The following is a 54,756-nucleotide window of genomic DNA, read 5'->3' on the forward strand; positions in this document are numbered from 1 at the left end:
TCCACCCCGAAGGGCTTCATCGTTCGACTTGCATGTGTTAAGCACGCCGCCAGCGTTCGTCCTGAGCCAGGATCAAACTCTCCATGAATGTTTACTCGGCCAGTAAATGAATACAGCCGGTGCACACACACGTTGAGCGGACACGTCATGTCGGAATATGACCGACGCGTCACAACGTCCTCGCTGTGTTTGTTGCCTGCCAGTGCCCGAAGGCCCGACAGGTCTTTTTCAAAGGAACCTCATCCACCGGAGTGGACGGGGTATCAACTTCTGGCGTTGATTTTTGGCACGCTGTTGAGTTCTCAAGGTACGGACGCTTCCTTCGTTCCTGTTTCCAGGCCCTCCGGGCGCTTCCTTCGTTTCCAACTCTACCAGATCATTTCCGCGCCGTTTCCGGCTTGGATTTGAATTCGGTGGCCGTTGGGGGCCTTTGCCTTTCGGCGCTCCACCACATTAGCGCTTATTCCCTGCAACTCATAATCGAGCTGTCGGATTCGAATTCGGGCACGCCGAAATCGACCCCGCCAGGGGCACGTCGTAGGTAGTGGGTTTGCCGCTCCCGCAGGTCTGCGATGGCAGTGCCTGTTCCAGCGGCTCGGGCTACGTTAGGCGGCTCCGAAGATCGAGTCAAGTTGTGCGGCGGCGCGGCGCATGGGCGCGGTACGGGCTGACGGTCGGGTCGCCGGTGATCCAGTAGCGGTACGGATGAGCCGCGCCGGCGCCGCCCACTCCCGTGCGCGGCCCGTTGCTCACCTGGTCGGGAGGGGTGGGGGTGCCGGCGAGGAGGGAGAGGGGGGAGTCGGGGCCCGCGCAGAGGTCGGTGCCGTCGAGGGAGCGGTCCACGTCCAGGGCCGTGGCCAGGCGGGCCGGGCCCTTGGCGAGTTCTCGCGGGTATCTGGCCGTAATACGACGTTTGGCAGCCAGGTCGGCGCCCAGCGTCACCTCCCCGGCGCGCAGCAGTACTCCGCTCGCGTGGCCCGGGGGGCCGCAGACGAGGTTGAGGCTGAACCACATGCCGTAGATGAAGTAGACGTACGCGTGTCCGGGCGGGCCGAACATCGACGCGTTGCGGGGGGTGCGGCCGCGGTAGGCGTGGGAGCCCGGGTCGGCCTCCCCCTCGTACGCCTCCACCTCCGTGATGCGCAGTTCCATCGTGCCGTCCGGGGTACGGCGGACGAGGGTCCGGCCGAGGAGGTCCGGGGCCACGGTGAGGACCGGGCGGTCGAAGAAGGACCGGGCCAGGGGCGTACGGTCGGGGCGCGCGCTCATCCGGCCGAGCGTAGCCGAGCGCGCGCCCCGGCAACCGGGGCCTAAGGTTCCGCAGTGATAGGGGGTGGGGCGGGCCGTCGGACCGGTCCGGCCGCCGCCCCCGCAGATCCGTATCGGTATTCCGTATCCGTATAGGGGAGATAGACATGGGGTTCAGGAAGCTGCTCGCGAGCCTGGGTGCCGGCGGTGCTTCGGTGGACACGATCATCACCGAGCCGAACGTGGTGCCGGGCGGGATCGTCCAGGGCGAGGTGCGGATCCAGGGCGGGGCCGTGGAGCAGCAGATCGAGGGGCTGTCGGTCGGGCTCCAGGCGCGGGTGGAGGTGGAGGGGGGCGACCAGGAGTACAAGCAGGACGTCGTCTTCACCAAGCAGCGCCTCGGCGGTGCCTTCAAGGTGCAGCCGAACGCCCTGCACGTGGTGCCGTTCGCGCTGGAGATCCCGGCGGAGACGCCGATCACCCACTTCGAGGGCCACCCGCTGCACGGGATGAACATCGGGGTGAGCACGGAGCTGGAGATCGCGCGCGCGGTGGACGCGGGCGACCTCGACCCGATCAACGTGCACCCGGTGCCGGCGCAGCAGGCGATCCTCGACGCGTTCCGGCAGCTGGGCTTCTCCTTCCGCAGTGCGGACATGGAGCGCGGCCACATCCGGGGGACGCGGCAGACGCTGCCCTTCTACCAGGAGATCGAGTTCCTGCCGCCGTCGCAGTACCGGGGGCTGAACCAGGTGGAGCTGACCTTCGTCTCGGACGGCCACGAGATGGACGTCGTGCTGGAGATGGACAAGAAGCCGGGGCTGTTCAGCGAGGGCAGCGACACCTACCGCTGCTTCCAGGTGGGTCTGCACTCCTACGAGGGGACCGACTGGGCGGCGTACCTGAACCAGTGGATCGCGTCGGTCGGTTCGCAGCGCAACTGGTTCTAGTCACTAGTCTCGGGCCCGTAGGACTTCTTCGATCAAGGAGTACAGCAGTGACCGAGCGGAACAGGGCTCCCCTCCCCCACGCCTTCCACCCCGAGGTGCCCGCCTTCACCGTGACCAGTGCCGATCTCGCCCCCGGGGCGGATCTGGGTGACGCGCAGGTCCTGTCGGGCGGGAACCTCTCCCCGCAGCTGCGCTGGGAGGGGTTCCCGGAGGGGACGAAGAGCTTCGCGGTGACCTGTTTCGACCCGGACGCCCCGACGGGCAGCGGGTTCTGGCACTGGGTGCTGTTCGATCTGCCGGCCTCGGTGACCGAGCTGCCGGCGGGTGCGGGCAGCGGGAAGTTCGAGGGGCTGCCGGCCGGTGCGGTGCAGGTGCGCAACGACTACGGGACGAAGGACTACGGCGGGGCGGCCCCGCCGGCCGGGGAGCGGCACCGGTACGTGTTCACCGTGTACGCGGTGGACCGGGAGCGGTTGGGGCCGGACGCGGACGCGTCGTGTGCCGCGGTCGGTTTCCACCTGCGGTTCCACACGCTCGGCCGTGCGCAGCTGATCGGCGAGTACGAGGCGCCGGCGGCCTGATCGTTCTCCCGGCGTTCGCCCGGTCCTGGTCTAAAAGAGGCCGGGGCCGGGCATTTTTATTGCGTTGTCCCGCGTGGCGCGCGCGGCCAGAGTGGTTGCGGGCCTTGCCGCCGGAGTGGTCGCGGGCCTGCACACGGGAGGTGGGCGAGATGCGGGACACGCTGGTACTGAACGCGAGCTTCGAGCCGCTGTCGACGGTTTCGCTGAACCGCGCCGTCGTTCTGGTGCTCCAGGACAAGGCCGTGGTGGAACAGTCCCACCCGGAACTGCGTGTGCGTGCAGCCGCCGTGGACCTTCCGATGCCCCGGGTGATCCGGCTGTGCAGGTACGTCCGGGTGCCGTTCCGAAGACATGCTCCCTGGTCGCGGCGGGGGGTGCTGGTCCGGGACCAGCACCGGTGCGCGTACTGCGGGAAGCGTGCGACGACCGTGGACCATGTGCTGCCGAGGGCTCAGGGGGGCGGGGACACCTGGCTGAACACGGTGGCGTCCTGTGCCGAGGACAACCACCGCAAGGCGGCGCGGACTCCGGAGGAGGCGGGGATGCCGCTGTTGCGAAAGCCCTTCGTGCCGTCGCCGGCGGACGCGATGCTGCTCGCGCTGGGGGTGGGAGGTCAGGAGGAGTTGCCTGCCTGGCTGGCGCGTTCCGCCTGAGTCCCACCCGTCCCGTCCGCCTCATCCGGCGTGTTCGTCCCGCCCGCCCCGTCCGTCGCCGTGTGCGGCGGGCGGGGCGGAGGTCTTTCCGCGGCGTATTTCCGCTACGTCGTTCAGCGGAGCAGCAGTTGGACGATGGCCACGATCCCGACGGTGACGATGACCCCGCGCAGGACGGTCGGGGGCAGTCGGCGGCCGACCTTGGCGCCGATCTGGCCGCCGATGGTGGAGCCGACGGCGATGAGGAGGACGGCCGTCCAGTCGAACTCGGCGACGAAGAGGAAGAAGACGGCGGCGATGCCGTTGACGAGGGCGGCCACCACGTTCTTGACGGCGTTGATCCGTTGCAGGTCCTCGTGGAGCAGCAGCCCCATCAGGCCGAGGTAGAGGACGCCCTGGGCGGCGCCGAAGTAGCCGCCGTAGGCGCTGGACAGGAGCATGCCGGCGAGCAGGGCCGGGCCGCCGTCGGGGTGTCCGGTGTCCCCTCCGGCGGCTTCCTGGCGGCGGCGCAGGGCCGCGGCGAGCTTCGGCTGGAGGACGACGAGGACGAGGGCCAGGCCGATGAGGACGGGCACGATCGTGTCGAAGGAGTCCGACGGCAGGGTGAGGAGCAGGATCGCGCCGGCGAGACCGCCGATGAGGGAGACGGCGCCGAGCCGCAGGATGCGGGAGCGCTGTCCCCGGAGTTCCTTGCGGTAGCCGATGGCCCCGCTGAGGGAGCCGGGCACCAGGCCGAGGGTGTTGGAGACGTTGGCGGTCACCGGGGGCAGGCCGGTGGCGAGCAGCACCGGGAAGGTGATGAGGGTGCCGGAGCCGACGATGGTGTTGATGGTGCCGGCGCCGATTCCGGCGGCGAGGACCGCGAGGGATTCCCAGATGGACATGGACATGGACGGAGCCATCCCCTTTGTGTGAGTGAGTCGCCTCCCCGCCATGAAGGTCGAGGGGCCTCACCGATCATGCACGAAGGGGAGGGCCGTCAGTCGATGGGGGGCTGTTCGCGGCGCTCGGGGCCGCTGCCCGCCTCGGGGGCTCCCTTGCCGGGGTTCTGCGGGTTGAAGCCCGTCGAACCGCCGCCGAGGGGGCCGAAGTTGCCCATGGCGCCCGAGAGGCCCTTGAGTGCGTCCCCGATCTCGCTGGGCACGATCCAGAGCTTGTTGGCGTCGCCTTCGGCGATCTTCGGGAGCATCTGGAGGTACTGGTAGGCGAGGAGCTTCTGGTCGGCGTCGCCGGCGTGGATGGACTCGAAGACCGTACGGATGGCCTGGGCCTCGCCCTCGGCCTTGAGGGCGGCGGCCTTGGCCTCACCCTCGGCGCGCAGGATGGAGGACTGCTTCTCACCCTCGGCGCGCAGGATCTCGGACTGCCGGACGCCCTCGGCCTGGAGGATCGCGGCGCGCTTGTCGCGGTCGGCGCGCATCTGCTTCTCCATCGAGTCCTGGATGGAGGTCGGCGGCTCGATGGCCTTGAGCTCGACGCGGTTGACGCGGATGCCCCACTTGCCGGTGGCCTCGTCGAGGACCCCGCGCAGCGCCGCGTTGATCTCCTCGCGGGAGGTGAGGGTCCGTTCCAGGTCCATGCCGCCGATGATGTTGCGCAGCGTGGTGACGGTGAGCTGCTCGATGGCCTGGATGTAGCTGGCCACTTCGTACGTCGCGGCGCGGGCGTCGGTCACCTGGTAGTAGATGACGGTGTCGATGTTGACGACCAGGTTGTCCTGGGTGATGACCGGCTGCGGCGGGAAGGGGACGACCTGTTCGCGGAGGTCGATCCGGTTGCGGATGGAGTCGATGAACGGGACGACGATGTTGAGGCCCGCGTTGAGGGTGCGCGTGTAGCGGCCGAACCGCTCGACGATGGCGGCGCTGGCCTGCGGGATCACCTGGATCGTCTTGACCAGGGCGATGAAGACCAGTACCACCAGGATGATCAGGACGATGATGATCGGTTGCATGCGGTTCCCCGTGCCCTTCCGGCTGTCTGTGCTGCCCCGTTGAGCGGAGTCTCGCAGACCCCGGGGCCGCGGGTGGGCTGCTTGCTCACATGACGACCGCGGTCGCTCCGTCGATGTCCACGACGTCGACGGACTGGCCGGGTTCGAAACTGCTGTGCGTGTCGAGGGTGCGGGCGGACCAGACCTCGCCGGCGAGCTTGATGCGGCCGCCGCTGCCGTCGACCCGTTCGAGTACGACGGCGGTTCTGCCCTTCAACGCCTCGATGCCGCTGCGGTGTTGGGGCCGCTGGTCGCGGTGCCGGTTGGCGATCGGCCGGACGACGGCGATCAGCGCGACCGACACGATGACGAAGACCAGGACCTGGGCCACCGCTCCGGCGCCGAGGGCCGCCGTGACGGAGGCGGCGACGGCGCCGACGGCGAACATGCCGAACTCCGGCATCGCGGTGAGGACGAGGGGAATGCCCAGTCCGACCGCGCCGATGAGCCACCACACCCATGCGTCGATGTCCACATGGTCATGGTAGGTCGGGTGGGCGCGGCCGGACAGGGCGCGGCGGCCGTCCGCCGGGGGTGCGCTAGCGCAGGGGCAGGCCCTGGGCGGTCCAGCGGTCGTGCTCGTTGCGCTCGACGATCAGCGGGAGGCCGAAGCACAGGGAGAGGTTGCGGGAGGTCAGCTCCAGTTCGATGGGGCCGGCGGTGACGACCTTGCCCTGCCGGATCATCAGGACGTGCGTGAAGCCGGGGGCGATCTCCTCGACGTGGTGGGTGACCATGACCATGGACGGGGCCATGGGGTCGCGGGCCAGCCGGCCGAGGCGGCGGACGAGGTCCTCGCGGCCGCCGAGGTCGAGGCCGGCGGCGGGCTCGTCGAGGAGGAGGAGCTCGGGGTCGGTCATCAGGGCGCGGGCGATCAGGGTGCGCTTGCGCTCGCCCTCGGAGAGGGTGCCGAACTTGCGGTCGAGGTAGTCGGACATGCCGAGGCGGTCCAGGAAGGCGCGGGCGCGCTGCTCGTCGACCTCCTCGTACTCCTCCTGCCAGGTCGCGGTCATGCCGTAGGCGGCGGTGAGCACGGTCTGCAGGACGGTCTGCCGCTTGGGGAGCTTGTCGGCGAGCGCGATGCCGGCGACGCCGATGCGCGGGCGCAGCTCGAAGACGTCGCTGCCGGGCTTGCCCAGGGTGCTGCCGAGGATGGTGGCGGAGCCCTTGGTGGGGAAGAGGTAGCTGGAGGCGAGGTTCAGCAGCGTGGTCTTGCCGGCGCCGTTGGGGCCGAGGATGACCCAGCGCTCCCCCTCCTTGACCGACCAGGAGACCTGGTCCACCAGAGCCCGGCCCTCGCGGACCACGGATACGTCCACCAGCTCCAGAACATCGCTCATGAGCGTGTTGTCACCCCTTGCAGTCACGGTTCTCTGTGCCCGCCTGTAGGCGCGGCCCCAGGGGAAAACCTACGCCACTCGGGAAGGGGTCCGGGCGCCAGGCCGGGTGAGGGGCCGGATCCGTAGAGTGGGGGGATGCTTTTCGAACCACGTTCAGGGCGGCTGGCCGCCTGGGGGAACGCGCTGCTGGCCGGTCTCGTCTCGCCCGACGAGGCCGCGTCGTCGATCGTGGGCGAGGACGCCTCCCACCGGGTGGAGGGTCTGCCGGGCGAGCCGGGTCCGGTGGGGCTCACCCTGGCGCTGGGGCGGCTGCGGGCGCTGGGGGTGACCGGGCTGCGGGTGGCGCTGCCGGTGCCGGGGCATCCGCTGGGGCTGAGCGGGCCGCCGGAGTTCAACGCGCGTGCGCTGGAGGCCGAGGAGGCCGTGGTGTGCGCGGGGGCCGCGCTGGGGCTGGTGCCGGAGGTCGCGGAGGCGGGTCCGGCGGGTGACGTGCACGTCTCGGTGGTGTGGCGGTGCCTGCCGGTGCGGGAGGCCCCGCCGGCGGACGTGCCCTCGCTGGGCGAGGCGGAGCGGGAGCTGGCGGAGGCGCTGCGCGAGGCGACGGTGGTGCTGACGCGGCTGGACGTGGCGGCGTCGGGGCCGGCGGCCGAGGCGGCGCTGTCGGCGTACCGGGCGCGGGCGGAGGCGGGCCGGGAGGTGCTGGCGCCGGGGTATCCGGCGCGGGCGGTGCGGGTGCTGGCGCTGGCGCAGCGGGTGGACCTGCTGGTGTCGCTGGCGTACGAGCGGGGGCACGGGGGCGCGGTGGCGGCCTCGGAGATGGCGGCGCGGGCGGAGGCGCTGCGGCCGGTGGAGCGGGTCGCCCGACGGGCCCTGGTGGCCGCGTACAACGCCGCGGTGGAGGGTTAGGGCCTCTCTTTCGGGTGTGGCGGCGCGGGAGCGGCCCCGCTTCCCGGGGAGAGGGGGGAAGGCGGGGCCGCGGGTCCGGGGGTGGGGTCAGTTGTTGACGCCCGTGTTGCCCCAGGCGCCGTTGAGCAGGCCGATGACGTTGGCGGTGTTGCCGACCACGTTCACGGGGATGTGCACGGGGACCTGGACCAGGTTCCCGGAGACCACGCCGGGCGAGCCCACGGCCTCGCCCTCCGCGGACGCACCGCCGTGCGCCGAGGAGACACCCGCGCCGGCGGCGATGAGGCCGCCCGCGATCATGGTGACGGCTGCGGCCTTCTTGTAGTTCTTCACTTCTCGTCCTCCAGTACGTCTGCCGCGACCAGCCGCCGCGGCACGCCATGGAGAACGCTCCCCCGCCCGGCGGGATGCGCCATGTGGGCTACATACACCCGACCGTATGAATCTCAGCTCAGCCCATTACCGCGTGATCCCGTGCCTGACCGCCCACAGCGCGGCCTGGGTGCGGTCGGAGAGGTCCAGTTTCATCAGGATGTTCGAGACGTGCGTCTTGACGGTCTTCTCCGACAGGACCAGGGCGCGGGCGATCTCCCGGTTGGAGCGGCCGTCGGCGATCAGGCCGAGGACCTCGCGTTCGCGGTCGGTCAGGGCGCCGGGGCGGCCGGCGGGGGCGCCCTGGTCGTCCTGGGCGGCCAGCAGGGCTTCGGCGACCTCCGGCTGGAGGAGGACGTGTCCGGCGTGGACGGAGCGGATGGCGGCGGCCAGGGCGTCGGGGTCGATGTCCTTGTAGAGGTATCCGGCGGCGCCGGCCCGCAGGGCGGGGACCACGGTCCGCTGTTCGGTGAAGCTGGTGACGACGAGGGCCCGCGCGGGGTTCCCGAGGTCCCGCAGCCGGCGCAGGGCCTCGATGCCGTCGGTGCCGGGCATGGTGACGTCCATCAGGATGACGTCGGGCCGCAGCTCCTCGGCGCGGTCGGTGCCCTCGGCCCCGTCGGCGGCCTCGCCGACGACCTCGATGTCCTCCTGTACCTCCAGGAAGGTGCGCAGACCGCGCCGGACGACCTGGTGGTCGTCGACGAGCAGTACGCGGATGCGGCCGGGGGTGTCAGCCACCGGGGACCTCCATCTCGATCGTGGTGCCCGCGCCGGGTTCGGAGCGGACCTCCAGTCGGCCTCCGGCGCCGGCGGCGCGGTCCCGCATGGAGACCAGTCCCAGGTGGCGGCCGGCCTTGCGGACGGTGGGCGGGGAGAAGCCCCGGCCCGAGTCGCTGACCCGCAGGACGGCCCCGCCGCCGGCGACGCGGGCGAGGGTGACCTCGACGCGGTCGGCTCCGGAGTGGCGCAGGGCGTTGTGGAGGGCCTCCTGGGCGACGCGCAGCAGGGCCTCCTCCTGGGCGGCGGGCAGGGCCCGTACGCCGTCGCAGGTGAAGGTGACGCGGGCGGCGTGGGCGCGGTCGAGGACGCGGACGTGGTTGCGCAGGGTCGCGACGAGGCCGTCCTCGTCGAGGGCGGCGGGGCGCAGCTCGGTCACGGCGGCGCGCAGTTCGTCGGCGGCCTCGGCGGCGAGGGCGGCGACCTGCTGGAGCTCGCCCTTGGCGCGGGCCGGGTCGCGGTCGACGAGGGCGGCGGCGGCCTGGGCGGTCAGGCGCAGGGAGAACAGCTTCTGGCTGACGGCGTCGTGCAGCTCGTGGGCGAGGCGGGAGCGCTCCTCGGCGATGGTGAGTTCGCGGCTGCGCTCGTAGAGGCGTGCGTTGGTGAGGGCGATGGCGGCGTGCTGGGCGAGGAGGGAGAGGAGTTCCTCGTCCTCGTCGGTGAAGCCGTGGGCGCCGCCGTGATCCGTGCCGGGGGCTTTCCTCTTGTTGGCGAGGAAGAGGGCGCCGAGGACCTCGTCGCCGTCGCGGACGGGCAGGCCGAGGAAGTCGGACATGTCGGGGTGGGCGGCGGGCCAGCCCTCGAAGCGCGGGTCCTGCCGTACGTCGGCCAGCCGCTGGGGGCCGTCCTGGTGGAGCATCGCGGCGAGGATGCCGTGCTGGCGGGGCAGGGGGCCGATGCGGCGCCACTGGTCCTCGGTGATGCCGTCGACGACGAACTGGGCGAAGCCCCCGTGGTCGTCGGGTACGCCGAGGGCCGCGTACTCGGCGCCGAGCAGTTCGCGGGCCGAGACGACGATGGTGCGCAGGACGTCGCGGACCTCCAGCCTGCGGCTCATGGCGAGCAGGGCGGTACTGACGGCCGCCAGCCCGGTGCAGGGTCCGTTGTCCATGGGGTCACCGTACCGGCGGCCCTGACCTGCGGGATCGGGCGCCGGTCGTAGGTCTTCGGGCCCGGTGGCGTACGGCTCGGGGAGGGGGTGGGGGGCGGTGCTTCTGCCCCGGGGAGGAGGCCGGGGCGCTTCCGGGTCCTCCTTGAGGCGGAGAACGGTCACCCACCGCATTGCTGTTGCAACCCTTGGTGAGACTGTTACAGGTCCGATGTGAGCCCGGGCATAGGACGCACATCACTTACGAAGCCGCGTAGTGGACACGTAAAGGCGTTGTCAGTGCTGTTCCGGCCGGTCTCCGGGACCAAAGTCCCGAGGCCCCGCCGCCCCCTGATCCACTAACCGGGATCGTATGTCACACCTTTGCCACAGGATTTTGCCGCCGCTAAGAATGGCTCCCGTCGCAAGGCGCCGAGGGATCCCGGATCCTCCCGGCGCCTTCCTGCGGCCCCCGCTATCCGAAGAGGTTGCCCCGCATGTCTGCTTCCAGCACTCCCGGTCACAGTCGTCTGACGAAGGCGTACAAGCTGTCGATCGCCGGTGTCGCCACCCTCGGTGCCGCCGCGCTCGCCTTCTCCGTCGTCCCGGCCGAAACCGGCACGCAGAAGGACGAGACCGTGGCCGCCGCCCCCGTGGCGTGGACCCAGGCGATCCAGCAGAACCTCGGCGCCCAGCACGCCGTAGCGGACCAGAAGGCCAAGGACGCGGCGAAGGCCCAGGCCGAGGCGCAGGCGAAGAAGGACCGCGAGGCCGAGGCGGCCAGCCGCTCCGCCGCCCGCACCCCGGTCTTCGCGAACAACCTGGACGGCTGGATCAAGGAAGCCCTCTTCATCATGAAGCGCGAGGGCATCCCCGGCACCTACGCCGGCATCCACCGCAACATCATGCGCGAGTCCAGCGGCAACCCCCGCGCGATCAACCTGTGGGACATCAACGCGCAGAACGGCATCCCCTCGAAGGGCCTGCTCCAGGTCATCCAGCCGACCTTCAACGCGTACCACGTCAAGGGCACCAAGTTCGACCTGTACGACCCGGTCGCGAACATCGTCGCCGCGTGCAACTACGCCGCCGACCGCTACGGCTCGATGGACAACGTCAACAGCGCCTACTAGGCCCCACGCCTCAGCGGGCGCCCGCAGGACCCCCATGCGCCTCAGGGCGGCCCCCGGAGTGATCCGGGTGCCGCCCTGAGGCGTTTCGCGTGTCTGGCCGCGGGCCGCTACCGCTACTTGCGCATGACCTCGGGCTCGTGGCGACGCAGCAGGCGCGCCACGACGAAGCCGCAGATCACGGCCTGCAGCAGCAGGACGAAGACGTCCACGAACCACTGGCCGGTGGTGTGGTCCCACAGCGGGTCGGTGTTGGTGGGGTTCTGCGGGTCCCACGGAGCCATGAGCTTGCCCAGGTTCAGGGTGGTGCCGGCGGCGCCGACGGCCCAGCGGGAGGGCATCAGGTAGGCGAACTGCTCCAGGCCGACCTTGTCGTACAGCTGGAACAGGATGCCGGTGAAGACGACCTGGACGATCGCGAACATCACGAGCAGCGGCATGGTCTTCTCGGCGGTCTTCACCAGCGAGGAGATCACCAGGCCGAACATCATCGCGGTGATGCCGAGCGCGGTGACCGAGACGCAGAGCTCGACGGCCGGGTTCATGAACAGGCCCTCGGCCGGCAGCTTGCGCGGGGTGAAGGCGATGGCGCAGATGATCGCGCCCTGGATGACCGTGATCACACTGAGGACGATCACCTTCGACATCAGGTACGCCGACCGGGACAGGCCGGTCGCGCGCTCCCGCTCGTAGATGACGCGTTCCTTGATCAGCTCACGGACCGAGTTGGCCGCGCCCGAGAAGCACATGCCGACCGCGAGGATCAGGGTGATGGTGCCGGCGTCGCCGTTGAAGCGGGACGGCGGGGTCGGCGGGGCCAGGCCGAACTTCGCGGGGATCACCGTGGACACGACGCCCAGGACCGCCGGCAGCAGCACCATCAGGGCGAGGAAGCCCTTGTCGGAGGCGATCACCGAGACGTAGCGGCGGATCAGCGTCCACAGCTGCGATCCCCAGGCCTGCGGCTTGGGCGGGATCATCTGCGCCTGCGGCATCGCGACCTGCTGCGGGGCGACCGCATCGAGGTCGGCGGCGTACAGCTGGTAGTGCAGCGAGCCCCTCCAGCGGCCGGCCCAGTCGTAGTCGCGGTAGTTCTCGAAGGAGGAGAACACGTCGGCCCAGGTGGTGTAGCCGAAGAAGTTCAGCGCCTCGTCCGGCGGCCCGAAGTAGGCGACGGACCCGCCCGGGGCCATGACCAGCAGCTTGTCGCAGAGGGCGAGCTCGGCGACGGAGTGCGTGACGACGAGGACCGTGCGGCCGTCGTTGGCGAGCTTGCGCAGCAGCTGCATGACGTCGCGGTCCATGCCCGGGTCGAGGCCGGAGGTCGGCTCGTCCAGGAAGATCAGCGAGGGCTTGGTGAGCAGCTCCAGGGCCACGGACACGCGCTTGCGCTGACCACCCGAGAGCGAGGTGATCTTCTTGTCCTTGTGGATGTCGAGCTTGAGCTCTTGCAGCACCTCGTCGATGCGGGCGTCGCGCTCGGCCTCGGCGGTGTCGCCGGGGAAGCGGAGCTTGGCCGCGTACTTCAGGGCGGTCGAGACCTTCAGCTCCTTGTGCAGGATGTCGTCCTGCGGGACCAGGCCGATGCGCTGGCGGAGCTCCGCGAACTGCTTGTACAGGTTGCGGTTGTCGTAGAGGACCTCGCCCTGGTCGGCGGGCCGGTAGCCGGTCAGCGCCTTCAGGAGCGTGGACTTGCCGGAGCCGGAGGGGCCGATGACGCCGATCAGCGACTTCTCCGGGACGCCGAAGGTGACGTCCTTGAGGATCTGCTTGCCGCCGTCGACGGTGACCGTCAGATGGCGAGCCGAGAAGGAGACGGCACCGGTGTCGACGAACTCCTCGAGGCGGTCGCCGACGATCCGGAAGGTCGAGTGGCCGACGCCGACGATGTCGGTGGGGCCGAGCAGCGCGCTGCCGGACTTGGGCAGGGGCTGGCCGTTGACGTAGGTGCCGTTGTGGCTGCCGAGGTCGTGGATCTCGAAGCGGCCGCCCGTGGAGCGGAACTCGGCGTGGTGGCGCGAGACCTGGAGGTCGGAGACGACGAGCTCGTTCTCCAGGGCACGGCCGATGCGCATGACGCGGCCGACGGCGATCTGGTGGAACGTCGTCGGGCTGCGGTGGTCGCCGCCGCTGTAGCCGGGCGCCGCGGACTGCTGCGGCACGCCGCCCTGCTGCTGCGGCACGAACGGCTGCTGCGGCTGGTGCTGCGGCTGCTGCGGCTGCTGCTGCTGGGGGGCCTGGTACTGCGGCTGCTGCTGGTGCTGCGGCGGCTGCTGCTGGTGGTGGGCCTGGTGCTGCTGGTCCCAGGCGGGCTGCTGCGGCTGGTGGGCCGGCGGCTGGAACGCCGGGGCCTGGCCCTGCGCGGGCGGGGCCTGGAAGGCCGGCTGCTGCTGAGCCGCCATGCCGGCGCTCGGATTCAGCCGCGGGCCGTCCGTCGCGTTGCCCAGGTGGACCGGCGTACCGGGCACGAGCTCCGTCTGCTGGACCCGCGCACCGTGCACGTAGGTGCCGTTGGTGCTGCCGTGGTCCTCGATGGCCCAAACCCGGCCGTTCCAGCTGATGGTGGCGTGCCGCCAGGACACGCGGGCGTCATCGATCACCACGTCTCCCTGGGGATCGCGCCCCAGCGAGTACGACCTGGACGGATCGAGCGTCCAGGTCCTTCCGTTCAATTCCAGTACGAGTTCCGGCACTCCAGCCCCACTTAAGGTCCCCCGAGAATCCCCCTGGCGTCCAGGGAGAACGACGTCAGGGAGTCTAGGGATGGCGAACATCCGGGGGAACTATTTCAGGCCTGCGGCCACATGTGGAATCCGGGCCTTCCGCAGGCGCCTACGTCCGCCCGTTGACGGGGTCGAAAGCCACCCGGAGAGTGCGATACGGGACTTCTCGCCCCGCTCGGCTCGGTTTCGGGGGTCGCCGCATGCGCCGCGTCCGCTGGGGAGAGGTCCTGCTGTCCGCGCTCGCCGCCGTGGGGTGCGCGGTGGCCGCCATGGCGGGGGTGGCCGCGCTGGGGCTGCACCTGCTGGACGCCGACGTGCAGGGCGGCCGGCTCGGGGCGGATGACCGGGGCCGCGGTGGCGGAGGCGGTGGGGCCGGCCGGGCGGGGCGGGCGTCCGGGCGGGTCGGGCCGCTGGTGCCGGCGCTGTCCCGGGGGGGGAGCCGGTGACGGCGGGGCGGCTCGCGGAGTACGACGGGCGGGCGTGGCTGCTGGTCGTGGGGGCGGGGGTGCTGCTGCTGTACGCCGGGGTGCGGGCGACCGTACGGAGTCCGGGGCGCGGGGTCGGCGCCGGGGGCGCGGTGGCCCGGCCGGGCCCTGTTCCCCGCCCGGCCCCGGGCCCTCGGGGGCGCGGCCGTGGTGGCCGGAGCCGGAGGGTGGGCGGGACGGACGGGCAGGGCGCGGAGGGCGGACGGGTCCTGGGACGTGACGGTCACGGGGGTTCCGCCGAGGCCGCCGAAGCCGCCCCGGGCGTCCCGGGCGCCGTACCGGGAGCCGTTCGCGCCGCCTCCGCCGCCGGGTGCCCCGCCGCCCCGAAGCCGCCGAAGCCGCCCCACCCGCCGGATCCGCCGGGCTGGCCGGCTGCGCGGAGCCGCTCCCCGCACCGCCCTTCCTCGTCCCGCCCGGCGCCTCACACGCCGCCGGGGCGCCGAGTGGCCCCGGCCGACGCGTTCAAAGGGTGGGACGGGAAGCCCGGGGCCGGGGGCGGGAAGATACGGTGAGGGGACCATGAGCGCTTCGCAGACCTCCGACGTCCCCACCCTCCTCGTCAAGATCTTCGGCAAGGACCGTCCCGGGATCACCGCCGGGCTAATGGACACCCTCGCCGCCTACTCCGTCGACGTCGTCGACATCGAGCAGGTCGTCACCCGCGGCCGCATCGTCCTGTGCGTCCTCGTCACCAAGCCCGCCGCCGACCCCGAGGGCGAGCTGCGGGCCACCGTGCACAGCTGGGCCGAGTCGCTGAAGCTGTCGGCCGAGATCATCTCCGGTACCGGCGACAACCGTCCGCGCGGCAGCGGCCGGTCCCACGTCACCGTGCTCGGGCACCCGCTCACCGCGGAGTCCACGGCCGTCATCGCCGCCCGGATCACCGCGACCGGCGGCAACATCGACCGTATCTTCCGGCTCGCCAAGTATCCGGTGACGGCCGTCGAGTTCGCCGTGTCCGGTGCCGAGACCGAGCCGCTGCGGACCGCGCTGGCCACCACCGCCGCCCAGATCGGCGTCGACGTGGCCGTGGTCTCGGCGGGGCTGCACCGCCGGGCGCAGCGGCTGGTGGTCATGGACGTGGACTCGACCCTGATCCAGGACGAGGTCATCGAGCTGTTCGCCGCGCACGCCGGCTGCGAGGCCGAGGTCGCCGAGGTGACCGAGCGGGCCATGCGCGGGGAGCTGGACTTCGAGCAGTCCCTGCACGCCCGGGTGGCGCTGCTGGAGGGGCTGGACGCGTCGGTGGTGGACAAGGTCCGCGCCGAGGTGCGGCTGACGCCCGGCGCCCGGACCCTGGTGCGGACGCTGAAGACGCTCGGCTACCAGGTGGGCGTCGTCTCGGGCGGGTTCACCCAGGTCACGGACGATCTGCGCGAGCAGCTGGGGCTGGACTTCGCCCAGGCCAACACCCTGGAGATCGTCGACGGGAAGCTGACCGGCAAGGTCACCGGTGAGATCGTGGACCGGGCCGGCAAGGCCCGGCTGCTGCGCCGCTTCGCCTCGGAGGCCGGGGTGCCGCTGGCCCAGACGGTGGCGATCGGTGACGGCGCGAACGACCTGGACATGCTGAACGCGGCCGGTCTGGGCGTGGCCTTCAACGCGAAGCCGGTCGTCCGCGAGGCCGCCCACACCGCCGTGAACGTGCCCTTCCTGGACGCCGTGCTCTACCTGCTCGGCATCACCCGCGAGGAAGTGGAAGCGGCCGACCTGGCCTGAGCAGCCCCTCGTCCCCCCACGCCCGGCCGGATTCTTTCGGCCGGGCGTTCGTCATATCCGGGGCCCGGTGGCCGGAAAGGCCTGCCGCGCGAGGCAGAGTCAAGGCGTCTTTGACCCGAACTGGCTTCATTTGTACTGCACTTGGGGCTAATGCTCCGATCGCTCCGCCGGTTCGCGACAGCGGTGGCCCGATCGGACTCTTCGTTCAAGGGGACGTTGATGACTCGAAGTGTGCTCATCACCGGAGGCTCCGGCGGAATCGGCCGGGCCTGCGTGGAGAGATTCGCGCGGGAGGAGGACTGGACGGTCTGGTTCACCTACCGCAACGGCCGGGCGCGGGCCGAGGAACTGGTGGAGGAGCTGGCCCTCACCGGACGCGCCAAGGTGGAGGCCTTCCCCTTCACCCAGGGCGAGTGGGAGGACCACGAGCTGCTGATGGACCGGCTGCCCGGGCCGGTGGACGTCCTGGTGAACAACGCCGCGGTCGGTTCGAAGACGGTCGAGCACTACAGTGACGGGCCCGCGCGGGCGAAGGCGTCCGCGTTCTTCCAGATCAACGCCGTGGGTCCGCTGTGGCTCACCGAGCAGGTGCTGCCCGGGATGCTGGAGCGGGGCTTCGGGAAGATCATCAACATCTCCAGCGTCGGCGGGGGCATCTTCCAGTTCCCCGGGTTCCACCCGGCGGACGGGATGAGCAAGGCCGCGCTGACCTATCTGACCCGCCATCTCGCGGCCGAGCTGGCGCATGCGCCGGTGGACGTGTTCGCCCTCTGCCCGGGCGCCGTCGACACCACGATGTTCCAGGCGAGCACCCTGGACAAGCTCTCGCCCGAGGAGCGGGCCGCGCTCTCGGCGCGGCTGCCCAAGGGGCGCATGATCACCTCGGCGGAGATCGCCGAGCAGGTGCGGTGGCTGGCGGGCGAGCACTCCGCGCCGCTGCACGGCGCCGTCATCGACGCGTCGATGGGCCTCGGGGTGCACCCGGGCCTGCTCACCGGCGCCGACGCCGGCCACGGGAGGGCCTGATGGACGCCCGCCGCGTCTCCCGCCAGGCCGCCCGGCTCCTCGCCGACACCCCGGCGATCGCCGAGGCCCACTTCCGGGCGGAGGCCGAACCGTACGACGCCCTCAGCCGCCCCGACGGCTACCTGAACCTGGGCACCGCCGAGAACCGGCTGCTGTGGGACCTGCTGGAGGGACGGCTGGCGCAGCTCCCCCCGATGACCGAGGCCACGGCCCGCTACGCCCCGCTGCACGGCACCGGCGTCCTGCGCGGGCGCGTCGCCGAGCTGCTGTCGGCCACCGTCGGGACGCCGCTGGACGCGGAGGACCTGGTGGTGATCAGCGGCGCCACCGGGGCGCTGGACGCGATCGCGTCCGTGCTGTGCGACCCGGGCGAGGCCATCGTGGTGCCGGCGCCCTATTACGGGGCCTTCGACACCGATCTCGGCGGCCGCTCGGGCGCCCGGATCCTGCCCGCGCCGCTCGATCCCGCCGACGGGTTCCGGCTGACGGCCTCGGCGGTGGACCGGGCGCTGCGCCGGGCCCGGGAGGAGGGGGTCACCGTACGCGCCGTGGCGCTGTCCTCCCCCTCCAACCCGATCGGCGAGGTCCACCGGCCCGAGGTGCTGGCGGAGCTGCTGCGCGTGGTCCGCGCGCACGACGTGGACCTGATAGCGGACGAGATCTACGCCCACGCGGTCTTCGGCGGCGAGGCGTTCACCAGCGCCGCCGATCCGGCCGTCAACCCGGACTGGGCCGGGCGCACCCACGTGGTGTGGGGCTTCGCGAAGGACTTCGGGCTGCCCGGCCTGAAGACCGGTGTCCTGCACACCCGCGATCCGCGGGTGCGGGAGGCCGCGCGGGCGCTGGCGTACTTCGCGCCCGTCTCCACCGCCACCCAGCACACCCTGGCGGAGCTGCTGGCCGACCGGGAGTGGGTCGCCTCCTTCCTCGCGGCGGGCCGGCTGCGCCTGGGGGCCTCGTACGGGCACCTCACCGGGCTGCTGGAGGCGTACGGCATCCCGTACGCCCCGGCCGGCGCGGGCTTCTCCGTCTGGCTGGACCTCGGGCGGTGGCTGCCGGCCGCCGGCTTCGAGGGCGAGGAGCTGCTGTGGCGGGAGCTGTTCGAGAAGGCGAAGGTCAGCATCCTGCCCGGGGGTGCCTTCCGCTCGCCGCGGCCGGGCTGGTTCCGGCTGTGCCACACCGTCGACGCCCCGCTGGTCGCCGAGGCGGTCCGGCGGATCGCCGTCCACCTGGGCCTGCCCCCGCAGACGGGCCCGCACGACCCCACCCCCTCCCCCGCCCCACGGAACGGAAGTCGCCCATGAGCACGGCCCCAGGTCCCCTGGACCGCTGGTACGAGACCGCCGGCGTGCGCGGCGGAGTCCGGCGGATGTTCCACGCCGAGACGGAGCAGGGCCGGGTCTTCTTCCCCGACGCCCTGGTGCCGCACCTGGCGCATCCGGAGGTGAAGGCGCTGGCCCCCGAGCGGGTCCGGGAGATCTCGGTCCGGCACCTGTACCAGTTCCTGCACTCGACGACGCACCTGGAGACCCGGGTGGTCAACGGGGCGGCCGAGCCCGTCGCCAACGGCATCTCGGGGCTGCACTTCCCGACGGCGCTGCGGATGGACGCCTTCAAGGTGTACTGCGACGAGGGCTACCACGCCCTCTACAGCCTGGACCTGGCCGACCAGGTGGCCGGCGCGACCGGCATCGCCGTCCCGGACGTGGACTACGGCGGCTTCGTGACGGCGCTCCAGGAGACCGGGCGGCGGCTGCTGCCCGAGGACCCGGTGCTGGCCGGGCAGTTGCAGGCGGTGGTGTTCGAGACGCTGATCACGGCCGTGCTCAACGAGGTCCCGCAGGACCCGACCGTGGTGAGCACGGTACGGGAGCTGATGCGCGACCACGCCAAGGACGAGGGCCGCCACCACCGGTTCTTCTCCGCCTTCTTCCTGGAGCTGTGGGCCCGGCTGGACGGGCGGCGCCGGGTGCTGGCGGCCCGGGCCCTGCCCGCGATGATCCGTGCCGCGCTCGACTGGGACCTGGAGCCGGTGCGGGTGTCGCTGCGGCTGGCCGGTCTGGACGAGGACCGCGTCGAGGCCGTCCTCGCGGACAGCTACGGCGGCAGCGCGGGCGTGGACCGCATCCAGACGATCTCCCGTTCCACCCTGCGGCTGTGCGCCCAGGTCGGTGCCTTCGACCTGCCCGGCGTCACGGACGCGTTCGCCGCCTATGGACTGCGTGCCCCGGAGGACTCCGATGTCTGAGACCGCGACCGTCACCTATCCCGAGTACCTGAGGCTGCCGGAGCTGCTCTCCCTCCAGTCGCCGCTGGCCGACGGGGTGGACGACGAGCTGCTGTTCATCACCGTGCACCAAGTGCAGGAGCTGTGGTTCGGGCAGCTGCTGCGGGACCTGTCGGACGCCCGCGACCGGATGCTGGAGGGCGACCCCCGGGCCGCCCGGGCCCGGCTGGTGCGCAGCGTGTCCGTCACCCGGGCGCTGATCGCCGCCATCCATCCGCTGCGGGCGATGCCGCCGCGCGAGTTCCACGCCTTCCGGGGTGTGCTGGGCAGCAGCAGCGGCCAGCAGTCGGCGCAGTACGTGGAGATCGCGGGGCTGTGCGGGGCCGACTGGGTGCGCGGGGAGTACGGGCGGCGGGCCGTCGCCGGGCTGGCTCCCGGGGAGCGGGAGCGGCTGCACCGGCGGCTGGCGGAGCCCACGCTGTGGGAGGGGTTCGTGGCGCTGCTGGCCAAGGCGGGGTTCGCGGTCGGGACGCGGGAGGAGCGCTGGGAGGCGTACGCGCGGCTGGGGGCGGGTCCGCTGGACGGCGATCCGGCGGAGTTCGCGGAGCTGGCCGAGCTGGCGGAGGCGCTGGTCGACCACGACGAGGTGTGGACGGAGTGGCGGGCCTGCCACGCGCTGCTGGTGGAGCGGCAGATCGGCGGGCGGCCGGGGACGGGCGGCAGCAGTGGCACGGCGCATCTGCGGGCGTCGGTGTACCGGCGGTTCTACCCGGAGCTGTGGGAGGCCCGGGACGCGGGCTTCGCGGAGGCGCCGGCCCGCTGCCCGATGGGCTGAGGCCCCGGGCGGGCCCGGGGCCCGGCGCCCCGGGCCCGTGGGCGCGGCGGTCAGTGTTCCTTCGGGGTCCAGTAGTCCAGCAGGGTGCCCACGCCGGGCTCCAGCGACTTCCAGGAGCCGGTGAAGGAGACGACGGCCAGCGCGGCGGTCGGGAAGCCGGTGCGGTTCATCCGGGCCTGGGTGTCGCCCTCGGCGCGCCCGGAGAGGATCTCGGCCAGGGCGTGCATGCCGGGGTTGTGGCCGATGACGAGGAGGTCGCCGACCTCGTCGGGGGTCTCGTTCAGCAGGGCGATGAGCTCGCCCGGGGAGGCGTCGTAGACCCGCTCCTCGTAGACGGTCCGCGGCCGGTACGGGAGTTCCTGGACGGCGAGCTTCCACGTCTCGCGGGTCCGGGCGGCGGTGGAGCAGAGGGCCAGGTCGAAGGTGATGCCGGTCTCGGCCAGCTTCCGGCCGGCGGCGGGCGCGTCCCTGCGGCCGCGTTCCGCCAGCGGGCGGTCGTGGTCGGACACCTGGGGCCAGTCGGCCTTGGCGTGCCGGAGGAGGGCGATCCTGCGGGGTGTGTCGGCGCTCATGGGGCCAGCTTCGCATGAAACGGGCCACGGGGCTCAGGGTGTTGGGGGGCCGTCCCCCGCGCGGGAGGGCGTGCTCCGGCGCGTGCGGGGCGCCTTGCGGCGCGGGGTGCGCGGGGCCGCGCCGGGGCGCCGGTCAGACGACGGCGTGGAGCAGTTCCCGGGTGACCTGGACCAGTCCGGAGGGCTCGCCGGCGGCCGCCTGGGCCTGGCCGGAGCCGGCGAGCAGCAGCAGGAGCAGGCCGAAGGTGAGGGCGGGCAGGGCCAGGGTCCACCAGTGCAGCCGGGCGCTGGTGTGGGCGTACGCGCCGGGGCGCCGGACGGACCGGGCGGGGAGGGACGGGGTGTGCGTGGTGGCCGGCATGGCCGCCTCCGGGTTCTTCGGCTGGGGACTGTCTCGCTGCTTCGAATCTATGGATCCGGTGCGGCGTCTCCCATCCGGGGCACACCCCAGCCGACCCTGATCCTGGCCCCCTAGGGGATGGTGGGGTTATCCCCACCACCGGGGGCGGGCCGGGCCGGCGGGCGGTACGTCAGGGGGAGGCGAGGGTGGCGATGACGGCCACGATCACGGTCACGAGGGCCATCGCTCCCAGCACGAGGCCGAGCTTCTTGTGGCTGTCCTGGGGGTTGGGTTCGAGTACGGGCGACATGCCGCTCAGTCTCGCATGCCGCATTCGTCCTCGATCGTGCGGTCCCGTCCGGCGAGGACGCCGAGGACGATCTGCGGGACGAGCAGGCCGGCCATGAGGGCGAGCGGCAGGTCCCAGCCGCCGGTGTGCTGGTAGAGGGTGCCGATGACCAGGGGGCCGGGGATGGAGATCAGGTAGCCGGTGCTCTGGGCGAAGGCGGAGAGCTTGACGACCCCGGCCGGGGACTTGGCGCGCAGTCCGATCATCGTGATGACGAGCGGGAAGGCGCAGTTGGAGACGCCGAGGAGGAGGGCCCAGGCCCAGGCTCCGGCGGCGGGGGCGAGGTGGAGCCCGAGGTAGCCGACGAGGCCGAAGACGCCGAGGACGGCGGCGATGGGGCCCTGGTGGCGCATCCGTCCGGCGAGGCCGGGGATGACGAAGGCCAGCGGGACGCCCATGACCATGGTGACGGCGAGCAGCACTCCGGCGGTGGAGGCGGAGACCCCGGCGTCGCGGAAGATCTGCGGGAGCCAGCCCATGGTGACGTAGGCGCCGGTGGCCTGGAGGCCGAAGTAGCAGGCGAGGGCCCAGGCGGTGCGGCTGCGCACGACCGAGGGGCCGGCGTCCTCCCGTACGGCGGCGGGCGCGGCGGCCTTCTCGGGGCGGCTCGCGGCGACGACGGGCAGCCAGGGCAGTACGGCGGCCACGGCGAGGACGGCCCAGACCAGCAGGCCGGTGCGCCAGTCGCCGCCGAGGGCGGAGGTCAGCGGGACGGTCGTGGCGGCGGCCAGGGAGGTGCCGGCGGCCAGGGCCATGGAGTAGAGGCCGGTCATGGTGCCGACGCGGTCGGGGAACCAGCGCTTGACGATGACCGGGAGCAGCACGTTCGTCAGGGCTATGCCGGCCAGGGACAGGGCGCTGGCGGCGAGGAAGGCGGCGGCGCCGTCGGCGAAGGGCCGGATCAGCAGGCCGGCGGCGACGGCGGCCATGCCGGCGCAGACGACGGCGGCGGGGCCGAAGCGGCGGGAGAGCCGGGGGGCGGTGACGCCGAAGACGGCGAAGCAGAGCGCGGGGACGGAGGTGATCAGTCCGGCGACGGTGCCGCTCATGTGGAGGCCGGTGCGGGCCTCCTCGAAGAGGGCGCCGAGGCTGGTGATGGCGGGCCGCAGGTTGAGGGCGGCCAGCACGATGCCGACGACGAGCACGGGGCCGAGCCAGGTGGGGCCGGCGGCCGGGGAGGTGGCGGGGCGTCCCGGGGAGCCGCTCGGGGTCGCCGGGCGGCTCAGGGTCTGAAGGTCTTCGTCGCGCATCCCGCCATCATAGAATCATGGGATGATTGGTTGTCCAGTTCGCTGCTGTCACACTTGAGCCCGTTCCGCCTCCTGTCCGGCAGTCCTCGAAAGGCCCCGTCCGCATGCCGTTGACCTCGCCCCGGCGTTCCGCGCTCGTCGACCAGGTGATCGCCCAGCTCAGGAACCAGATCACCTCCGGCGAGTGGCCGGTCGGGAGCCGGATCCCCACCGAGCCCGCGCTGGTGGAGCTGCTGGGCGTCGCCCGCAACACCGTGCGGGAGGCGGTCCGGGCCCTCGCACACAACGGGCTGCTGGACATCCGCCAGGGTTCGGGGACGTACGTGCTCGCCACGAGCGAGCTGGCCGGGGTGATGCACCGGCGTTTCGCGGGCGCCGACCCCCGGCACATCGCGGAGCTGCGCTCGACGCTGGAGTCCTCGGCGGCCCGGCTGGCCGCCGAGCGGCGCACGGAACGGGACCTGGTGCAGCTGGACGCGCTGCTGGCGCGGCGCGAGGAGGCCTGGGCGAGCGGGGACGCGGAGCTGTTCGTGAGCACGGACGTCGCCCTGCACATGGCGGTGGTGACGGCCTCCCACAACGAGGTGCTGATCGAGCTGTACGCGGACCTGGGCGACCTGGTGGCGGAGTGGCTGCGCGCGGACGTCGGCACGGAGCTGGACCCGTCCGCCCATCTGGACCACGCCCGCCTGATCGAGGCGATCCGGCGCGGGGACGGGGACACGGCCGCCTCGGAGGCGGCGGGCTACCCGTTCGTCTGCCTCGGCAAGGGCGCGCGCTAGGCCGCCTCAGGCGCCGGGGCCGGCCGAGGGGCGCTGGTGGCTGACCCAGGCCGTGCGGACCTCCTTCCAGCAGCGGCCGGTCAGCCGGGTGCGGCCGGCGGGGTCCAGGGGGACGAGGGCGCTGTCCCCGTCCACGTCCCACCAGCGTTCGCACTCCACGTGGAGGCGGAGCAGGTCGGTCTCGGGGTAGCCGTTGTGGCAGTACGCGATCACCTGCGAGCCGTCGATCTCGGTGTCGCAGTCGGAGCCGTAGAGCTCGCGGCCGGCGGGCGGTTCGGGCCGTACGGGTGGTTCGGCGGGGATCTCGGCGAGGTCCACCGAGGCCTGGGCCGCCGTCTCGGGGCCAAGGGCGGGCCCCGGACCGCGGGGCTTCTCCAGCGCCCCGGGGATCAGGAGTCCGGTCAGGGCCACCGCGGTGACCAGCAGCGCCACCGCTCGGCTCGGCCTCGCGCGCACGCCCGTACCTCCTCCCCGAACCCGCCGGGAAGATCCCGGCCAGGTCAGTTTGCAGGCATGTGTCCCGGTTTTCGACTCGGAAAGATCCGGTCGGACGGCGAACGTCTGATCGGTGACGCCCTCGCGGCCCGTGCCCCGTACGACGGAAACGGCGGTGGCCGCACCTCCCCGGAGGGAGGCACGGCCACCGCCGTACAGAGGTGATCCGGGGATCAGGCGCCCATCGCGTGCAGGCCGCCGTCCACGTGGACGATCTCGCCCGTGGTCTTCGGGAACCAGTCCGACAGCAGGGCCACGACGCCGCGGCCGGTGGGCTCCGGGTCGCTCATGTCCCACTCCAGCATGGAGCGGTGGTTCCAGGTGTCCGCCAGGTCGGAGAAGCCCGGGATGGACTTCGCGGCCATCGAGCCGAGCGGACCGGCCGAGACCAGGTTGCAGCGGATGTTCTCCTTGCCCAGGTCACGGGCGAGGTAGCGGCTGGTGGCCTCCAGCGCGGCCTTGGCCGGGCCCATCCAGTCGTACTGCGGCCAGGCGAACTGCGCGTCGAAGGTGAGGCCGACCACGGCCGCGCCCTCCGCCGGGAACAGCGGCTTGCAGGCCATGGTCAGCGACTTCAGCGAGAACGCCGAGACGTGCATCGCGGTGGCGACCGACTCGAACGGCGTGTTCAGGAAGTTGCCGCCGAGCGCGTCCTGCGGGGCGAAGCCGATGGAGTGCACGACCCCGTCGAGGCCGCCGAGCTCCTCGCGGACCAGGCCCTCCAGACGGGCCAGGTGCTCGTCGTTGGTGACGTCGAGCTCGATCACCTTGACCGGCTTGGGCAGCTTCTTGGCGATGCGCTCGGTCAGCGACGGGCGCGGCCAGGCGGTGAGGATGACCTCGGCGCCCTGCTCCTGGGCCAGCTTGGCGGCGTGGAAGGCGATGGAGGACTCCATCAGCACGCCGGTGATGAGGATCCGCTTGCCCTCGAGAATTCCGCTCATGGTGATCAGTGACCCATGCCCAATCCGCCGTCAACGGGAATGACGGCTCCGGTGATGTACGCGGCGTCGTCGGACGCCAGGAAGCTCACGGCGGCCGCGATCTCCTCGGGCTGCGCGTAACGCGCCAGCGGGACCTGCGCCAGGATGCCCGCGCGCTGCTCGTCGCTGAGCACCTTCGTCATGTCGGTGTCCACGAAACCGGGGGCGACGACGTTGAAGGTGATGTTGCGGGAGCCCAGCTCGCGGGCGAGCGAGCGGGCGAAGCCCACCAGCGCCGCCTTCGAGGCGGCGTAGTTGGCCTGGCCGGCGCCGCCCAGGAGGCCGACGACCGAGGAGATCAGGACCACACGGCCCTTCTTGGCCCGCAGCATGCCACGGTTGGCCCGCTTGACGACACGGAAGGTGCCCGTGAGGTTGGTGTCGACGACGGAGGCGAAGTCCTCCTCGGACATCCGCATCAGCAGCGTGTCCTTCGTGATGCCGGCGTTCGCGACCAGCACCTCCACGTTGCCGTGCTTGGCCTCGATCTCCTTGTAGGCCTGCTCCACCTGCTCGGAGTCGGTGATGTCGCAGCGCACGGCCAGCACACCCAGCTCGGCGAGCTCCTGCGGCGGCTCTCCCGAGCGGTACGTGATCGCGACCTTGTCGCCGGCCTGGGCGAAGGCACGGGCGATGGCGAGGCCGATGCCCCGGTTACCTCCGGTGACGAGAACCGAGCGGCTCAACGGATCACCCTTTCGCTTAGCTGTCTGAGTAGCAAAAACCTATAGGTCCCGTGCGGCATCCGGAGAATCGGGCTCCGACAGGGCCTTGCGACGCGCTCTGTCGAATACCTACAGAAACCTGTGGTCAGCTGAGCCCGGATCGCGACATGATCGAGCAGACCGTCCCCGAACCCGGGAGGACCCCCGTGGCCCATTCCATCGACGCGGCCTTCACCGCGCTGCCCTTGCGGGCGCTCGCCGACGCGGCGCTCGCGCGGGCGCGCGCGCTGGGCGCCGACCACGCCGACTTCCGCCTGGAGCGGATCCGCAGCGCCTCCTGGCGGCTGCGCGACGCCAAGCCCTCCGGCGGTTCCGACACCACCGACCTCGGCTACGCGGTCCGGGTGGTGCACGGCGGCAGCTGGGGCTTCGCGTCCGGTGTGGACCTGACCATGGACGCCGCGGCCAAGGTGGCCTCGCAGGCCGTGGCCATGGCGAAGCTGTCGGCCCAGGTCATCAAGGCCGCGGGCTCCGACGAGCAGGTGGAGCTCGCCGACGAGCCGGTGCACGCGGACAAGACCTGGATCTCCGCCTACGACGTGAACCCCTTCGACGTGCCGGACGCCGAGAAGTCGGCCCTGCTCGCCGACTGGAGCGCGCGGCTGCTGGCCGCCGAGGGCGTCGCGCACGTGGACGCCTCGCTGCTCGCCGTCCACGAGAACAAGTTCTACGCCGACACCGCGGGCACCACGACCACCCAGCAGCGGGTGCGCGTCCACCCGCAGCTGACCGCCGTCGCCGTCGACGCCACCACCGGCGAGTTCGACTCCATGCGCACCATCGCCCCGCCCGCCGGCCGTGGCTGGGAGTACCTGACCGGCACCGGGTGGGACTGGGACGGCGAGCTGGAGCGGATCCCGGGGCTGCTCGCCGAGAAGATGCGGGCCCCCAGCGTCGAGGCGGGCCGCTACGACCTGGTCGTGGACCCGTCCAACCTCTGGCTCACCATCCACGAGTCCATCGGCCACGCCACCGAGCTCGACCGGGCCCTGGGCTACGAGGCGGCGTACGCGGGCACCTCGTTCGCCACCTTCGACCAGCTGGGCACCCTCAAGTACGGCTCCTCGATCATGAACGTGACCGGCGACCGCACGGCCGAGCACGGCCTGGCGACCATCGGCTACGACGACGAGGGCGTCGAGGCCCAGAGCTGGGACCTGGTCAAGGACGGCACCCTGGCCGGCTACCAGACCGACCGGCGGATCGCGAAGCTGACCGGCCTCGGCCGCTCCAACGGCTGCGCCTACGCCGACTCCCCCGGGCACGTGCCGGTCCAGCGGATGGCGAACGTCTCGCTCCAGCCGGACCCGGGCGGGCTGTCCACCGAGGACCTGATCGGCGGGGTGGAGCGCGGGATCTACGTGGTCGGCGACCGCTCCTGGTCGATCGACATGCAGCGCTACAACTTCCAGTTCACCGGGCAGCGCTTCTTCCGGATCGAGAACGGCCGGCTGGCCGGGCAGCTGCGCGACGTCGCCTACCAGGCGACGACCACCGACTTCTGGGGCTCGATGGAGAAGGTCGGCGGCCCGCAGACCTACGTCCTGGGCGGCGCCTTCAACTGCGGGAAGGCCCAGCCGGGCCAGGTCGCGGCGGTCTCCCACGGCTGCCCGTCGGCCCTGTTCCGCGACGTGAACATCCTGAACACCACCCAGGAGGCCGGCCGATGAGCCGTACGAAGCCCCACGAGATCGTCGAGCGGGCCCTGGAGCTGTCCACCGCCGACGGCTGCGTCGTCATCGCCGACGAGGAGTCCAGCGCCAACCTGCGCTGGGCCGGGAACGCGCTGACCACCAACGGAGTCACCCGCGGCCGCACCCTCACCGTCATCGCCACCGTCGACGGCGGCCAGGGGACGGCCTCGGGGGTCGTCTCGCGCTCCGCCGTCACCGCCGCCGACCTGGAGCCGCTCGTACGGGCCGCCGAGGCGGCCGCGCGGGCCGCCGGTCCCGCCGAGGACGCCCAGCCGCTGGTGACCGGGACCCCGGCCTCGCCGGACTTCACCGACGCGCCGGACGAGACCTCCTCGGCCGTGTTCGCGGACTTCGCCCCGGCCCTCGGCGAGGCCTTCGCCCGCGCCCGGGCGGGCGGCCGGGAGCTCTACGGCTTCGCCAGCCACGAGCTGGTCTCCACGTACGTCGGCACCTCGACGGGCCTGCGGCTGCGCCACGACCAGCCGAACGGCACCCTGGAGCTCAACGCCAAGTCCCCGGACCGGCTCCGCTCCGCCTGGGCCGGGCGCGCCACCCGCGACTTCAAGGACGTCGACCCGACCGTCCTGGACGCGGAGCTCGCCGTCCGCCTCGGCTGGGCCGAGCGCAAGGTGGAGCTGCCCGCCGGGCGGTACGAGACGCTGCTGCCCCCGACGGCCGTGGCCGACCTGCTGATCTACCAGATGTGGTCGGCGGCGGCCCGGGACGCGGCGGAGGGCCGGACGGTCTTCTCCAAGCCGGGCGGCGGCACGCGGATCGGCGAGCGGCTCTCGCGGCTGCCGCTGACCCTGCGCAGCGACCCGAACGCGCCGGGCCTGGAATCCGCGCCGTTCGTGATCGCCCACAGCTCCGGCGACGACGCCTCGGTGTTCGACAACGGCCTGCCGGTGCCGGCGACCGAGTGGATCAGCGGCGGCGAACTGGCCCGGCTGACCACGACCCGGCACAGCGCCGGGCTGACCGGGCTGCCGCTGTCGCCGGCCTTCGGGAACCTGATCCTGGAGGGCGGCGGGGACAAGTCGCTGGAGGAGATGGTCGCGTCCACCGAGCGGGGTCTGCTGCTGACCTGCCTCTGGTACATCCGCGAGGTCGACCCGGCCACCCTGCTGCTCACGGGCCTGACCCGGGACGGGGTCTACCTGGTGGAGAACGGGCAGGTCACGGGCGAGGTGAACAACTTCCGCTTCAACGAGTCCCCGGTGGACCTGCTGTCGCGGGCCTCGGAGGCGGGACGCACCGAGAAGACGCTGCCGCGCGAGTGGGGCGACTGGTTCACACGCGCCGCGATGCCCGCTGTCCGCATCCCGGACTTCAACATGAGTTCGGTCAGCAAGGGCGTCTGACGCACCTAGACTGAACACGGCATTTCCACAATTCGTAAGGAGTCGAGAGACCGTGACGGACATCGTCGACGAACTGAAGTGGCGCGGGCTGTTCGCCCAGTCCACCGATGAAGAAGCGCTGCGCAAGGCCTTCGCGGACGGTCCCGTCACGTTCTATTGCGGCTTCGACCCGACGGCCGCCTCGCTGCACGTGGGACACCTGGTGCAGGTGCTGACCGTGCGCCGGCTCCAGCAGGCGGGCCACCGCCCGCTGGCGCTGGTCGGCGGGGCGACCGGGCAGATCGGCGACCCGCGGCCGACGGCCGAGCGGACGCTGAACGACCCGGAGACCGTCGCGAACTGGGTGACGCGCCTGCGCACGCAGATCGAGCCGTTCCTGTCCTTCGAGGGCGAGAACGCGGCGGTCATGGTCAACAACCTGGACTGGACCGCGGGCATGTCCGCGATCGAGTTCCTGCGGGACATCGGCAAGCACTTCCGCGTCAACAAGATGCTGACGAAGGACTCGGTCGCCAAGCGGCTGGAGTCCGACCAGGGCATCAGCTACACCGAGTTCAGCTACCAGCTGCTCCAGGGCATGGACTTCCTGGAGCTGTACCGCCGCTACGGCTGCACCCTCCAGCAGGGCGGCTCGGACCAGTGGGGCAACCTGACGGCCGGCCTGGACCTGATCCACCGCCTGGAGCCGCAGGCCCAGGTGCACGCGCTGGCGACCCCGCTGATGGTCAAGGCGGACGGCACCAAGTTCGGCAAGTCCGAGAGCGGGGCCGTCTGGCTCGACCCGGAGATGACCACCCCGTACGCGTTCTACCAGTTCTGGCTGAACGTGGACGACCGGGACATCTCCACCTACATGCGCATCCTTTCCTTCCGCTCCCGTGAGGAGCTGGAGGAGCTGGAGGCACAGACCGCCGAGCGCCCGCAGGCGCGGGCCGCGCAGCGGGCTCTCGCGGAGGAGCTGACCACGCTGGTGCACGGCGCGGACCAGTGCGCCGCCGTGATCGCGGCGTCGAAGGCGCTGTTCGGCCAGGGCGAGCTGGCGGACCTGGACGAGGCCACCCTGGCGGCGGCCCTGTCCGAGCTGCCGCACGCGAAGGTGGCCGAGCCGGGCCTCGTGGTGGACCTGTTCGCGGAGACCGGCCTGGTCGCCAGCAAGTCCGCCGCGCGCCGGACCGTGAAGGAGGGCGGCGCCTACGTGAACAACGTGAAGGTCACCGCCGAGGACGCGGTCCCGGCGCGGGAGGACCTGCTGCACGGGCGCTGGCTGGTGCTGCGCCGCGGCAAGAAGAACCTGGCGGCGGTCGAGGTGACCGGCGCCTGACGGCACCCCGGCGAGGGGCCGGCGCGGACATCGCGTCCGTGCCGGCCCCTTCGTCATGGCCGGGCCGGGCCGGCGGGGCTACGCCGTACGGCGCTTGCCGCCCTTGAGGGCCAGGTAGAGCATGTCGCCGAGGCCGACGACGACCACGGCTCCGGCGAGCTGGAGCAGGTGGCGGATCCAGTCGATGCCCCGGGTGTCGTGGACTCCGATCCACGTCGCGACGGCGTTGCCGAGGATGCCGCCGATGATGCCGAAGATGGTCGTCAGCCAGAGCGGCTGGTGCTGCTTGCCCGGCAGGATGGCCCGGGCTATGAGGCCCAGCACGAAACCGACGATGATCGCCCACAACCAAGACATGTCGAGCCTCCTCGCGGCGCGGTGTGCGCATGTGGGGCCAGTCTGGGTCCGCGGGGCGGACCGCGCACCTCGGGCGGCTCCGTTCGGGCGGGACCCCCTCCTCCCCGCCGTCTCAGGGGCGGCGTACGGTGGTGGCATGCAGCGGACGAAGCGGAACGGGGCCGAGGTCTTCCGGATCACCGGTGCCCGCATGGGACTCGCGGAGGACGTACGGGGGCGCCAGCGCCGGTACGTGATCTCGATGGGAATCAGGACCCTTTCGGTGATCGCCACGGTGATCCTGTGGAACGTGGAACGCCATGTGGCCATCGTGACGCTCGCGGCCGGCCTCCTGCTCCCCTACATCGCGGTGGTCATCGCGAACGCCGGGCGCGAGTCGACGCCCTCGCTGCCGTCGCACTTCGTACCCGCCCCTGTGCGCCCCGCACTGGAGCCGGGGAACCTCAGGAAAAGCTCAGATCAATCATGAAGTTCCGGTGCACCGCACCCGGTCCTGCGTGACATACTGCCTACGCGCTCCGCATCCCCCGTCGGAGCGACGGACCGACGCCGGGCAGCTCCCCCCGTGGCTGCCCGGCGTCGCCCTTCCGTTTGTAGGGTGGGGCCCGTGACCTCTTCCGAAACCCCCACCTGCTCCGCCAAGGGCTGCCGCGACGCGGCCGTATGGGTCCTGGCGTGGAACAACCCGAAACTGCACGCGCCGGAGCGGCGCAAGACCTGGCTGGCGTGCGAGGAGCACCGTGAGCACCTGTCGCAGTTCCTGGGCGTGCGCGGTTTCCTCAAGGACGTCGTGAAGCTGGACGAGTGGGTGCAGCCGGAGGGCTCGGAGCGCTGAGCCGTCCCCCCGGAACGCCGCGAGGCCCCCTCCCCGGTGCGGGGAGGGGGCCTCGTCCGTGTGCGGGGGCGGCGGTCAGCCGCCGATCGCCGACATCGGGCGGTCGGGCTGGAGGAAGGACGGGTCGTCGAGGCCGGAGCCGGCCTTCTTGCCCCACATCGCCACCTTCCACAGGCGGGCGATCTCCTCGTCCGGGGCGCCCGAGCGCAGCGCCGAGCGCAGGTCGGACTCCTCGGTGGCGAACAGGCACGTACGGACCTGGCCGTCGGCCGTGAGCCGGGTGCGGTCGCAGGCGCCGCAGAAGGGTCGGGTGACGGAGGCGATGACCCCGACCGTGGCCGGGCCGCCGTCGACCACCCAGCGTTCGGCGGGGGCGGAGCCGCGCTCCTCGGAGCCCTCCTCGGTGAGGGTGAAGCGGGTGCGCAGGGACTGGAGGATGTCCCCGGCGGTGATCATGCCGTCGCGCTTCCAGCCGTGCTGGGCGTCGAGCGGCATCTGCTCGATGAAGCGGAGCTCGTACTCGTTCTCCACGGCCCAGGCGAGCAGGTCGGGGGCCTCGTCGTCGTTGAGCCCGGGCATCAGGACGGCGTTGACCTTGACCGGGGTGAGGCCGGCCTCGCGGGCGGCGGCCATGCCGTCGATCACGTCGTGGTGGCGGTCGCGGCGGGTGAGGGTCTTGAAGACCTCGGGGCGCAGGGTGTCGAGAGAAACGTTCACTCGGTCCAGGCCGGCGGCCTTGAGCGCCTGGGCGGTGCGCTTGAGGCCGATGCCGTTGGTGGTCAGCGACATCTTGGGGCGGGGCTCCAGGGCGGCGCACCGCTCGACGATGCCGACCAGGCCCGGCCGCAGCAGCGGCTCGCCGCCGGTGAAGCGGACCTCGGTGATGCCCAGTTGCGTGACGGCGATGCGGATCAGCCGGACGATCTCGTCGTCGCTCAGCAGATCGGACTTCCCCAGCCACTGCAGGCCCTCTTCGGGCATGCAGTAGGTACAGCGCAGGTTGCACCGGTCGGTGAGCGAGACGCGCAGGTCAGTGGCCACGCGGCCGTACGTGTCGAGAAGCACTGTGGCCCCCCTCCCCTGTCCGGATCTAGAGGTTCTATGGATCGAGCGTACGCGACCCTCGTGTCCCCGAGGGGTGCCCGAATGAACGAGACGTAACGCGGCCGCGTCGTACGGAAGTACGACGCGGCCACGCACCGTGTTCGTACGGTTTCGGGGAGCCTCTGTTCAGTGGGCCCCGGTGCCGGTGAGGGAGCGTACCTCCAGCTCGGCGAACTTCTGCGGGTCGGCCTCCTCCTTGGAGAGGACCGTGCCCAGCCAGCCGAGGAGGAAGCCGAGCGGGATCGAGATGATGCCCGGGTTCTCCAGCGGGAACCAGTAGAAGTCGGCGTCCTTGAACATCGACGTGGGCTTCCCGGAGACGACCGGGGAGAAGAGCACCAGGCCGACCGCCGAGATCAGGCCACCGTAGATGGACCAGAGCGCGCCCTGGGTGGTGAAGCGCTTCCAGAAGAGGCTGTAGAGGATGGTCGGCAGGTTCGCGGAGGCGGCGACCGCGAAGGCGAGGGCGACCAGACCGGCGACGTTCATGTCGCGGGCCAGCGCCCCGAGGAAGATCGCGACGGCGCCGATGACCACGGTCGACAGGCGGGCGGCGCGCACCTCCTCCTTCTCGGTGGCCCGTCCCTTGCGGATGACGTTGACGTAGATGTCGTGCGCGAAGGAAGAGGAGGAGGCCAGGGTGAGGCCTGCGACCACCGCGAGGATGGTGGCGAAGGCCACCGCGGAGATCACCGCGAGGAGGATCGCGCCGCCGGTGGAGTCGGGGCCGCCGCCGACGGCCTGGGCGAGCAGCGGGGCGGCGGTGTTGCCGGCCTTGTTGGACTTGATGATGTCGTCGCGGTTGAGCAGGGCGGCGGCGCCGAAGCCGAGGGCGATCGTCATCAGGTAGAAGGCGCCGATGATGCCGATGGCCCAGTTCACGGACTTACGGGCGGCCTTGGCGGTGGGCACGGTGTAGAAGCGGATCAGGATGTGCGGCAGGCCCGCCGTGCCGAGGACCAGGGCGAGGCCGAGGGAGAAGAAGTCCAGCTTGGTGAGCGAGTCCTTGCCGTACTTGAGTCCCGGCTCCAGGAACTTCGCCCCCTTGCCGCTGTTCTCGGCGGCCTGCCCGAGCAGCGCCGAGATGTTGAAGTTGAACTTCAGCAGCACCAGGAAGGTGATCAGCAGGGTTCCCGCGATCAGCAGCACCGCCTTGATCATCTGGACCCAGGTGGTGCCCTTCATCCCGCCGATGGTCACGTAGACGATCATCAGGACGCCGACCAGGGCGACCACGGCGATCTTTCCGCCGTCGGCGGTGATGCCCAGCAGCAGGGAGACGAGCACGCCGGCGCCGGCCATCTGCGCGAGCAGGTAGAAGATCGAGACCACGATGGTGGAGGCGCCGGCGGCGGTGCGGACGGGCCGCTGGCGCATCCGGTACGCGAGCACGTCGCCCATGGTGTAGCGGCCGGAGTTGCGCAGCGGCTCGGCGACCAGCAGCAGGGCCACCAGCCAGGCGACGAGGAAGCCGATGGAGTAGAGGAAGCCGTCGTAGCCGAAGAGGGCGATGGCTCCGGCGATGCCGAGGAAGGACGCGGCGGACATGTAGTCGCCGGAGATGGCGAGGCCGTTCTGGAAGCCGGTGAACTGGCGGCCGCCGGCGTAGAAGTCGGCGGCGTCCTTGGTCTGGCGGCCGGCCCAGACGGTGATGACGAGGGTGGCGACGACGAACAGCCCGAACAGGGTGATGATCAGCGGGCGGTGTTCGGTGGCGCCGGCGGCGGTCGTCAGGTGCGGGATGGCGCTCATGCTCCGCCCTCCAGACGGTTCTTGATGGCCTGTGCCTTGGGGTCGAGCTTGGCGGCGGCGTGCCGCGAGTACAGCCAGGCGATCAGGAAGGTCGTCGCGAACTGGGCGAGTCCGAGCACGAGGGCGACGTTGATGTTGCCGAAGAGCTTGGTCCCCATGAAGCCGCCCGCGTAGTTGGACAGCAGGACGTAGAGCAGGTACCAGGCGATGAAGGCCACGGTGAGCGGGAAGGCGAAGGAACGGTAGGAACGGCGCAGTTCGGTGAATTCGGGGCTCTGCTGGACGCGCGCGAATTCTTCGGGCGACACCTGGGCCGGTCCCGCGCCGCCCGGCGGCGGCGCTGCTTGCGTGGTCACGGGGGGTTCTCCTTGTGGCGCGGGTGCGGTGGGGACGGACAAAACAACCTCCGTGTGGGGGGCGGTGGTGCCGAGCCCCCCGGTCAACGGCACGGCCGGGGGACCGGGACGGTTCAACACCCGTGGTTTCCGTGGCGGCTCCGCCTTCCGAACGGCCGAGAACCGCCGATTTCTCGAACTGATGGCGCAAAGGGGAACGGCGGCGCTAGGTTCGCTTGTCATGAACGCGTCCGGCGCGACCGCGTGCGGACTGCTCCTTCACGGATGATGTGGAGAACCCATGGCTCATCTGGGATCCGGCCGCCGGCGTGCCCTCGCCGTTCCGGTCGGTCTGGCGCTCACGGCCTCACTCGCCTTCCTGCCCTCGGTGGCTGCCTCGGCCACGCCGCTGGGCGACACGGCGGGTCCGGCGACGGCCGCGCCGGCCGCCGCCACCGGCCCCGCGCTCTCGTACGTGGCGAACCTGACCGCGTACGGCACGGCCCGGCAGGCCGCGAAGGCCATCGAGCAGGCCGGCGGGACGGTGGTGACGTCCTATGAACAGATCGGCGTCGTCGTCGCACATTCCCAGAACCCGGACTTCGCCAAGCAGCTGCGGGCCCAGCGGAACCTGTTCGTGTCCGTGGGAGCCACCCGTACGGCCCCCCTCAAGACGGTGCAGACCACCGAGGAGGGCACCACCCAGCGGCTGGGCGACGCGGACGCCGCGCGGGCCGCGGCGGCGGCGGAGCCGGGGCAGGAACCCCTGGAGGCCAACCAGTGGGACCTGCGGGCGATCAAGGCCGACCAGGCCCAGAAGATCGAGGCGGGCAGCCGGGACGTCACCGTCGGCGTCATCGACACGGGTGTGGACGACACCCACCCCGACCTCGCCCCGAACTTCTCCAAGGGGCAGTCAGCCAACTGCGTCGGCGGTGTCGCGGACACCACCGACGGCGCCTGGCGCCCGTACCCCGACGGCAGCGACCACGGCACGCACGTGGCGGGCACCATCGCCGCCGCGCGCAACGGGATCGGCGTCAGCGGGGTCGCGCCGGGCGTCAAGGTCGCCGCGATCAAGGTGAGCGAGCCGGGGACCAGCCTCTTCTACACCGAGGCGGTCGTCTGCGGGTTCATGTTCGCCGCCGAGAAGGGGATCGCGGTGACGAACAACAGCTACTACGTCGACCCCTGGTACTTCAACTGCAAGACGGACGACGACCAGAAGGCGCTGGTGGAGGCCCTCACCCGGGCCGGCAAGTACGCCGAGCGCAAGGGCGTGCTGAACGTGGCCGCGGCCGGAAACGAGAACTGGGACCTGGCCGCCGCCTCGATCACCGACGACACCAGCCCGGACGACGCCACCCCGTCACCGCGCACCATCGACCCGAAGGTCTGCCTGGACCTGCCCGCGCAGCTGCCCGGCGTGGTCACGGTCAGCGCGACCGGCGACAAGGGCTTCCGGTCGTACTACTCCAGCTACGGCCTCGGCGTCGTCGACGTGGCCGCCCCCGGCGGCGACAAGTGGCAGATCCCGGCCACCCCCGACGCCAACGGCCGCGTCCTGTCCACCCTCCCGGGCGGCGGCTACGGCTACAAGCAGGGCACCTCGATGGCCACCCCGCACGTCGTGGGCGTCGCGGCCCTGCTCAAGAGCGCGCACCCGTGGGCCACGCCCACGCAGCTCCAGGCCATGCTCAAGGCCCAGGCGACGAAGACCGCCTGCCCGGACAAGATCTACGACGGCACCGGCAACCTGATCGACGCCACCACCTACCAGGCCAAGTGGGGCCAGACCGGCTTCTACGGCGCGGGCGTGGTCGACGCCCTCAAGGCCGTCAAGCGGTAGCGGACGAGACTAGCGATAGCGGAAAGGGCCGGGCGGGGATCACCCGCCCGGCCCCTCGTGACGCCCGCCGGGTCAGGGCTTGATCAGGACCTTGAGGGCGCTGCGGTCGTCCATCGCGCGGTAGCCGTCCGGGACCTCGTCCAGGGACACGGCCCGGTCGAAGACGGGCGACGGGTCGATCGCGCCGCTCAGCACGTCCTCCAGCAGCTCCGGGATGTAGGCGCGGACCGGCGCCACACCGCCGCGCAGGCTGATGTTGCGGTCGAACATCACGCCGAGGTCCAGGCCGGTGCCGCTGCCGTGGGGGACGCCGACGTAGCCGATGGCGCCGCCGTCGCGGGTGATGTTCACGGCCGTGCGCATGGACTGCTCGGTACCCACGGCCTCGATGACGGCGTGCGCGCCCTGTCCGCCGGTCAGCTCGCGGACGGCCGCCTCGGCCGCCTCACCGCGCTCGGCGACCACGTCGGTGGCCCCGAAGAGCTTCGCGATGTCGGTACGGGCGCTGTGGCGGCCCAGGGCGATGATCCGCTCGGCGCCGAGCCGCTTGGCCGCGAGGACCCCGCAGAGGCCGACCGCCCCGTCGCCGACGACGGCGACGGTGGAGCCCGCGCGGACGCCGGCGCCCAGGGCGGCGTGGTGGCCGGTGCCCATGACGTCGGAGAGCGCGAGGAGGCCCGTCAGCAGGTGGTCGTCGGAGGCGGCCGCGGCGGGCAGCTTCACCAGGGTGCCGTCGGCGTGCGGGACCCGTACGGCCTCGCCCTGGCCGCCGTCGAAGCCGACCGAGCCCCAGAAGCCGCCGTGCACGCAGGAGGTGTACAGGCCCTCGGAGCAGTAGTCGCAGGTGCCGTCGGACCACATGAAGGGGGCCACGACCAGGTCGCCGGCCTTGAGGCCGGAGACGGCGGAGCCGGTCTCCTCGACGATGCCGAGGAACTCGTGCCCGATGCGCTGGCCGGGCTGGCGCTGGGCCTCGCCGCGGTAGGCCCACAGGTCGCTGCCGCAGATGCAGGCGCGCAGCACGCGGACGACGGCGTCCTCGGGGCGCTGGATCGCAGCGTCGGGCACCTCCTCCACGCGGATGTCGTGCGGGGCGTGGATGACGGTGGCGCGCATGGTGGTGCAGCCCTCCGGTTGAAGATCGTTCAGTCTTGTATGACTTCCCTACGGTACGCCTGCTCCCGACGGACCGCTCCCAGGGCCAGCAGGTACTGGGCCGCCAGGTACGTCGCCATGATCCAGAAGTCGGGTCGGGGCAGCTGCGGCCACTCGGCCACCCCGGTGGCGATGAGGGTGTCGGAGAGCAGGAACAGCGCCCCGCCCGCCCCGGCGACCCGGCCCAGCGCGCTGGAGCGGTAGGCCATGGAGGCCAGCAGCAGGCTGTAGCCGGCCACGGGGATCCGCAGGTCCGCCGGCAGGTCGGGCCATAGCAGCGCGACGGTCCCGACGAGCGCCACGGCGTACGCGCCCCCGAGCGCGGGGCTGGTCCGGCCCCGCCCGAACAGCGCCAGGTAGCAGACGTGCCCGGCGGCGAAGGAGCCCATGCCGACGAGGAAGGCGGGCTCGGCGTCGAAGAGCAGGGCGAGGTCCCCGCCCCAGCCGAAGAGCAGGGCGGCCACCAGCAGCCGGGGCGCCCGGAGGGTGAGCACGTATCCCACCAGCAGCGGCATCAGCAGCGGCTTGGCGATCAGGTGCCCCGGGTGCCAGCCGGCGAGGAGCGAGAGGAGGTCGGCGGCCGAGGCCACGGCGAAGGCACCGAGCAGCACCCGCCCGGCGGTACCGGCGCTCTCCGGTACGCGCCGCACACGGGACTGGACGGCGCTCACGCGGCGGGCTCCGGCGCCTTCTCGGGCCGCGCGGCCGGGGCCGCCGGGGAGGGCTGCCAGCCGGGCCCCCGGAACACCCGCCCGGCGCGCTCGCGCCAGCTGCGGGCGGCGCGGACGTCGCGGGCGATGGCGGCGTACTCGTGGGTGGCGACGCGCAGCGGATTGTAGGTGTCGATGTTCTTGGTGAGCCCGTAGACGGGCTGGTCCGTCTCCCCCACCCAGGACCCGAACATCCGGTCCCAGACGATCAGGATGCCGCCGAAGTTGCGGTCCAGGTAGCCGCCCTGGGAGGCGTGGTGGACGCGGTGGTGGGAGGGGGTGTTGAAGAGGTACTCGTAGGGGCGCGGCAGCTTCCCGATGCGCTCGGTGTGCACCCAGAACTGGTAGAGCAGGTTGATGCCGTAGCAGAAGGGGATCGCGGCGGGGTGCACCCCGAGGGCGACCATCGGCAGGTAGAACCACCAGGTGGTCGCGCTGGTCCAGGGCTGGCGCAGGGCGGTGGTGAGGTTGAAGTTCCGGCTGCTGTGGTGGACCACGTGGCAGGCCCACAGGATCCGGATGACGTGGTGGAGCCGGTGCTGCCAGTAGTAGAGGAAGTCCTGGACGAGCAGCATCAGCAGGGCGGTCCACCACAGGAACGGCACCCGCAGCGGCGTCAGTTCGTAGACGGCCGTGAAGACCGCGACGACCGGGATCTTCCAGAGCAGGTCGAAGCCGATGCTGCCGAGCCCCATGGTGACGCTGGTGACCGCGTCCTTGGCGTCGTAGCCGGCGGCGTCCTCGTCGGGATGGAGCCGGTAACTGACCACCTCGATGACGGTGAGCAGCACGAAGGCGGGTATGGACCACAGCACGACATCGGGCAGATTTGGCATGGGCGCACCTTAGGGCGGGTTCCGGGGTGCCGCTAGGGGTTGTTACCGATCAGTATCCGACGGGGTTACCCGGGGTACAAGGGGGAGGGCGCATGGCAGGGGTGGAAACCGCCGCACTCCGGGCGGCGAGCACGGCGGCGGGGTGGCTGTGGAGGTCCCGGCTGGGCCAGGTCCCGGGCGCGGGCCTCACGGACCGCGCGCTGCGGCCGGCCGCGCGCTGGCGCCGGCCGGAGGAGCTCGGCGAGCCGGAGGCGCGGAGGCTGGCCGGGGAGCTGGCGGAGCGGCTGGGCGGGGCCGCCGCCCGGCTGCCGGAGCACGAACGGCTGGCGGCGCTCGACGCGGTCGCCGACGCCTTCGCGGGGCTGGGCGGCGTGGACGCCGACGCCGTCTTCGCGGCGGACCTGGACCCGGTACGACTGGCCGCGCTGCTCCCGGTGCCGGCGGGGGCGGGGCTGAGCCCGTCGGCGCAGGCCGTGGCCCGGGACCTGGTCCGGCTGGCCTGCGCGCACACGGTGGAGTACCTGACGACGCTGCCCTCGTTCGGGGCGCGGGCAGAGGTGGAACTCGTGCGGCGCGCGGGCGCGTTGCAGCGGTCGGTGGACCGGCTGGCCGGACGGGCCGGCGACGGGGCGGGGCACGCCTTCGAGGAGCGGTACGCCCGCTGGGTGGCCGACACCCACGGCCGGCTCCAGCTGTTCGGCCTGACCACCGGCCGGGCCCGGGAGGAATGGCCGCTGGACCTGGCGTACATCAGCCTCGGCGTGAGCGGCGAGCAGCCGCCGGTGCTGCCGGGCGAGGCGGGGCCGCACCGTACGACGGTCCGGGCGGAGCAGGCCCTCGGCGCGGCGGAACGGGTCCTGCTGCGGGGCCCGGCGGGCTCGGGCAAGAGCACCCTGCTCCAGTGGCTGGCACTGAACGCGGCCCGGCAGACCGAGGGGTCCTGGGCCCTGTCCGTACCGTTCGTGCTGCGGCTGCGGTCCTTCACGACGGCGGAGGCACTGCCCCTGCCGGAGGAGTTCCTCCGGGCCGCCGGGGTGCCGCTGTCGGCGCCGCCCGGCTGGGTCGAGGAGCTGATGCTGAGCGGCCGGGCGCTGGTCCTGGTGGACGGGGTGGACGAGGTCCCGCAGCGGCTGCGCGGCCGTACGGAGACCTGGCTGCGCTCCCTGATCTCGGCCTTCCCGAAGGCCCGTTACGTGGTCACCACCCGCCCGTCGGCCGTACCGGAGGACTGGCTCGCGGGGCAGGGCTTCGTCCCGCACGCGCTGCTGCCGATGGAGCGGGAGGAGGTGGGCGCCTTCATCGGGCACTGGCACCGCGCCGCGCGGGCGGAGTGCCCGGGCGAGGACCTGGACGCGTACGAGACCTCGCTGCGCGAGGCGGTGACGGCCCGCCGCGACCTGGGCCGCCTCGCCACCAACCCCCTGATGTGCGCGCTGCTGTGCGCCCTGAACCGGGACCGGCGGATGCGGCTGCCCCGGGCCCGGAAGGAGCTGTACGACGCGGCGCTGGACATGCTGCTGGTCCGGCGGGACACGGAGCGGGAGATCGCGGGGGTGGAGGGGGTCTACCTCACCCGGGACGAACAGATCCTGCTGCTCCAGCGGTTCGCGTACTGGCTGATCCGCAACGGCCAGGTGGAGGCGGGGCGGGAGGAGGCCGTCGAGCTGGTCGCGGAGTGGCTGGAGGTCATGCCGCAGGTCCAGGGTGACCCGGAGCAGGTCTTCACCCACCTCCTGATCCGCAGCGGGCTGCTGCGCGAGCCGGTGAAGGGCTCGGTGGACTTCGTCCACCGCACCTTCCAGGACTACCTGGGCGCCAAGGCGGCGGTGGAGTCCCGCGACTTCGGGGTCCTCGTACGCAACGCCCAGGACGACACCTGGGACGACGTGGTCCGCATGGCGGTGGGCCACGCCCGCCCGGACGAACGCACCCGCATCCTGCGGGGCCTGCTGAAGCGGGCCGACAAGGTCAAGTCGGCTCGCAACCGCCTGACCCTCCTGACCGCCGCCTGCCTGGAACACGCCCCGGAACTGGACCCGGCCCTGCGGAGCGAGATCCAGTCCCGGACGGCCGAACTGCTGCCGCCGCGCACGCCGGAGGAGGCGGAGGAACTGGCGAAGGCCGGGGAGCTGGTACTGGAGTTGCTCCCGCAGCCCGAGGAACTCTCCCGGGACGAGGCTGCCGCCTGCGTGCGGACGGCGGCGCTGGTCGGCGGGGACCGGGCCCTGGGGGTGGTCGCCCGCTTCCGCCATGACGACCGCAGCGCCGTGCAGTGGGAGATCGCGCGCAGCTGGGGGGACTTCGACAGTGCGGAGTTCACCGAAGAGGTCCTGGCCGATGCCTCCCTGGGCAAGGCGATGCTCATGGTCCGCACTCCCGAGCAGCTGGCCGATCTGGCCCGGCTGCCGCACGTGGAACGGGTGCACATCAGCGATGCAGGGGGGATCCCGGAGTGGCCGGCCGACCGGCGGCTGACGAACCTGGTGCTCTTCCGCAACGGGCTGACGGACCTCGGGGCGCTGACCGTCCACGAGGAACTCGAATACCTGGGTCTCTACAGCTGCCCGGCACTGTCCGGGCTGGGGCCGCTCACCGCGCTTCCACGACTCCGGACCCTGGTGCTGACCGACCTGCCCGCCGGGCTGGACCTCTCCCCCCTGGCGGAGTTGCCCGCGCTCGAATGGCTGACGCTCAAGACGCCGACCGGCGTGCGGCGCGTCTCCGACCTGCCTGCCCCTCAGTCCCTCAAGGCACTCGTACTGCTCGGCCCCGAGCCCCGGCTGGACTCCCTGGCGCCTTGGCCCCGGCTGGACCTGCTGACCGTCAGTGGGCCCGGGCTCCTCGACGAGGTGGCCGGGCTGCCGGCGCTTCCCGGGCTCCGCACCCTCAACGTGCTGGAGCACGAGGACCTGGATCCCGCGGCACTGCTCAGCCAACCCCAGCTCAGGGAGCTGCACCTCGGCAACTGCCAGAGCCCGAACGGCCTTGCGGCGCTCCGCGACCTTCCCGAGCTCACGGACCTGACCCTGACCGGGTCCACGGGCAGCCACGACCTCACCCCGCTCGCGGACCTGGACCGGTTGACGATCACACTCGGCGCGAAGGGCAACGTCCGGGGCCTGGAGCGGATCCCGCCCGAGCGGATCAAGAGGCTGAGCCCCTGGTGATCCGCCCGGCGGGAACCCACGTCACCAGACCCGGACCGACCCCCCACGGGCGAAGGCCGGGCTGGTGGCGTCCGGCGGGACCGACGTCAGCGGTTCGGCCACCTCCGAGACCAGCGGGCCGCACTTCGCCGCCACCGCGTCCAGCAGGGTCAGGTCGAAGCCGTACACCCGGGCCGCGTTGCCGCCGGCCATCGCCGCGACCTCCTCCCTCGGGAGGCCCGCGTACGCGATGCGCAGGCCCTCGCGGGAGTACGGGGTGGTGCCCTCGTCGTGGGGGTAGTCGCTGCCCCACATGATCTTGTCGAGGCCGATCCGCTCCCGCAGCGGGACCTCGTGGGGGCGCATGAAGCTGGCCCCCACGAAGCAGTTGTCCCGCCACACCTCGCTCGGGCCCTTGCCCATCGAGTCGGCCAGCCCCGCCCCGAACTTGGACTCCGCCGTGGACGAGGCCGCCACCAGGCGCCCGTGGTAGTAGTCCAGCATCTGGAGGACGCCGGGGATCCAGCCCGAGCCCTGTTCCGTCAGGACCAGTTTCAGGCCCGGGTGGCGGCGGAAGGCGCCGCCGAAGATCAGGTGCCACAGGGCGCGGTGCGAGAACCAGGTGGTCTCCACCATGAAGACGGCGCGGGCCGCCGGCTCGTCGCCCAGCGGCGGGGACGCCGAGCCGCCGTGGTGGTTGACCGGGACGTCCAGTTCGTCGCAGACCGCCCAGATGGGGTCGTACGCGTCCGAGTACAGCTCCGGCACCGTCGAGCCGGGCGGGACGCCGGGCAGCAGGACGCCGCCCGTCAGCCCGGCCTCCCGGGTGCGGCGGATCTCCTTCACCGCCGCGTCCACGTCGTTCAGCAGGATCTGCGCCACCCCCGCCCGCCGGCCCGGCGCGTCCGCGCAGAAGTCGGCCAGCCAGCGGTTGTGCGCCTGGAGGCCCGCCCAGCGCAGCTCGTACTCGGCCGCCGACGGGGGCTGGGCCATCAGGGAGGCCTTGGGGAAGAACGGCGGGATGGTGTTCGGGAAGACCACCTCCGCGACGATCCCGTCCGCCTCCAGCTCCGCCAGCCGGCGGGCCGAGTTCCAGTTCCGGTCGGCGGTGTCCGCGAGGAGGTCCTCGTACGGGTTGACGTACGTGGCGGCCCAGGCGTCGAACGCGTCGTGGTGGCGCTTGGCCAGGTACGGCTTGTAGTCCAGCAGGTCGGCGCCCGCGTGGCAGTCCGCGGAGATGACCGTGTAGCGGTCCCCGGTCATGACGTGACCCCCAATACCGGGAAGTCCTCGCCGGTGAGCCAGTGCCGGCCGGTCTCGCGGGAGCGGGCCCAGGAGGCCTCCACCGCGGCCTGGTCCGGGCTCTGGCCCAGTTCGGCCGGGGTGGGGCCGATCCGGCGGGCGAGCGGGGCGAGCTTCGCCGTGTCGAAGCCGAAGACCTCGGCCGCCGCCAGGCCCAGCATGCGCCGGGTCTCGGCGACCGGGATGTCGTGGAAGGTCTTCGCCAGCCAGTCGCGGGTGTCGGGCCAGGTGCCCTCGGGGTGCGGGAAGTCCGAGCCCCACAGGATGTTGTCCACGCCGATCTCGTAGCGCTGGGCGAGTTCGCGCCGCTTGGTGTTGGTGGCGCAGACGAAGACCTGGCGGTCGAGGTACTCGCTCGGCGGGCGTTTCAGCTCGGCGAAGGGCGAGAGCTTCTTGCCGCCGTGCGCGCCGAGGTAGAGGCGGTCCATGAACCACAGCTGGTTCGGGAGCCACCAGCAGCCCGACTCGGCGACGCCGAACTTCAGGCCAGGGTGGCGCTCGAAGGCACCGGACCACAGCAGGAACCACAGCGGCCGGGCCGGCCACCAGGTGACCTCGGAGACGTAGATGCCCAGGTGGTCGCCGTACTCGTGGCGCGGAGCGGCTCCCGAGTGGGTGACGACGGGCATCCCGGTCTCGGCGGCGGCCGCCCAGACGGGGTCGTAGCGGCGGTCGTGGTAGGGGGCCTTGTCCACCCACATGGAGGGGATCATCAGGGCGCCGAGGCCGGACTCCTTGGCCCGGTGGATCTCGGCGACGACCTTGGCCGGCTCGGCGGTGACGGGCAGCAGGGCGACGCCGCAGTGCCGCTCGGGGTTGCGGGAGACGAACTCGGCGAGCCAGCGGTTGTGCGCCTGGGCTCCGGCCATGCCGAGCTCGGGGTCCTGGTCGCCGGAGAGGCCCAGGCCCACCCCGAAGGGGGCGGCGGTCTGGCTGTCCACGGCGTCGGCGTCGGGGAAGACGACCTCGGCCGCGACCCCGTCGCCGTCGAGCTCCTTCAGGCGCTGGGCGCTGTCCCAGCCGCCTTTGAGGCCCTCCTCGTGGTCGTGGAACCACTTCTCGGCGAAGGCCTCGTTGCGGATGCCCAGGCGGGTGGCCTCCTCGCGGCGGGCGTCGCGCTGGCCGAGGAACTCGTCGAAGGCACGGTGGAACCGGGAGTCGAGGTAGGGGCGGTACCGCTCGGTGGGCAGTCCGGCGTGGCAGTCGGAGGAGATGATCAGGTACGGGTCTTCGTACGCGTTCACGCTGTTTCTCCTCAGTCGAGGATGAAGCTTTCCAGGTAGGCGGGGTTGGCGCGGTCGAGCATGGACTGCGAGCGGGCGCGGATCTGCCGGTCGCTGTGCTCGCTGGCCGGGAGCATCCAGAAGCGGTCGGCGCGGATGCCGTCGACGACGTGTCCGGCGACCTCCTCGACCGGGGTGAAGCGCACCTCGTGCCCGGCCGCGCGCATGGCGGACTCGTACTGGTCGAGGGTGCGGTACGGGGACTTGCGCGGCCGCTCCTTCGCGTAGCGCTCGGGGCGGTTGCGGTGCGACTCCCACAGTCCGGTGCGCAGCATGTGCGGTCCGGGGAAGAGGACGGAGGCGCCGACGGAGGCGCCCTCCGCCTTGAGGTGGGCGTAGAGGGACTCGGTCATGGTGACCACGGCCGCCTTGGTGACGGCGTACACGGAGGCGGTGGGCAGCGGGGCGATGCCCCCGTCGCCGGAGGAGGTGTTGACCACGTGCCCGGGGGCGCCACCGGCGATCATGCGGGGGACGAAGGCCTGGATGCCGTGGAAGACGCCCCAGACGTTGACGGAGAAGGCCCACTGCCAGTCGCTGGGCTCGTGCTCCCACATCCGGCCCTCGGCGCCCGAGCCGACGCCCGCGTTGTTGCACAGCACGTGGACCGCGCCGAAGGCCTGGTAGGCGGCGTCGGCGAGGGAGACGACGGAGTCGCGGTCGCTGACGTCGACGGTGCGGGCGAGCACCTCGGCGCCCTCCGCCCGCAGCTCGTCGGCGGCCTTGCGCAGGGCGCCCTCCTCGACGTCGGCGAGGACCACCCTGAGGCCTTCGGCGGCGAAGCGGCGGGCCATGGCCAGGCCGATGCCGCTCGCGGCGCCGGTGACGACGGCCACCTGTCCGGTGTCGAGCCTCATGTCACGCACTCCCCTCGGGCGGGCCGTCGAAGGCCTGTTGCGGGTCGTCGTAGCGCTGGTGGAGGTAGGGGAGCAGGGCCTGGGCGCTGACCCGTTCGACGGCCCGGCCCTGCTGGTCGGTGGTCTTCTCGCCGATGGTGAGTTCCACGAGCCGGCGGACGGGCAGGTCGGCGACGGGGTCGAACATCGACTCGCGCAGGATCACGTCGCCGGTGAGGTGCTCCAGTTTCCGGACCTTCTCGTTGCGCGTGCAGTGCACGAGGACCGGGTCGTCCTCGAAGCCGGAGCCGTCGACGGCCGGCAGGAACTTGAAGTAGAAGTCCGTCTTGCGGGCCGGTCCGGGTACCGGCAGCGCCCGGTCCACCGCCCCGCGCACCTCCACGAAGGCGATGCCGTGCCGGGCGAGGGAGGCCCGGACGACCAGCCCGTCGCGCTCCACGGTGACCTCGCCGAGCTTCTTCGGCTCGCCGAAGACCTCGCGGCCGCCGGTCAGGGCGCGCTCGTGGGTCATCGGCATGACCAGCGGGTACCAGCCCTCGACCCCGCCGTGCCGGGCGGAGACGGCCACCGAGCCGGCGCCGAGCGGGTAGCCGGGGAGGTCGACCTTGCTGATGTTGGCCCGTACGAGGGGCCGTTCGGCGGGCTTCAGCGGCGGCGGCAGGACGGCCGCCACCACGTCCGGGTCGGTCTCCCAGACGGCCACGACGCCGGTGGACCAGATGTCGGGGAGGTTCGAGCTCTTCTCGCGCGACGCGGCGATCTCCGCCTCGGTGCGCGCTCCGTACCGTACGCGTGCCATGTTCCGCACCACCCTTCTGGGGGTCCCCCCGGACGGGGTCCGGGGAGCGGGTTCTGTAACACAGTTACACCGCCGCCGATGAAGGGTAAAGAGGGCCGCACGCACCAAAACTGACGGTGCGTCGGATCACCGGACCCGGGGAAGGAAGCCGATGGCGAGGAGCCCGCTCACCCGCGAGGCGGTACTGGCGGCGGCCGCCGAGCTGGTCAGGCGGCACGGACCGGCCGCCCTCACCATGCGCAAGCTGGCCGCCGAGCTCGGTACGGCGGTCACCTCCATCTACTGGCACGTGGGCAACCGCGAGCAGCTCCTGGACGCCCTCGTCGAGCGGACCGTCCGGGACATGGGCGGCGCCGTCCGGCCCGCCGGCCGCACCCCCGCCGAGCGCATCGTCTCCGTGGCCCGCACCATGCGCCGCGAACTGCGCGAGCGGCCGCACCTGATCGCGATGGTCCACGAACGCGGCCTGACCGACCGCATGTTCCTGCCGGCCCAGCGGGCGCTGGTCGCCGAGGTGCGGGCGGCGGGGCTGAGCGGGGCCCGCGCGGCCGACGCCGTGCGCGCCGTCCAGTTCCAGGTGGTGGGCTTCGTCCTGGTGGAGCGCAACCGCGAGCGCTCCCCCGTCCAGTCCCCCGGCGAGGGCGAGCTGTGGGAGCCGGCGGCCGCCCCCGACGACCCGGACCTGGCCCGCGCCCTGGCGCGCCCGGCGGACCCCGAACGGCTCTTCGTGCTGTCGGTGCGGGCCCTGACGGAGGCCCTGCTGGCCGGCGGGTGAGCCGGCCCGCGGACGGCGGCGGGCCGGAACTGTCGGTGAGGGCCCGTATTCTCTATGACCATGCTCGACGACCGTACGACCGCAGACACGACGTGGCCGACCGCCTACCCCCAGGGGTACGCGGTCGTCGACGTGGAGACGACCGGGCTCGCTCGCGACGACCGGATAGTCTCCGCGGCCGTCTACCGGCTCGACGCGCGGGGCGAAGTCGAGGACCACTGGTACACCCTGGTCAACCCGCGCCGGGACCCGGGCCCGATCTGGATCCACGGCCTGACCAGCGAGATGCTCTCGGACGCGCCCCTCTTCGAGGACATCGCCGATGAGTTCGCCGAGCGGCTCGCCGACCGGGTCCTCGTCGCGCACAACGCCATCTTCGACTGGCAGATGATCGCCAGGGAGTACGCGCGGGCCTCGTCCGCCGCGCCGGTGCGCCAGCGGCTGTGCACCATCGCCCTGTCGAAGGAGCTGAACCTGCCGCTGCCCAACCACAAGCTGGAGTCCCTCGCCGCGCACTACGGGGTGGTCCAGCAGCGCGCCCACCACGCGCTCGACGACGCCCGGGTGCTGGCGGAGGCCTTCCGCCCGTCGCTGCACGCGGCCGCGCGGGACGGCGTACGGCTGCCCCTGCTGGAGTGCCGCCCGCTGACGGAGTGGTCGGACTCCCCCGCCCGGCCCCGGGTCGGCTACCAGGCCTCCTACGGAGGCGGGGGCAGCTGGCGCGCCTCGCGGAAGCTGACGCCCTCCCCGTACCCGAACCCGGGGCGGTTCGAGGACGGCAAGCCGCTGAAGCAGGGCATGCGGGTCGCCTTCTCGGGTGACACCTCGGTGGACCGGGAGCTGCTGGAGGACCGGGCCGTGGAGGCCGGGCTGCACGTGGCGACGAGTGTGTCGCGGCTCACCAGCCTGCTCGTGACCAACGACCCCGACTCCGCCACCTCCAAGACGGTCAAGGCCAAGGCCTTCGGCACCCCCGTGGTGGACGAGGCGGCCTTCACGCAGCTGCTGCGGGACGTGGCGCCCGCCGGGGAGAAGTAGCCCGGGCGTTGCTCCGGGCGGGTGCAGGCGCGGCGACTCACCCCCGTGGATCTTGTTCCGGTCCGCCGGCCCGCGAAGCATGCGGCGCATGGCACGTTGTGAGGTCTGCGGAAACGACTACGGCATGTCCTTCGAGGTTCATGCACAGGGCGCGATTCACGTCTTCGACTGCTTCTCCTGCGCCATCCACCGCATGGCGCCGATCTGCGAGCACTGCCGGGTCCAGATCATCGGGCAGGGCGTGGAGGTCGAGGGGCAGTGGTTCTGCGGCGGGCACTGCGCCCGCGCGGAGGGGAAGGTGGGCATCGTCGACCGCGTCTGACCCGTCCCCTTTCCTCCCCCTCCACCCCGGAAGGCCACCCGGCCTCCGGGGTCCTTTCCCTTGCGGGTACCGTCATGGGCGTGTACCGCTTCTTGCTGACCCGGCAGTGGGTGTGCCTCACCCTCATCGCCCTCGTCCTCATCCCCGTGATGATCAAGCTGGGGTTCTGGCAGTACCACCGCCATGAGCACCGGGTCGCCCAGAACGAGCTGATCGCGAAGAACCTGTCCGCGAAGCCGGTGCCGGTGACCGAGGTCACCTCCCCCGGCCACACGGTCCCGCGGTCCGACTACTGGCGCGCCGTCACGGCCAGCGGTACGTACGACTCCGCGCACGAGGTCGTCGTGCGGATGCGCACCTCGAACGACGACAAGGTCGGCTTCCAGGTGGTGACCCCGCTGGTGCTGGGTGACGGCCGGGTGGTGCTGGTCAACCGGGGCTGGGTGCCCGGCGGGGACGACCCGACCGCCTACCCGCCGGTGCCGGCCGCGCCCTCGGGCGAGGTGACGGTCACCGGACGGCTCAAGGCCGACGAGACCAGCGGCGGCAGCGGGATCAAGGACCGCAAGGGCCTGCCGGACCGTCAGGTGATGCTGGTCAACAGCGAGCAGCAGTCCGCCTACCTGGGCAAGCCGGTCCTCGGCGGCTACCTCGAACTGACCTCCCCGCTGCCCCGGAGCGGCGGGCCCGAGGCGGTGGCGGAGCCCGACCACGACTCGATCGGCCCGCACATGGCGTACGCCGTCCAGTGGTGGCTGTTCGCGGCGGCGGTGCCGGTGGGCTGGCTGGTCCTGGTGCGCCGGGAGCGGCGCGACCGCGAGGCGGCGGCCGCGGCGGCGTCCACCGTGGAGCCGGAGCCCGCTTCGGCGTAGGTTGGCCCGCATGGATCTTGGACTGAAGGACCGTGTCTACATCGTCACCGGCGCCACCCGGGGCCTGGGCTTCGCCTCCGCGCGGGAGCTGGCCGCCGAGGGCGCGAAGGTGGTGCTGACCGGGCGGGACGAGGAGCGGGCGGCGGCCGCGGCGGCCGGACTGGGGCCGGACGTGGTGGGCCTGGCGGCGGACAACGCCGACGCGGGGTCGGCGCGGCGGCTGGTGACCGAGGCCAAGGAGCGGTTCGGCCGGCTCGACGGCATCCTCATCAGCGTCGGCGGGCCGGCGCCGGGCGGTGCGGCGGACAACACCGACGAACAGTGGACGGCGGCGTTCGAGTCGGTGTTCCTGGGCGCGGTGCGGCTGGCGCGGGCGGCGGCGGAGGAGCTGGGCGAGGGCGGGGTCATCGGCTTCGTCCTCTCGGGCTCGGTGCACGAGCCGATCCCCGGCCTGACCATCTCGAACGGCCTGCGGCCGGGGCTGGCGGGCTTCGCGAAGTCCCTGTCGGTGGAGCTGGGGCCGCGCGGGATCCGCGTGATCGGGCTGCTGCCGGCGCGGATCGACACGGACCGGGTGCGGGAGCTGGACTCGCTGTCCGGCGATGCGGGGGCCGCGCGGGCGCTGCACGAGTCGCAGATCCCGCTGCGGCGGTACGGGACGCCGGAGGAGTTCGGGCGGACGGCGGCGTTCTTCCTGTCGCCGGCCGCGTCGTACCTCACGGGCGTCATGCTCCCCGTCGACGGAGGCTTCCGCCACGGCTTCTAGCCGGACGCTGCGCGAACGGGCGCGGCACCGCCTCCCGGGCGGGTCCGCCCCCAGGCCCCCGCGCCTCAAACGCCGGCGGGGGCCGTGAACAGCCGCGCGGCGATTGAGCGGGCGTTTGAGGCGCGGGGTCAGTCGGAGAGGCCCGCCAGGTCGCGGAGGCGTCGGGCCTGGGCCGCGCGTTCGGCGACCCGCTGGTCGTCGTACGCGCGCGACCCCGCCTCCCGCAGCAGCGCCTTCGTCTCGATGACGGCGTCCCGCGGCGGAGCCAGCAGCGCGGTGGTGAGGTCCTGCACGGCGGCGTCCAGTTCGGCGGCCGGGACCACCAGGTTCGCCAGGCCCACCCGCTCGGCCTCCTCGGCGTGCACGAAGCGGCCCGTCGCGCAGATCTCGAGCGCGCGGGCGTAGCCGACCAGGGCGGTCAGCGGCTGGGTGCCGGCCAGGTCGGGGACGAGCCCCAGGCTGGTCTCGCGCATGGCGAACTGCACGTCGTCCGCGACCACCCTGAGGTCGCACGCGAGCGCCAGCTGGAAGCCCGCGCCGATGGCGTGCCCCTGCACGGCGGCGATGGAGACGATGTCATTGCGCCGCCACCAGGTGAAGGCCTCCTGGTACTCGGCGATCGTGGAGTCGAGCAGTTCGTCGGAACCGCGCGCCAGATCGAGGAAGGACGGCTCGCCCTCGAAACCCTCGGGGGTGAACGCCTGACGGTCGAGCCCAGCGGAGAAGGACTTGCCCTCGCCGCGCAGCACGACGACCCGGACCGTGCCGGGCAGCGACCTACCGGCCTCCGCCAACGCCCGCCAGAGCGCGGGGGATTGAGCGTTTCGCTTGGCCGGATTGGTCAGCGTCACCGTGGCGACCGTGTCGTCGATGGTGAGCCGTACGCCATCCTTGTCGAGCAGAGCCATCTGGTGCCTCCGGTGTGCAGTCGTGGCCGGACGCCCGGCCTAAGTGACTGCACAGTAACCACCCAGCCGGCCACGGAGCCGACCGGGGGTCACCGAAAGAACCATGCGGAACCATGCGTGGTACGGAACGGAGCCGTCGGACGATCCTCGGCGCCGACCCCGGCCTGTCGGCCAGGGTCAGGCCGCTGCCGCCTTCTTGCCGCGCGTCGCGCCACCGCGACCACGCAGCGTGACTCCGGACTCGCTGAGCATCCGGTGGACGAATCCATAGGACCGGCCGGTCTCTTCGGCCAGCGCCCGGATACTCGCACCGGAGTCGTACTTCTTCTTCAGGTCTGCCGCGAGCTTGTCGCGCGCGGCGCCGGTCACCCGGCTGCCCTTCTTCAGAGTCTCGGCCACCCGTGCCTCCTCGTGGGAAGTGCGCTCTGTGCTTCTCATGATCACCCCTCCCCGGCTTCCTGGCCACCCATTCAGCAAGGTCGGTACGGCGGCATTTCCCGGACCGTGGACGCGCGAGCAGAACGGAATCTCCTCTTCCGCCGCATGACCTCCGTCACATTCCTCCGTCACCGAGGGGAATCGCCAGGTCAGGGGCGGGGCGCCGAAAAGAGCCGACCCCGGTCACGCATCCGGGAGGATGCGGCCGGGGTCGTTGTACAGAGCGCGACGATACGAGACCGTCTCACTCAGATGATGGATCACGTCTGCGCCGAATGATCCATACGGGACTGGATCAACCCGGCGGAAGGGGATCAGGCGAGGGCGACCAGGTCGCGGTAGTCCGGGCCCCACAGGTCCTCGACGCCGTCCGGGAGCAGGATGATCCGCTCCGGCTCCAGGGCCTCCACCGCGCCCTCGTCGTGGGTGACGAGGATGACCGCGCCCTTGTAGGTGCGCAGCGCGCCGAGGATCTCCTCGCGGCTGGCCGGGTCGAGGTTGTTGGTGGGCTCGTCGAGGAGCAGCACGTTCGCCGAGGAGACGACCAGGGTGGCCAGGGCCAGACGGGTCTTCTCACCGCCGGAGAGCACGCCCGCGGGCTTGTCCACGTCGTCGCCGGAGAAAAGGAAGGACCCGAGCGTCTTGCGCACGTCGACCAGGTCCAGGTCGGGGGCGGAGGAGCGCATGTTCTCCAGGACCGTGCGGTCCGGGTCGAGCGTCTCGTGCTCCTGGGCGTAGTAGCCGAGCTTGAGGCCGTGGCCGGGGGTGACCTGACCGGTGTCGGGCTGCTCGGCGCCCGCGAGCAGGCGCAGCAGGGTGGTCTTGCCGGCGCCGTTGAGGCCGAGGATGACCACGCGGGAGCCCTTGTCGATGGCCAGGTCGACGTCGGTGAAGATCTCCAGGGAGCCGTAGGACTTCGACAGGCCCTCGGCGGTGAGCGGGGTCTTGCCGCAGGGCGCCGGGTCCGGGAAGCGGAGCTTGGCGACCTTGTCGGAGACGCGGACGGCCTCCAGGCCGGAGAGCAGGCGCTCGGCGCGCTTGGCCATGTTCTGCGCGGCGACGGTCTTGGTGGCCTTGGCGCGCATCTTGTCGGCCTGCGAGTTGAGGGCCGCGGCCTTCTTCTCGGCGTTCTGGCGCTCGCGCTTGCGGCGCTTCTCGTCGGCCTCGCGCTGCTGCTGGTAGAGCTTCCAGCCCATGTTGTAGATGTCGATGACCGAGCGGTTGGCGTCGAGGTAGAAGACCTTGTTGACCACGGTCTCGACCAGGTCGACGTCGTGGGAGATCACGACGAAGCCGCCGCGGTAGTTCTTCAGGTAGTCGCGCAGCCAGATGATCGAGTCGGCGTCGAGGTGGTTGGTGGGCTCGTCGAGGAGCAGGGTGTCGGCGTCCGAGAAGAGGATCCGGGCGAGCTCGACGCGGCGGCGCTGACCGCCGGAGAGGGTGTGCAGCGGCTGGCCGAGGACCCGGTCGGGGAGGCTGAGGGCGGCCGAGATGGTCGCGGCCTCGGACTCGGCGGCGTACCCGCCCTTGGTGAGGAACTCGGTCTCCTGGCGCTCGTACTGCTTGAGCGCCTTCTCGCGGGTGGCGCCGGAGCCGTTGGCGATGCGCTCCTCGTTCATCCGCATCTTCTTGATCAGGACGTCGAGGCCGCGGGCGGAGAGGATCCGGTCGCGGGCCAGGACGTCGAGGTCGCCGGTGCGGGGGTCCTGCGGGAGGTAGCCGACCTCACCCGAGCGGGTGATGCTGCCGGCGGCGGGCTGGCCCTCGCCGGCGAGGCACTTGGTGAGGGTGGTCTTGCCCGCTCCGTTGCGGCCGACGAGGCCGATGCGGTCGCCCTTGGCGATGCGGAAGGAAGCGGACTCGATGAGGACGCGGGCGCCGGCGCGCAGCTCGATGCCGGTGGCGGTGATCACGGAAATACTCCAGGGCGGTATGGACGGCGGCAGAGGGGGGCGGGACGCGCGTTCTTCGACGCCGCTAATCCGCGAGGAGATTTGCCATGAAGCCATTCTAACGGGGGTGCGCAACCACTTTTCGGGGGCCGCCCCTCACCCGTTCGGCCCAGGGGCGGCGCGGGGCGGGCAGGGCACGTATCAGGATGAAGGGGTTGGCCACGCGTGGAGGGCGGTGCGCATGCAGTTCGACGACGACGCGGATCTGGACACGTCCGAGGTCAAGGACGTACGGAACAGCCGCATCCCGGGCGGGCGGGCCACCATCGGCGGTGGGGTCGTCGGGCTGATCGCGCTGGTCCTGGGCCTGCTCTTCGGGGTCGGGCCGGACCAGCTGGGGCTGTCCGACGGGAATCCGCAGCCGGCCTCGACGACCTCCTCGGTCGCCGAGGTGCAGCAGAGCTGCAAGAAGGGCAGGGACGCGAACGCCCGGGAGGACTGCCGGCTGGTCGCCGTGGTGAACAGCACACAGGACTTCTGGAGGCAGGAGTTCCAGCGGCGCGGCGGGAAGTACACCCCGGCGTCGACGGTCTTCTTCAGCGGCCAGGTGAACACGGCCTGCGGGGCGGCCAGCAAGGCGGTCGGCCCCTTCTACTGCCCCGCCGACCGGCAGGTCTACCTGGACCTGGGCTTCTTCGACGACCTGCGGACCAAGTTCGGGGCCACCGGCGGCCCCTTCGCCCAGGCGTACGTGATCGCCCACGAGTACGGGCACCACATCCAGAACCTGACGGGGACGCTGGCGCGGGCCCAGAACGGCCAGACGGGCGCGAACAGCAACGCGGTGAAGGTCGAGCTCCAGGCCGACTGCTACGCGGGGGTGTGGGCGCACAACGCGACGAAGACCCCGGACGAGTCGGGCCGTCCGCTGATCACCAACCTCACCGACGAGGACATCCGGGACGGGCTGAACGCGGCGGCGGCGGTGGGCGACGACCGGATCCAGGAGAAGTTCCAGGGCCGGGTCACCCCCGAGTCCTGGACGCACGGTTCGGCGGAGCAGCGTCAGCAGTGGTTCTACCAGGGGTACCGCACGGGCGACATGGCCCAGTGCAACACCTTCCGCTGAGTGCCGGTGGCGCCTGCCATGCTGTGACGCGGGTCACTTTGGTGCCCGTCACGAGAGGGAGTGATCGTCATGGCAGGCGTTCCGTCCATCTACCCCGCGCTGCTCTACCGCGACGCGAAGGCGGCGATCCAGCAGCTCACCGAGGCGTTCGGGTTCAACCAGGTCGCGGTCTACGAGGGCGACGACGGCTCGGTGATGCACGCGGAGCTGGCGTACGGCAACGGCGCGGTGATGCTGGGGAGCAAGGGGCGCGGCGGGGTCTTCGACAAGGTCATGGAGGCGGCCGGCCCGTCCGGGGTCTACATCGTGGTCGACGACGTGGACGCCCATCACCGGCGGGCGGCCGAGCACGGCGTGGAGATCCTCATG

At 72.0% G+C, this 54,756-nt stretch carries 56 protein-coding genes and 1 rRNA gene (1 of these 57 only partly in view); 26 read left to right on the forward strand and 31 right to left on the reverse strand.

Annotation, left to right across the window (positions count from 1 at the left end; translation table 11 throughout):
- Both ABT403_RS10655 and ABT403_RS10660 read right to left on the reverse strand, forming a co-directional pair.
- Positions 1 to 88: ribosomal RNA gene (locus ABT403_RS10655) — 16S ribosomal RNA — on the reverse strand; the annotation flags it as partial.
- Between the two features lie 539 nt (positions 89 to 627).
- On the reverse strand, positions 628 to 1,269 hold the full coding sequence (locus ABT403_RS10660; protein WP_344154792.1) for a DNA-3-methyladenine glycosylase: 642 nt from the start codon (positions 1,267 to 1,269) through the stop codon (positions 628 to 630).
- A 146-nt stretch (positions 1,270 to 1,415) separates the two neighbouring features.
- Here ABT403_RS10660 and ABT403_RS10665 point away from each other — a divergent pair, with 146 nt between their 5' ends.
- The 3 genes from ABT403_RS10665 (at position 1,416) to ABT403_RS10675 (ending at position 3,432) form a co-directional block, all read left to right on the forward strand.
- Complete coding sequence (locus ABT403_RS10665; protein ID WP_344154789.1) at positions 1,416 to 2,198, forward strand: sporulation protein; 783 nt, start codon at positions 1,416 to 1,418, stop codon at positions 2,196 to 2,198.
- Positions 2,199 to 2,245: 47 nt separating this feature from the next.
- Positions 2,246 to 2,779 carry a YbhB/YbcL family Raf kinase inhibitor-like protein gene (locus ABT403_RS10670; RefSeq protein ID WP_344154786.1) on the forward strand — a complete coding sequence of 178 codons (534 nt, stop codon included), beginning with the start codon at positions 2,246 to 2,248 and terminating at the stop codon, positions 2,777 to 2,779.
- A gap of 149 nt (positions 2,780 to 2,928) precedes the next feature.
- Positions 2,929 to 3,432 (forward strand): HNH endonuclease, encoded by a 504-nt coding sequence (locus tag ABT403_RS10675; protein ID WP_344154783.1) that lies wholly within the window; start codon positions 2,929 to 2,931, stop codon positions 3,430 to 3,432.
- Positions 3,433 to 3,545: 113 nt separating this feature from the next.
- Here the strand turns inward: ABT403_RS10675 and ABT403_RS10680 are convergent, their stop codons facing one another.
- From ABT403_RS10680 to ABT403_RS10695, 4 genes are all read right to left on the reverse strand, one after another.
- Complete coding sequence (locus ABT403_RS10680; protein WP_344154915.1) at positions 3,546 to 4,316, reverse strand: sulfite exporter TauE/SafE family protein; 771 nt, start codon at positions 4,314 to 4,316, stop codon at positions 3,546 to 3,548.
- Between the two features lie 95 nt (positions 4,317 to 4,411).
- On the reverse strand, positions 4,412 to 5,386 hold the full coding sequence (locus ABT403_RS10685; RefSeq protein ID WP_344154780.1) for an SPFH domain-containing protein: 975 nt from the start codon (positions 5,384 to 5,386) through the stop codon (positions 4,412 to 4,414).
- Positions 5,387 to 5,471: 85 nt separating this feature from the next.
- A complete protein-coding gene (locus tag ABT403_RS10690; protein ID WP_344154777.1) occupies positions 5,472 to 5,900 on the reverse strand; it encodes an NfeD family protein in 429 nt (142 codons plus the stop codon).
- Between the two features lie 64 nt (positions 5,901 to 5,964).
- On the reverse strand, positions 5,965 to 6,765 hold the full coding sequence (locus ABT403_RS10695) for an ABC transporter ATP-binding protein (protein ID WP_344154774.1): 801 nt from the start codon (positions 6,763 to 6,765) through the stop codon (positions 5,965 to 5,967).
- Positions 6,766 to 6,900: 135 nt separating this feature from the next.
- Here ABT403_RS10695 and ABT403_RS10700 point away from each other — a divergent pair, with 135 nt between their 5' ends.
- Entirely contained in the window at positions 6,901 to 7,671 is a 771-nt protein-coding gene (locus ABT403_RS10700) for an Rv1486c family protein (RefSeq protein WP_344154771.1), read from the forward strand.
- 87 nt (positions 7,672 to 7,758) lie between these two features.
- Here ABT403_RS10700 and ABT403_RS10705 read toward each other — a convergent pair whose 3' ends face one another.
- From ABT403_RS10705 to ABT403_RS10715, 3 genes are all read right to left on the reverse strand, one after another.
- Positions 7,759 to 8,004 (reverse strand): chaplin, encoded by a 246-nt coding sequence (locus ABT403_RS10705; protein WP_344154768.1) that lies wholly within the window; start codon positions 8,002 to 8,004, stop codon positions 7,759 to 7,761.
- A 126-nt stretch (positions 8,005 to 8,130) separates the two neighbouring features.
- Positions 8,131 to 8,784: a response regulator gene (locus tag ABT403_RS10710; RefSeq protein WP_344154765.1), complete on the reverse strand. Its 654-nt coding sequence runs from the start codon at positions 8,782 to 8,784 to the stop codon at positions 8,131 to 8,133.
- On the reverse strand, positions 8,777 to 9,934 hold the full coding sequence (locus ABT403_RS10715) for a GAF domain-containing sensor histidine kinase (protein WP_344154762.1): 1,158 nt from the start codon (positions 9,932 to 9,934) through the stop codon (positions 8,777 to 8,779). The genes ABT403_RS10710 and ABT403_RS10715 overlap by 8 nt, the downstream gene beginning before the upstream one ends.
- A gap of 473 nt (positions 9,935 to 10,407) precedes the next feature.
- Here ABT403_RS10715 and ABT403_RS10720 point away from each other — a divergent pair, with 473 nt between their 5' ends.
- Positions 10,408 to 11,043: a transglycosylase SLT domain-containing protein gene (locus tag ABT403_RS10720; RefSeq protein ID WP_344154759.1), complete on the forward strand. Its 636-nt coding sequence runs from the start codon at positions 10,408 to 10,410 to the stop codon at positions 11,041 to 11,043.
- Between the two features lie 113 nt (positions 11,044 to 11,156).
- On the opposite strand, the gene ABT403_RS10725 is transcribed toward ABT403_RS10720, so the two are convergent.
- Positions 11,157 to 13,733 (reverse strand): ABC transporter ATP-binding protein/permease, encoded by a 2,577-nt coding sequence (locus tag ABT403_RS10725; protein WP_344154756.1) that lies wholly within the window; start codon positions 13,731 to 13,733, stop codon positions 11,157 to 11,159.
- 230 nt (positions 13,734 to 13,963) lie between these two features.
- Here ABT403_RS10725 and ABT403_RS10730 point away from each other — a divergent pair, with 230 nt between their 5' ends.
- From ABT403_RS10730 to ABT403_RS10755, 6 genes are all read left to right on the forward strand, one after another.
- A complete protein-coding gene (locus tag ABT403_RS10730; protein WP_344154753.1) occupies positions 13,964 to 14,209 on the forward strand; it encodes a hypothetical protein in 246 nt (81 codons plus the stop codon).
- Between the two features lie 558 nt (positions 14,210 to 14,767).
- Positions 14,768 to 15,967 carry a phosphoserine phosphatase SerB gene (serB, locus tag ABT403_RS10735; protein WP_344154750.1) on the forward strand — a complete coding sequence of 400 codons (1,200 nt, stop codon included), beginning with the start codon at positions 14,768 to 14,770 and terminating at the stop codon, positions 15,965 to 15,967.
- Positions 15,968 to 16,186: 219 nt separating this feature from the next.
- On the forward strand, positions 16,187 to 16,993 hold the full coding sequence (locus ABT403_RS10740; RefSeq protein ID WP_344154747.1) for an SDR family NAD(P)-dependent oxidoreductase: 807 nt from the start codon (positions 16,187 to 16,189) through the stop codon (positions 16,991 to 16,993).
- Entirely contained in the window at positions 16,993 to 18,297 is a 1,305-nt protein-coding gene (locus ABT403_RS10745; RefSeq protein ID WP_344154744.1) for an aminotransferase class I/II-fold pyridoxal phosphate-dependent enzyme, read from the forward strand. The genes ABT403_RS10740 and ABT403_RS10745 overlap by 1 nt, the downstream gene beginning before the upstream one ends.
- The gene (locus ABT403_RS10750) at positions 18,294 to 19,241 is read left to right on the forward strand and encodes a diiron oxygenase (RefSeq protein WP_344154741.1); all 948 of its coding nucleotides are present in this window, start codon (positions 18,294 to 18,296) and stop codon (positions 19,239 to 19,241) included. Before ABT403_RS10745 ends, ABT403_RS10750 begins: the two co-directional genes overlap by 4 nt.
- A complete protein-coding gene (locus ABT403_RS10755; protein ID WP_344154738.1) occupies positions 19,234 to 20,055 on the forward strand; it encodes a tryptophan 2,3-dioxygenase family protein in 822 nt (273 codons plus the stop codon). The genes ABT403_RS10750 and ABT403_RS10755 overlap by 8 nt, the downstream gene beginning before the upstream one ends.
- A 50-nt stretch (positions 20,056 to 20,105) precedes the next feature.
- Here ABT403_RS10755 and ABT403_RS10760 read toward each other — a convergent pair whose 3' ends face one another.
- The 4 genes from ABT403_RS10760 to ABT403_RS10775 form a co-directional block, all read right to left on the reverse strand.
- Positions 20,106 to 20,627 (reverse strand): SixA phosphatase family protein, encoded by a 522-nt coding sequence (locus ABT403_RS10760; protein WP_344154735.1) that lies wholly within the window; start codon positions 20,625 to 20,627, stop codon positions 20,106 to 20,108.
- Positions 20,628 to 20,760: 133 nt separating this feature from the next.
- A complete protein-coding gene (locus ABT403_RS10765; RefSeq protein WP_344154732.1) occupies positions 20,761 to 20,988 on the reverse strand; it encodes a hypothetical protein in 228 nt (75 codons plus the stop codon).
- A 169-nt stretch (positions 20,989 to 21,157) separates the two neighbouring features.
- Complete coding sequence (locus ABT403_RS10770) at positions 21,158 to 21,277, reverse strand: SGM_5486 family transporter-associated protein (RefSeq protein ID WP_344154728.1); 120 nt, start codon at positions 21,275 to 21,277, stop codon at positions 21,158 to 21,160.
- 5 nt (positions 21,278 to 21,282) lie between these two features.
- A complete protein-coding gene (locus ABT403_RS10775; protein WP_344154725.1) occupies positions 21,283 to 22,566 on the reverse strand; it encodes a CynX/NimT family MFS transporter in 1,284 nt (427 codons plus the stop codon).
- Positions 22,567 to 22,670: 104 nt separating this feature from the next.
- Here ABT403_RS10775 and ABT403_RS10780 point away from each other — a divergent pair, with 104 nt between their 5' ends.
- Positions 22,671 to 23,348 (forward strand): FadR/GntR family transcriptional regulator, encoded by a 678-nt coding sequence (locus ABT403_RS10780; RefSeq protein ID WP_344154722.1) that lies wholly within the window; start codon positions 22,671 to 22,673, stop codon positions 23,346 to 23,348.
- A 6-nt stretch (positions 23,349 to 23,354) separates the two neighbouring features.
- Here the strand turns inward: ABT403_RS10780 and ABT403_RS10785 are convergent, their stop codons facing one another.
- The 3 genes from ABT403_RS10785 to fabG form a co-directional block, all read right to left on the reverse strand.
- Positions 23,355 to 23,804, reverse strand: a complete 450-nt coding sequence (locus tag ABT403_RS10785) for a hypothetical protein (RefSeq protein WP_344154719.1) — start codon at positions 23,802 to 23,804, stop codon at positions 23,355 to 23,357.
- 212 nt (positions 23,805 to 24,016) lie between these two features.
- Entirely contained in the window at positions 24,017 to 24,787 is a 771-nt protein-coding gene (gene fabI, locus ABT403_RS10790) for an enoyl-ACP reductase FabI (protein ID WP_344154715.1), read from the reverse strand.
- 5 nt (positions 24,788 to 24,792) lie between these two features.
- Complete coding sequence (fabG, locus tag ABT403_RS10795; RefSeq protein ID WP_344154712.1) at positions 24,793 to 25,512, reverse strand: 3-oxoacyl-[acyl-carrier-protein] reductase; 720 nt, start codon at positions 25,510 to 25,512, stop codon at positions 24,793 to 24,795.
- A 146-nt stretch (positions 25,513 to 25,658) separates the two neighbouring features.
- On the opposite strand from fabG, the gene ABT403_RS10800 reads away from it, so the two are divergent.
- From ABT403_RS10800 to tyrS, 3 genes are read left to right on the forward strand one after another with little or no spacing between them, the layout of a single operon-like run.
- Positions 25,659 to 27,221, forward strand: a complete 1,563-nt coding sequence (locus ABT403_RS10800; protein ID WP_425580138.1) for a TldD/PmbA family protein — start codon at positions 25,659 to 25,661, stop codon at positions 27,219 to 27,221.
- Entirely contained in the window at positions 27,218 to 28,606 is a 1,389-nt protein-coding gene (locus tag ABT403_RS10805) for a metallopeptidase TldD-related protein (RefSeq protein WP_344154709.1), read from the forward strand. Before ABT403_RS10800 ends, ABT403_RS10805 begins: the two co-directional genes overlap by 4 nt.
- 52 nt (positions 28,607 to 28,658) lie before the next feature.
- Positions 28,659 to 29,927 (forward strand): tyrosine--tRNA ligase, encoded by a 1,269-nt coding sequence (gene tyrS, locus ABT403_RS10810; RefSeq protein WP_344154706.1) that lies wholly within the window; start codon positions 28,659 to 28,661, stop codon positions 29,925 to 29,927.
- Between the two features lie 78 nt (positions 29,928 to 30,005).
- Here the strand turns inward: tyrS and ABT403_RS10815 are convergent, their stop codons facing one another.
- The gene (locus tag ABT403_RS10815) at positions 30,006 to 30,284 is read right to left on the reverse strand and encodes a GlsB/YeaQ/YmgE family stress response membrane protein (RefSeq protein WP_344154703.1); all 279 of its coding nucleotides are present in this window, start codon (positions 30,282 to 30,284) and stop codon (positions 30,006 to 30,008) included.
- A gap of 136 nt (positions 30,285 to 30,420) precedes the next feature.
- On the opposite strand from ABT403_RS10815, the gene ABT403_RS10820 reads away from it, so the two are divergent.
- A complete protein-coding gene (locus tag ABT403_RS10820; protein ID WP_344154700.1) occupies positions 30,421 to 30,753 on the forward strand; it encodes a DUF3099 domain-containing protein in 333 nt (110 codons plus the stop codon).
- 138 nt (positions 30,754 to 30,891) lie between these two features.
- A complete protein-coding gene (locus tag ABT403_RS10825; protein WP_344154697.1) occupies positions 30,892 to 31,119 on the forward strand; it encodes a hypothetical protein in 228 nt (75 codons plus the stop codon).
- Between the two features lie 75 nt (positions 31,120 to 31,194).
- On the opposite strand, the gene moaA is transcribed toward ABT403_RS10825, so the two are convergent.
- The 3 genes from moaA to ABT403_RS10840 form a co-directional block, all read right to left on the reverse strand.
- A complete protein-coding gene (gene moaA / locus ABT403_RS10830; protein WP_344154694.1) occupies positions 31,195 to 32,184 on the reverse strand; it encodes a GTP 3',8-cyclase MoaA in 990 nt (329 codons plus the stop codon).
- A gap of 165 nt (positions 32,185 to 32,349) precedes the next feature.
- Positions 32,350 to 33,975, reverse strand: a complete 1,626-nt coding sequence (locus ABT403_RS10835) for a monocarboxylic acid transporter (protein WP_344154691.1) — start codon at positions 33,973 to 33,975, stop codon at positions 32,350 to 32,352.
- Entirely contained in the window at positions 33,972 to 34,331 is a 360-nt protein-coding gene (locus ABT403_RS10840) for a DUF485 domain-containing protein (protein WP_344154688.1), read from the reverse strand. The genes ABT403_RS10835 and ABT403_RS10840 overlap by 4 nt, the downstream gene beginning before the upstream one ends.
- A gap of 280 nt (positions 34,332 to 34,611) precedes the next feature.
- Here ABT403_RS10840 and ABT403_RS10845 point away from each other — a divergent pair, with 280 nt between their 5' ends.
- Entirely contained in the window at positions 34,612 to 36,159 is a 1,548-nt protein-coding gene (locus ABT403_RS10845; protein WP_344154685.1) for a S8 family serine peptidase, read from the forward strand.
- Positions 36,160 to 36,231: 72 nt separating this feature from the next.
- Here ABT403_RS10845 and ABT403_RS10850 read toward each other — a convergent pair whose 3' ends face one another.
- Genes ABT403_RS10850 through ABT403_RS10860 form a run of 3 tightly spaced genes read right to left on the reverse strand, consistent with a single transcriptional unit; the run spans position 36,232 to position 38,860 of the window.
- The gene (locus ABT403_RS10850; RefSeq protein ID WP_344154682.1) at positions 36,232 to 37,275 is read right to left on the reverse strand and encodes a zinc-dependent alcohol dehydrogenase family protein; all 1,044 of its coding nucleotides are present in this window, start codon (positions 37,273 to 37,275) and stop codon (positions 36,232 to 36,234) included.
- Between the two features lie 29 nt (positions 37,276 to 37,304).
- Positions 37,305 to 37,985, reverse strand: a complete 681-nt coding sequence (locus ABT403_RS10855; protein ID WP_344154679.1) for a lysoplasmalogenase — start codon at positions 37,983 to 37,985, stop codon at positions 37,305 to 37,307.
- The gene (locus tag ABT403_RS10860) at positions 37,982 to 38,860 is read right to left on the reverse strand and encodes a sterol desaturase family protein (protein WP_344154676.1); all 879 of its coding nucleotides are present in this window, start codon (positions 38,858 to 38,860) and stop codon (positions 37,982 to 37,984) included. The genes ABT403_RS10855 and ABT403_RS10860 overlap by 4 nt, the downstream gene beginning before the upstream one ends.
- Before the next feature lie 92 nt (positions 38,861 to 38,952).
- On the opposite strand from ABT403_RS10860, the gene ABT403_RS10865 reads away from it, so the two are divergent.
- A complete protein-coding gene (locus ABT403_RS10865) occupies positions 38,953 to 42,027 on the forward strand; it encodes an NACHT domain-containing protein (protein WP_344154673.1) in 3,075 nt (1,024 codons plus the stop codon).
- Positions 42,028 to 42,048: 21 nt separating this feature from the next.
- Here ABT403_RS10865 and ABT403_RS10870 read toward each other — a convergent pair whose 3' ends face one another.
- From ABT403_RS10870 to ABT403_RS10885, 4 genes are read right to left on the reverse strand one after another with little or no spacing between them, the layout of a single operon-like run.
- Positions 42,049 to 43,269: an amidohydrolase family protein gene (locus ABT403_RS10870; RefSeq protein WP_344154670.1), complete on the reverse strand. Its 1,221-nt coding sequence runs from the start codon at positions 43,267 to 43,269 to the stop codon at positions 42,049 to 42,051.
- Complete coding sequence (locus ABT403_RS10875) at positions 43,266 to 44,552, reverse strand: amidohydrolase family protein (protein WP_344154667.1); 1,287 nt, start codon at positions 44,550 to 44,552, stop codon at positions 43,266 to 43,268. Before ABT403_RS10875 ends, ABT403_RS10870 begins: the two co-directional genes overlap by 4 nt.
- Positions 44,553 to 44,563: 11 nt before the next feature.
- Positions 44,564 to 45,448, reverse strand: a complete 885-nt coding sequence (locus tag ABT403_RS10880) for an SDR family NAD(P)-dependent oxidoreductase (RefSeq protein WP_344154664.1) — start codon at positions 45,446 to 45,448, stop codon at positions 44,564 to 44,566.
- Position 45,449: 1 nt separating this feature from the next.
- Positions 45,450 to 46,247 (reverse strand): acetoacetate decarboxylase family protein, encoded by a 798-nt coding sequence (locus tag ABT403_RS10885; protein ID WP_344154661.1) that lies wholly within the window; start codon positions 46,245 to 46,247, stop codon positions 45,450 to 45,452.
- 151 nt (positions 46,248 to 46,398) lie between these two features.
- Here ABT403_RS10885 and ABT403_RS10890 point away from each other — a divergent pair, with 151 nt between their 5' ends.
- From ABT403_RS10890 to ABT403_RS10910, 5 genes are all read left to right on the forward strand, one after another.
- Complete coding sequence (locus tag ABT403_RS10890; RefSeq protein WP_344154658.1) at positions 46,399 to 47,022, forward strand: TetR/AcrR family transcriptional regulator; 624 nt, start codon at positions 46,399 to 46,401, stop codon at positions 47,020 to 47,022.
- Between the two features lie 54 nt (positions 47,023 to 47,076).
- Positions 47,077 to 48,060: a DEDDh family exonuclease gene (locus ABT403_RS10895; RefSeq protein WP_344154655.1), complete on the forward strand. Its 984-nt coding sequence runs from the start codon at positions 47,077 to 47,079 to the stop codon at positions 48,058 to 48,060.
- An 88-nt stretch (positions 48,061 to 48,148) separates the two neighbouring features.
- Positions 48,149 to 48,382 carry a metallothionein gene (locus ABT403_RS10900; protein WP_344154652.1) on the forward strand — a complete coding sequence of 78 codons (234 nt, stop codon included), beginning with the start codon at positions 48,149 to 48,151 and terminating at the stop codon, positions 48,380 to 48,382.
- Between the two features lie 80 nt (positions 48,383 to 48,462).
- The gene (locus ABT403_RS10905) at positions 48,463 to 49,254 is read left to right on the forward strand and encodes an SURF1 family cytochrome oxidase biogenesis protein (RefSeq protein ID WP_344154650.1); all 792 of its coding nucleotides are present in this window, start codon (positions 48,463 to 48,465) and stop codon (positions 49,252 to 49,254) included.
- A 10-nt stretch (positions 49,255 to 49,264) separates the two neighbouring features.
- Positions 49,265 to 50,020 (forward strand): SDR family oxidoreductase, encoded by a 756-nt coding sequence (locus tag ABT403_RS10910; RefSeq protein ID WP_344154647.1) that lies wholly within the window; start codon positions 49,265 to 49,267, stop codon positions 50,018 to 50,020.
- A 128-nt stretch (positions 50,021 to 50,148) separates the two neighbouring features.
- On the opposite strand, the gene ABT403_RS10915 is transcribed toward ABT403_RS10910, so the two are convergent.
- The 3 genes from ABT403_RS10915 to ABT403_RS10925 form a co-directional block, all read right to left on the reverse strand.
- Positions 50,149 to 50,928, reverse strand: a complete 780-nt coding sequence (locus tag ABT403_RS10915; RefSeq protein ID WP_344154643.1) for an enoyl-CoA hydratase/isomerase family protein — start codon at positions 50,926 to 50,928, stop codon at positions 50,149 to 50,151.
- A 177-nt stretch (positions 50,929 to 51,105) separates the two neighbouring features.
- On the reverse strand, positions 51,106 to 51,327 hold the full coding sequence (locus ABT403_RS10920; RefSeq protein WP_007263382.1) for a helix-turn-helix domain-containing protein: 222 nt from the start codon (positions 51,325 to 51,327) through the stop codon (positions 51,106 to 51,108).
- Positions 51,328 to 51,680: 353 nt separating this feature from the next.
- Positions 51,681 to 53,279 (reverse strand): ABC-F family ATP-binding cassette domain-containing protein, encoded by a 1,599-nt coding sequence (locus ABT403_RS10925; protein WP_344154637.1) that lies wholly within the window; start codon positions 53,277 to 53,279, stop codon positions 51,681 to 51,683.
- A gap of 220 nt (positions 53,280 to 53,499) precedes the next feature.
- On the opposite strand from ABT403_RS10925, the gene ypfJ reads away from it, so the two are divergent.
- Positions 53,500 to 54,387 carry a KPN_02809 family neutral zinc metallopeptidase gene (gene ypfJ / locus ABT403_RS10930; protein ID WP_344154634.1) on the forward strand — a complete coding sequence of 296 codons (888 nt, stop codon included), beginning with the start codon at positions 53,500 to 53,502 and terminating at the stop codon, positions 54,385 to 54,387.
- Between the two features lie 69 nt (positions 54,388 to 54,456).
- A protein-coding gene (locus tag ABT403_RS10935; RefSeq protein WP_344154631.1) for a VOC family protein crosses the window boundary here: on the forward strand, positions 54,457 to 54,756 show its 5' portion. 96 nt of this gene lie beyond the right edge of the window; the window shows 300 of its 396 coding nt (coding positions 1-300); the start codon lies at positions 54,457 to 54,459; its stop codon lies beyond the right edge, outside the window.

Source organism: Streptomyces sp. NPDC000075 (assembly GCF_040301925.1).
In the GTDB taxonomy this organism is placed as follows: domain Bacteria; phylum Actinomycetota; class Actinomycetes; order Streptomycetales; family Streptomycetaceae; genus Streptomyces; species Streptomyces polychromogenes.

Bases quoted from the DNA above. Each gene is read 5' to 3' on its own strand.
- ABT403_RS10880 (WP_344154664.1), bottom strand. From the start codon at position 45,448: ATGAGGCTCGACACCGGACAGGTGGCCGTCGTCACCGGCGCCGCGAGC.
- ABT403_RS10695 (WP_344154774.1), bottom strand. From the start codon at position 6,765: ATGAGCGATGTTCTGGAGCTGGTGGACGTATCCGTGGTCCGCGAGGGC.
- ABT403_RS10665 (WP_344154789.1), top strand. From the start codon at position 1,416: ATGGGGTTCAGGAAGCTGCTCGCGAGCCTGGGTGCCGGCGGTGCTTCG.
- ABT403_RS10860 (WP_344154676.1), bottom strand. From the start codon at position 38,860: ATGCCAAATCTGCCCGATGTCGTGCTGTGGTCCATACCCGCCTTCGTG.
- ABT403_RS10750 (WP_344154741.1), top strand. From the start codon at position 18,294: ATGAGCACGGCCCCAGGTCCCCTGGACCGCTGGTACGAGACCGCCGGC.
- fabI (WP_344154715.1), bottom strand. From the start codon at position 24,787: ATGAGCGGAATTCTCGAGGGCAAGCGGATCCTCATCACCGGCGTGCTG.
- ABT403_RS10910 (WP_344154647.1), top strand. From the start codon at position 49,265: ATGGATCTTGGACTGAAGGACCGTGTCTACATCGTCACCGGCGCCACC.
- ABT403_RS10660 (WP_344154792.1), bottom strand. From the start codon at position 1,269: ATGAGCGCGCGCCCCGACCGTACGCCCCTGGCCCGGTCCTTCTTCGAC.
- ABT403_RS10870 (WP_344154670.1), bottom strand. From the start codon at position 43,269: ATGACCGGGGACCGCTACACGGTCATCTCCGCGGACTGCCACGCGGGC.
- ABT403_RS10685 (WP_344154780.1), bottom strand. From the start codon at position 5,386: ATGCAACCGATCATCATCGTCCTGATCATCCTGGTGGTACTGGTCTTC.
- ABT403_RS10740 (WP_344154747.1), top strand. From the start codon at position 16,187: ATGACTCGAAGTGTGCTCATCACCGGAGGCTCCGGCGGAATCGGCCGG.
- ABT403_RS10755 (WP_344154738.1), top strand. From the start codon at position 19,234: ATGTCTGAGACCGCGACCGTCACCTATCCCGAGTACCTGAGGCTGCCG.
- ABT403_RS10775 (WP_344154725.1), bottom strand. From the start codon at position 22,566: ATGCGCGACGAAGACCTTCAGACCCTGAGCCGCCCGGCGACCCCGAGC.
- ABT403_RS10820 (WP_344154700.1), top strand. From the start codon at position 30,421: ATGCAGCGGACGAAGCGGAACGGGGCCGAGGTCTTCCGGATCACCGGT.
- ABT403_RS10890 (WP_344154658.1), top strand. From the start codon at position 46,399: ATGGCGAGGAGCCCGCTCACCCGCGAGGCGGTACTGGCGGCGGCCGCC.
- ABT403_RS10815 (WP_344154703.1), bottom strand. From the start codon at position 30,284: ATGTCTTGGTTGTGGGCGATCATCGTCGGTTTCGTGCTGGGCCTCATA.
- ABT403_RS10680 (WP_344154915.1), bottom strand. From the start codon at position 4,316: ATGTCCATCTGGGAATCCCTCGCGGTCCTCGCCGCCGGAATCGGCGCC.
- ABT403_RS10915 (WP_344154643.1), bottom strand. From the start codon at position 50,928: ATGGCTCTGCTCGACAAGGATGGCGTACGGCTCACCATCGACGACACG.
- ABT403_RS10900 (WP_344154652.1), top strand. From the start codon at position 48,149: ATGGCACGTTGTGAGGTCTGCGGAAACGACTACGGCATGTCCTTCGAG.
- ABT403_RS10895 (WP_344154655.1), top strand. From the start codon at position 47,077: ATGACCATGCTCGACGACCGTACGACCGCAGACACGACGTGGCCGACC.
- ypfJ (WP_344154634.1), top strand. From the start codon at position 53,500: ATGCAGTTCGACGACGACGCGGATCTGGACACGTCCGAGGTCAAGGAC.
- ABT403_RS10805 (WP_344154709.1), top strand. From the start codon at position 27,218: ATGAGCCGTACGAAGCCCCACGAGATCGTCGAGCGGGCCCTGGAGCTG.
- ABT403_RS10765 (WP_344154732.1), bottom strand. From the start codon at position 20,988: ATGCCGGCCACCACGCACACCCCGTCCCTCCCCGCCCGGTCCGTCCGG.
- serB (WP_344154750.1), top strand. From the start codon at position 14,768: ATGAGCGCTTCGCAGACCTCCGACGTCCCCACCCTCCTCGTCAAGATC.
- ABT403_RS10835 (WP_344154691.1), bottom strand. From the start codon at position 33,975: ATGAGCGCCATCCCGCACCTGACGACCGCCGCCGGCGCCACCGAACAC.
- ABT403_RS10885 (WP_344154661.1), bottom strand. From the start codon at position 46,247: ATGGCACGCGTACGGTACGGAGCGCGCACCGAGGCGGAGATCGCCGCG.
- ABT403_RS10865 (WP_344154673.1), top strand. From the start codon at position 38,953: ATGGCAGGGGTGGAAACCGCCGCACTCCGGGCGGCGAGCACGGCGGCG.
- ABT403_RS10745 (WP_344154744.1), top strand. From the start codon at position 16,993: ATGGACGCCCGCCGCGTCTCCCGCCAGGCCGCCCGGCTCCTCGCCGAC.
- ABT403_RS10730 (WP_344154753.1), top strand. From the start codon at position 13,964: ATGCGCCGCGTCCGCTGGGGAGAGGTCCTGCTGTCCGCGCTCGCCGCC.
- ABT403_RS10720 (WP_344154759.1), top strand. From the start codon at position 10,408: ATGTCTGCTTCCAGCACTCCCGGTCACAGTCGTCTGACGAAGGCGTAC.
- ABT403_RS10850 (WP_344154682.1), bottom strand. From the start codon at position 37,275: ATGCGCGCCACCGTCATCCACGCCCCGCACGACATCCGCGTGGAGGAG.
- ABT403_RS10770 (WP_344154728.1), bottom strand. From the start codon at position 21,277: ATGTCGCCCGTACTCGAACCCAACCCCCAGGACAGCCACAAGAAGCTC.
- ABT403_RS10800 (WP_425580138.1), top strand. From the start codon at position 25,659: ATGATCGAGCAGACCGTCCCCGAACCCGGGAGGACCCCCGTGGCCCAT.
- ABT403_RS10845 (WP_344154685.1), top strand. From the start codon at position 34,612: ATGGCTCATCTGGGATCCGGCCGCCGGCGTGCCCTCGCCGTTCCGGTC.
- ABT403_RS10675 (WP_344154783.1), top strand. From the start codon at position 2,929: ATGCGGGACACGCTGGTACTGAACGCGAGCTTCGAGCCGCTGTCGACG.
- ABT403_RS10780 (WP_344154722.1), top strand. From the start codon at position 22,671: ATGCCGTTGACCTCGCCCCGGCGTTCCGCGCTCGTCGACCAGGTGATC.
- ABT403_RS10700 (WP_344154771.1), top strand. From the start codon at position 6,901: ATGCTTTTCGAACCACGTTCAGGGCGGCTGGCCGCCTGGGGGAACGCG.
- ABT403_RS10760 (WP_344154735.1), bottom strand. From the start codon at position 20,627: ATGAGCGCCGACACACCCCGCAGGATCGCCCTCCTCCGGCACGCCAAG.
- ABT403_RS10715 (WP_344154762.1), bottom strand. From the start codon at position 9,934: ATGGACAACGGACCCTGCACCGGGCTGGCGGCCGTCAGTACCGCCCTG.